Genomic DNA, 56,554 nt, shown 5'->3' with positions numbered 1-56,554 from the left:
CGAACCGCCGGCCGGCGGCGAGCCGCTGGAGCGATGGCCGTAGCCGTCGGGGCAGCCCTTGCCTGCATCGGCTTCGCCACCCTGGGAACCGGCGCCGGCCCCGGGCAGGCACCGGAACGAATAGACAGAGGCAGCCTGCCGCTTCACACCGGATCCGGCCAGGCCGCCACCTCGGCCGGCCGGACGCCCGCACCACCGGTCCGCATCCGCATACCGGCCATCGGGCTCGACCAGCCTCTGACCGGCCTTCGCGTCCAGCAGGACGGCCGCCTCGGCGTCCCCGACGAAGCCGCAAGCATAGGGTGGTGGAGCGACGGGCCCCGCCCCGGCTCCCCCGGCGCGACGGTCGTCGTCGGCCATGTCGACTCCGCCACCGGCCCCGGAGCCTTCCACGGACTGTCCATGCTCGACCCGGGCGACAAGGTCACGCTGATGCGGGACGACCGGTCCACCATCACCTTCACGATCCGGGCGCTACGCCAGTACGGGAAGGACGCCTTCCCCGACAGCCAGGTCTACCCGACCAGCGGCCCGCCCTCCCTGCACCTGATCACCTGCTCGGGCGCCTACGACCGCAGCCGCGGTGAGTACCGGGACAACCTCGTCGTCTACGCGAGCCTCGACGAGGGAGGCAGCCGTAGTTGAGGAAACGCCTGTCCCTGAGCGCCGGAGGTCAACTTCCCGATGCGAAGAGCTCCAGGGCGATGTGGTCGGGGTCGCGGAACTCCAGGATGTATCCGGCTCCGATGTCCTTGATCCCCTCGTGAGCCACCCCGAGCTGGTCAAGGTGGCTCGATGCCCGCTCCAGGTCCTCCCGGCCGTCCACGGCGAAGCTGACGTGGTCCAGGCCCACCCGGTCCTCGTCGAAGCGGTCCGAGGCGACGGGCCGCAGACCGAAGAGGGAGTCCCCGAGCTGATAGATCACCCCACCGAAAAGGAATGAAAGCTGCTCACGGGTTTCCTTGTCGGCGTCGGGAGGGAGATCGAAGGCCACCGGCAGCCCGAAGACTGCGTCGTAGAAGGCGCGGGAACGCTCGATATCGGTGACGGTGAGACGCACATGGGCGAAAGCACGAGGCTGAATCGTCATGACCTCATGCTGCACCCTCCCACCGTGTTCCCAGGGTCTCTACTCGCCGACCGGTCCGGCGAATCCTCGGTGCCGGGCCTCGGCCGCGGGCTGGAGGGTTGGGCCAACCGGTGGGGAATCCTCCCGCGGACCAATCCACCGCCCGTCCCATGGCGAATAGCCTGTGCGCGGTTGCTTGGGAAGGAGCACCGCGCACTGCGGCGCCATCGACGATGGCCGCCGTACCGGTTCCTCGCGGTGACGGCCTGTGAGGAACAGCTGCCGTGGGGCGTCACTCCTGGGGCGCCCCACGGCAGCCCTCCTCCCGGAACCCGGCGAGTTCCCCGCTGCTCACGCGTGCAGGGCCCGCCCCCCGAGGAGCAGGCCCTGCACGCGGTGCGTTCTAGCGGCCGTGCAGGTACTGGGTGTAGAAGTAGCCGCGCTCGGCCTCGAAGTGGGCCTTCTTCTCCTTGGCGTAGGTGATGCCGTACGGGCCGCCGAGGTTCAGGTATTCCGCGCTCGCCTTGTGCCCTTCGACGTGCTGGTAGCCGCCGCCGGCCTTGCCGCCCTCCCAGTCGTTGGCGGCGGCGGGGGCAGCGGCTACGAATCCGGCGGCGGCGACAGTGGCCAGGGTGAACGCGATACGACGAAGCATGAGTGTCCCTCTCGAAAGACGTAACGACTGTCGGGCAACACGAACTCTTACCGATTCCCCGCCGCACGCCGGAGTGCCCCGCCTCGCCGGAGTGGTAATGCACCCTTCTGGAGCCTTGGTTGAAAGCTGACCGGTGAGCTGGGTGACCATGAGAGCTGGTGTCGTGCGCCGGTCCGTCGCGGTGTCACAGGTCCTTTTGGCAGGCGGTACGTTCGGCCAATCCCAAGTACGCCGCGACCGCGTTCGTAGAGTCCTTTCCCGCGCGAGTGGCCCGATGGTCGGTCTCCACCACGCTCCCGAGGAATTCTTCCCAATAGCTGCCCCGGTCATGGCTGTGCGACGTCTGACCGGGAAGAGCAGGTCGATCGTTCGCCGGTGTACGGCCGGCCGATTCCGCCTCTGGCGCCCTCGCCGGTGACGGGACCCGGTGCCGTGCGGCAACGAGGGTCCAGGCTTCAGGGCCGGTGCCAGGCCCTGCGGCTCCGACCTGCTCGTCAGCATGTGGGCGAGTGTTGCGCGCATCTCCCCCGCTCAGGGAGCCCCAGCGGCGCTGCGGGTCAGTCGATGGTGACGACGACGGACGGCCAGCCGCTGGCACCGTCGGGGACCGTGCCTGTCCGCTTCTCCGTCTGTACCTCGCCGCCGCGTTCGGTGGCGCGGACGGTCAGCGTGTGACTGCCGGGGGTCGCCTCCCACGGGAAGGACCACTGGCGCCAGGTGTCGATGTTCGCCTCCGCCGCGAGGCCGGCGTCCCGCCAGGGGCCGTCGTCCACCCTCACCTGAACGCGGTCGATACCGCGGTGCTGGGCCCATGCCACCCCGGCGACCATCACCGTCCCGGCCTTGGACCGGGACAGCGGTTTGGGAACATCGATCCGGGACTGCGTCTTGATCGGTGCCCGGCGGGCCCATGAGCGCTTGACCCAGTACGGGTCGTAGTCGTCGAACGTCGTGAGCTCGATGTCCTCGATCCACTTGCAGGCGGAGACGTATCCGTACAGCCCCGGAATGAGCATGCGGACCGGGAAACCGTGCGTGAAGGGCAGCGGCTGCCCGTTCATCCCCACCGCCAGCATCGCGTCACGCCCGTCCATAGCGGCCTCCACCGGGGAGCCCAGCGTCATACCGTCCACGGAGCGCGCAACGAGCTGATCTGCGGGACCGCCCTTCGACGGGGGCCTGACGCCCGCTTCGGTCAGCAGGTCGGACAGCCGGACACCCAGCCACCGCGCGTTACCGACGTAGGGGCCGCCCACCTCGTTGGACACACAGGTCAAGGTGATGTCCCGCTCGATCAGTTCACGCCCCATCAGGTCCTCGAAGGTGAGGGTGACCGGGCGGGCGACGCCCCTGCCGTGGATGCGCAGCCGCCAGGTGTCCGCGTCCACCTTCGGCACCACCAGCGCCGTGTCGACACGGTAGAACGCCTTGTTCGACGTGGTGAAGCGGCTGATCCCCGGAACCTCGAGCTGAGTGCCGGGCGGCAGCGGAGGCGCCGGCGAAGCCGGGGCGGGCAGCCGCACCGCGTTCCGGGACTCCACCGCCGCCTGCGACGCGTTACCGGTGAGATAGCGACCGAGTGCTCCCACACCGAGGGACGCAACCGCCGCCGCAGACGCGCCGATGACGAACCCACGCCGGTCCCAGCCCGCTCCACGGTCTGAGTCCGCGTCCGCCGTGGTCCTGTCGGCACGAGGAGGTTGGGTGAGCCGCCCGACGAGGTAGTAGAGCAGCCCCGCCGCCACCACAGCGCCCACCACCGAGGGGAGCGCGTCGGTGAACCCCGACGAGTCCGGCCGGGTCAGCGCGGCGGCTGCACCGATCACCCCGAAGATCAGGACCCCTGCGGCACCGGCCCGCCGGAACCGGAGTGCCACCACTCCCAGGACGATGGCCAGCGCGGCCAGCGTGGCGAGGATGCCGAGCTGCAGAACCAGTTTGTCGTCCTCGCCGAAGTGGCGGATCGCCCAGTCCTTGACCGGTGTCGGCGTACGGTCGATGGCCGCCCCGCCCACCGCCGTAAGAGGCCCCGCCTGCGGGCGGACCGCGGCGGAGACCAACTCAGCGACCGCGAGAGCCGCGAACCCGGCAAGCAGGCCGCTCAGCGCCCCCAGAGGCAGACGGACCCAGAGTTTCGCAGATGTCGTCACACCCCGGAGTCCAGACCAACTGTGCCTGTTTCGCCCTCCCTGCCGGGCTGGCCCGATGGTATGCCACCCGAATGCACGACACGGAGTCACCGATGCGGTCGGAGGCACCCGCCACAGTCGCTCCCCGCAGAGCGGAAGCGACCCAGGTGTATCCCGTTCGCGGGAGGACTGGTCACCGCGCCCCCAGTCCCGCTGAGGACGCGGCTTGCAGTGGCGTCGGCATGCGTTCCGACGTCGGGCGGGCCCGCATCCAGGCGGATGCGGGCCCGCCAGGCGTCGGCGTTCCCCGGGGGCCTACTTCGGGGTGAGGACGGTGTCGATGATGTTGACGGTCGCGTTGGCGGTGGGAACGTTCCCGCAGACGATCTTCGCCGAGTCGTTGACCGTGAACGATTCGCCAGAGCCGACGGTGGTCAGGGTGCCGCCCTCCAGGGTCTTGAACGACCCCTTCTCCAGCTGCTGCTGGGTAATCTTCTCCCCCACCACGTGGTAGGTGAGGACCTTGGTCAGTTCCGCCTTGTCCGCGAGGAGCTTGTCGAGGTCCGCCTTCGGGATCTTGGCGAACGCGTCGTTGCTCGGCGCGAAGACGGTGATGTTCTCCGCGTTGTTCAGGGTGTCGACTAGACCGGCCTTCTTCACCGCCGCGACCAGAGTCGACAGTTCCGGGTTGTTGGACGCGGCGGTTGCGACCGGATCCTTCGCCATCCCGGCGAGACTGCCCTTGCCCTCCTTGGGGACGGACGCACAGGCAGGACCGTACGGATCTTGCGTCGCTGTCTGGGCAGACGCCTGTGGCGCCATGACACCCAGAGAGACGGGCAGTACCACTACGGCAGTACCGGCTATCACGGCACGGGAGATGCGGGGGATCTTCACGGAGGTCTCCTCCTGCGGGGAGGGCGGGCCGTCAGTTTCAAGCCCGCGGCTCTGCATGTCTGCCGAACCGGCTGGTGGATGGAGCCTCAGCGCGAACCGTCCGGCCGTTTACCGGGCCCAGCTCGGGCAGCCTCACTACCACCACATGCCATCTCCTCCATAGAAGCAGACGGCACCTCGAACCGCCTCCTCGGTTGCCGGTCCAGGTCACTGGGCGACGAGGGGCCGTGCTCTCTCGAAACTACTCACTTCTGTGAACACGAAGCGTGACAGTTTCCGCCTGGACCAGGTCAGTCGTGCCGATCGCAGGGATCCTCATCGCTCGGTTTCCGCAATCCCTGACAAGGGTCACGATCGTCATCTGACATGACCCGCCCGACTCCCCCGCTTGACGTATGCCGATATGGGCATACGATCGCCTCATGGCACGAGCAGCGACGACGTCGGACGTCTTCAACGCGATCGCCGAGCCGCAGCGCCGGGAGATCCTGGTGCTGCTGCGGGCGGGCGAGCGGTCGGTGACCGAGTTGGCCCAGGAGTTGGGGATGACCCAGCCGGGGGCGTCCAAACACCTGCGGGTGCTCCGGGAGGTCGGACTGGTGCGGGACCGCAAGGAAGGCAAGCAGCGCCTGTACGGCCTTGACGCGGGCGGGTTGCGGCCCGTCCACGAATGGACGGGCGGTTTCGAGCAGTTCTGGAACGAGAGCTTCGGCCGGTTGGACGCCTACGTGCAGGACCTGAAGCAGACGAGGGAAGCGGAGTAGCTGATGAGCACGGCAGGACAAGGAACGCCGGCGCAGTCGGCGACAGCCGACCGCGAGACCGTCATCTCCCGGATCATCGACGCCCCACGGGAGCTGGTGTTCCAGGCGTTCACCGAGGTGCGGCACCTGTCGCACTGGTGGGGGCCGGAGGGGTTCACCACCACCACGCGGGCGTTCGAGTTCCGCGTCGGCGGGGAGTGGGACTTCGTGATGCACGGACCGGACGGGACGGACTACCAGGAGTGGATCTCCTGGACCGAGCTCGCCCCGCCGGAGCGGATCGTGATGCTCCACGGTGAGACCCGCGACGACCCGAACGCATTCGAGTCGGTCCTGACGTTCGAGCCCGACGGTGCGGCGACGCGGATCGAGATGCACACGGTGTTCCCCACCAAGGAGCAGCGCGACGAGGCGGTCGAGAAGTACCACGCGATCGAGGCCGGCCGGCAGACCCTGAGCAACCTGGCTGCCTATGTCACCGAGATCGTTCAGCAGGGAGCTGAGGGCTGATGGCCGGGAAGGTGTTCTTCAGCGTGTCGATGTCGCTGGACGGTTTCATCGCGCCTGAGTCCCTTGGGGACCTGATGGGGCAGCAGTGGATGGAACTGCAGCGGTGGGTCTTCCCGCTGCGGTTCTTCCGGGAGAATCTGAAGCTCGGCGGGGGCGGCGAGGAGGGGCGCGACAACGACATCGTGCGGGAGACGTTCGAGCGCACCGGCGCGAGCGTGATGGGCAAGCGCATGTTCGACGCCGGCGAGCAGATGTGGCCGGAGGAGGCGCCGTTCCACACTCCGGTCTTCGTCGTGACGCATGAGAAGCGCGACCCCTGGGAGCTGCCGGGCGGGACCACGTTCCACTTCGTCAACGACGGCATCGAGTCCGCGCTCGACCAGGCCCGCGAGGCCGCCGACGATCGCGACGTCCGCATCGCGGGCGGCGGCGCGACGATTCTGGAGTACGTGAACGCCGGCCTGATCGACGAGTTCTCCATCGCACTGTCACCTGTGCTGTTCGGCTCCGGAATCCGCCTGTTCGAGGGCGTGGACGCGGGCCGCGTGGCCCTGGAGCAGGTCCGGGCGGAGCCCTCCCCGAGGGTGACGCATGTGACCTACGCCGTCCGGGAGCGGTAACTGCCCCGACCTCAACGCGTTCCCGTCGAGGTCAGCTACCTGCGGACGGCCCGGCCCGCCTTGGCTGCGAAGCAACGTTCGTGGCTCGCTACAAGGCGGCAATCAAGCTGGCCAACGTGGCGCAGACCGGGCTGGTGATCGACGCCACCGAGGATGAATCCGGTCACCGGCAGGCCCTGACGGGACCCTACGACACGCCGCCAAACAGATATACGGCTGCGCATTGCCGTTGAGCCTGGGCCGTCAACTTGGCCAGCAATGCGCCGGTGACGAACAGGGCCCCGCCGACAGCGAAGGAAGTCGATGCCACAACGTTGAGAACGGACAGTCGCTTGCGTAGTGGAATCGCGGCGGCTCCGAGAACTTTCTCGCCCCGGCCTGTCGCCCCAACCACGAGGGCACCACGCTTACGGACCCTTCGCAGCGAATCCCACAGAAGCTGGGCGGCGAAGGCTTCGGCCGCGGCTGAGGGTCATTCGAATTTCAGCGACCTGGCCACATGGCTTCGTCGATACTTCTGTGCGTGGTTCTACCGTGCCGGCAGAAAGTGCATCGGTGGCGCCTCGGTAAAGCGGTCGGTGACGTCTCCGACGAGTCCGCCTTCGAGGCCGGTGTCGTGAGCGAGGTCGAGTTTCAGCGCAGGTGCGCCTTCCGAGAAGTCGAGTCCGGACATGCGGGCCCAGACGATGTTCGGCCGTGTCGTCGACTCATAGACGTAGATGCCGTTGCTCAGGTCCGTGAGTGTGCGCCAGATGGTCTGCGAGGCGTAGGGCTTGTCCGGGTCGGCCACGCGGAACGGCTGGGCGGCATTGCGCATCACGCTGAGCAGCGAAGCCACCGCCTCGGTCGTGCCACCGGGCTGCGGCAGCCTCGTCAGGTAGTACGCCGCGCGTGCGAAACGGTCCGAGGGGTCGACCCCGCCCGGCAGAGGCTCGCTGCCACCCAGACCCTCGATGGCCCGCAAGCGGACGAGCTGCTCCTCGAACGGAGGCGAGTTGGTGACCACCGTGTAGGCCCGGTCATGGTGCACCCGCGGCGTTCCGTCCAGGTACTCAACGATCGCCGAGTCGCCCGACCGGTCGTCCAGCGCCATGTGCAGGGTCACCGACTTGCCGCTCGACGGGTCGCTCTGCGTCACCACCTGGAGCTGCGAACTCTCGATCCACTCCACCGCCTCAGCGACGCTCGCGAAGTTGTCGAGGACGTACTGCATCCAGACCGCCACACTCAGCGCCGGACGGCTCTCGTCCCGCTCGCCGTAGTCGGACTCCGGGAGGAAAAGCTGATGTGCCGCAAGACCGGCGTCGTTGATCCCGTCGACGGTCATCAGATCATGTGCACCAGCCACCAGGCTCCCGTACGCGGATGTCCAGTTCAGGGACCCGTCGAGACCGTCACCGCGGGCCATGCCACGCGGGAACGCCCAGAGGTTCGTCCCCATCTCCTCCATCCAGTCCATGTTCCGCCCGGCAAGAACTGCCCCGCCTGCATCAGCCCAGAGTGCTCGTGTGCACATAAGTTCCCGCTTTCCCGCTGTCAGTGATCCGAATGGCCTCAAGCGGATACGTCCCGCCCTTGACCGGATCACTATTATGGCGATTGGGATGGAAATAGGGTGGACGTCATTTGCTCCGTCGCTTGCCGCTACAGCGCGCAGATCCTCGCCCTGGAGGCAGCCTTCGCGGGCCTGGTGTCTGCGGTCCACGTACCTGGCGTATTGAGGCCGATACTTCGGTGGAATCCGCTTGCTGTCGTCGGTCCCCAACTGGCATGGAAGTAGTCCACATGCCAGTCCGGTGTGCCCGGCTGAGGGACCAGCCGCAATTCATCGTGGTCATGGGGCGGGGAGATCTCACGGACGAGCAGTGGGCTGTGCTGGAGCCGTTGTTGCCAAGGGGGACGAAGACGGCGCGACCGCCCGCCTGGCCTCGGCGGCAGCTGGTCGACGGCATAAGAGGCAAGGACCAATGCCCTGATTCACTGCGCCCCTGCCCGCGCCCGTCCCCACAGGGGGCCTGCCTCCTGGTGAACGGCACAGCCAGCCCGACGGCAGAGCGTGGTGCCGGCCTCGCGCCGGCACCACGCCCCTTCTGCGCTCAGCTCTGGTTCAAGGGCAGCGCGACATCGGTGACCTGGTGGTTCCGGGGGAACGCTCCGACGCCGTCGGCCTGGCCGGTCAGTACGTTGACCTCGTAGAAGCGGTAAGCGCCGCTGACGCTCAGTGCGGCGAAGCCCTGGTTCGTCCGGGCCCGGTGGGAGAAGTAGATGTCGAACCCGGCGTTCGGTCCCGCGTTGACCCCGAGGTTCCCGGTGGGGGCGAGGGTGCCGGCGTTGGCGGGCGACTGGAGCGAGACCCGGTCGTTCGTCGTGTCGATGTCGAACAGAGCCGTAGCGGTGCCCGCGTCGAGGTCGTTGTTCGTGTACGCCGCGCCGGTCACGCCCTTGGCCGATGACGGGGGCATCGTCGGGTTCGTCAGCGGGCCGTCGACGGTCGTGGTGAGCGGGGCCGCCGGGTCGTCGATGTTGTGGCGCAGGTTCTGGCCGGTGTCGCTGATGACGCGCAGGCGGTTGGCCGCCGGGTTGAAGTCGACCCCGAAGAACTTGCCGGCCAGCGCCACGGTCAGCTGGGAGACCTTGGCCGCCTTCGCGTTGCGGGTGTTCAGGGTGTAGATGCCGCCCTTGTCGCCGACCCCGTACAGCTTGGTGTTCTGCACCCGGAAGTCGATGCCCACCAGTTTGGTGTCCTTCTTGAGGCCGTTGACCTTGCCCAGCTGCCAGGGCTTGGACGGCGCTCCGGTACGGAACTCCACCAGCCGCTGACCGGTGGTCAGGCCGATCACCGCGAGCCCGTCTTCTCCCGCCCTCTGTTCTCCCTTGTCTCCCGGGCCGGGCCCGCCCTGTACGGCCTGTGCTGGCAGCGGACCGGCCGCCCAGGCGCCTGCCGAGGACGGCACGACCAAGGACACCGCCGCGGTCAGGGCCGCGGCGAGAACTGCTTTGCGCATCTGTGTCTCCTACGAGGTGCGACTCCCGACCATCGGGAGTCAAGAGTGACGAGAACACGCGCGCTCCTGGGTCGCCCGTTGCACAGGCCCATCCAGCCCGCACCCGCACGGGGAGCCGGCCGACATCTCTGCCCGGCGGGGACAGGCCCGCCGCGCCGTCGACGAAGCTCGCACACAGGCCCACGAGGTCTCGTTGGGCCGCCACGAGAACGACCGCTCGTGGGCCACAGGAAGCGGCCCTACATCGTCCACCACCTGCTCCCGAAGGGCCGTGTTGCCCGAGCGGCCCAGAAGGTGTGGAGACGACCCAGAGCCTGGCCGGGTCGTACTGCCGACTACCGACGAGCGTCCGTCGCGAGTCCTCAATGGGAGTCATGCGCCCCTGCGATGTTCACAGCTCGGACGCCACTCCGGGGTGACGTGCTTCACGGCCTGTCCGGTCGGCAAGGACGTTCGGGTCCAGGCGGAGGCCGGAGCACCGCTAGGGTGAGATGTGTGAAGGAATTGGAGACTGGGACACGGCAGCGGCATGGGAGTGCCGGTCGCTCGCCGAACGCTGCGTGCGTGGTCCCCGGACGAGCAACGGCGCGGGCAGATGACCTGCTGGTGCGAATCGCCCACGGCAGCACGAAAGCCCTGGCCGAGCTGTATGACCTTGTCGCGCCGCTGCTTCTCGCCCTCCTGCGATCCAGGCTTGCCACCGTGGACCAGGCAAAGGATGCCCTGGTCGGCGTCTTCGCTCAGATATGGCGTACGGCTCCCGCCTACAGCACGGGCCCCCACGCCCTGGACTGGATCATTGACCAGACGCGGGGAGATGCGCGTACCGGAGCTCCCAGGCGGGCGGCGTGACGGCGTGACCCGGGAACTCCGGTAGGGCCTCGGCCTCGACCTGGCCGCCGCCAGCCTCAGGCCCAGAACCAGCGTCGGACCAGAGACTCGCAAGGCGCTCAGCAGGGTTCACCTCATCGGCCCAGGCTGCCACTCGCCGATGCTGCCTGCGGCCGCTCCATCGCTGAATGTCCCCTGTTTGCAAGACGCGAGGCACGGCTGGAAAGTCGAGCAGCCATCCGCCTGCGCTCCCGCCGGAACGAGCCCGTCGATCAGAGGGTTGGACCCAAGCACGACGTACAGAAGTGACGATGGAGCTGACTCCGTCGGACGCCCGCCACGTCGGCCTCTGGCGCGGCTGCTGGAAGTACCCGCCCCAGGAGGGGCGCATGACCAACGCATTTCCAACAGCGGCCAGGAACAGACAGAAGAACACCTGGAACCAGGCCGAGGCGGCCAGAAGGCGAGAACCGCACCAAGGCGAAAAACGTGCAGTTCATAGGGGTGATCCGGCTGAGTGCGGCCGGGGGTGGCGGCCCCCACAGGGCTCAGGACGAAGCGCGTCGTTCACTCAGGGCTTTGTTCGGCTCGGCTCGAGCGGAGGCGATCCGAATCCGAACAAGGTCGGCTTCATAGCCGAAAGGGTCGAGTTGATCTCTGCGGGGCCCGGGAACTCCTTCAGGGCTCGCTGAAGGGTCGGCTTCGGCGTAGCCGTTTGCCGGCTTCAGGGCCCAGAACACCCGTCGGGTCAGAAGACTGGCGGCCGGCCGGCCCTCGTAAGTCGGAGCACCGTTCGCCAGGACATTGGACGCCTTGGACCCTGACCGCCGGAGAGCCCTTCCCGGAACCCGGCGAGCGTGACGCGAAGTGCCTGGCGGTCACGGATGCGCCACAGGGTGATCAGGACCCACGTAGCGAGGTTGAGCGGGACGAGGAGACGGGGCAGGTTCCGGCGGGCGACCCAGACGCGGTTGCGGGCGTTGAGCCGATAGAAGGTGTCATGCCGGGCCGGGTTGGTGGCGGGATGGTGGACGACGATGTCGGGCACGTACCGGCCGGTGCAGCCCAGGTTCCACAGCTGCCAGGCCAGTTCGACGCCTTCGTGGAAGAGGAAGAAGTCTCCCGGCCAGCCGCCGGCGCGGTCGTAAGCGTCCCGCTGCACCATGACGACGCCCTCAGCCAAGCCGGTGACGACGCCGGGCCGGGTGGGGTCGGAGGCGCGCAGGCGGGGTACCCAGCGGCGGAGGGTCACACCGGTGTCGGGGTCGCTGATGCGCGGTTGTACGTAAGCGAGTTGGGAATCACGGCGGAGTTCCGCGACGAGCCGGGCGAGGGTGTCGGTGCCGGGCAGGTGCGCGTCGTTGTCGAAGAAGAAGAGGTAGTCGCCCTTGACGTTGTCGGCCCCTACGTTGCGGCCTTCGGGGATGCCGACGTTCTCGGGCAGCGTGACCGTACGGACACCAGCGGGGACCTGTTCGGGTGCGCAGCCGTTGCCGACCACGACGACGTCGAGGTCGAGGTCGACGTCTTCCTGGACGAGGAGCGAGGCCATGGCCCGGGGGAACTCCCGTGGCGTGGGGCGGGACCAGAGCGGGGAGTACGTGGTCGCGGCCGTGACCGGGGCTGCCGTGGCGGTGCTGCCAGCGGTCGTCGGCGGGGAGCAGGTGGTGGAGGGTGGCCAGGAGGTCGTCGTCGCTGCCCGCGCCGGTCTCCAGCACGGCGATGCCGGCCGTGGCGTGGGGGACGAAGACGTTGAGCAGGCCGTCGCGGCCCGGCGCGGTGCGGGTGAGGAACTCCTCGCAGGCCCATGTCAGGTCCGTGACGCTCTCGGCCGTACCCGTGGTGATGTTCAGGACCGTGGTGGTGAAGGAATCGGACATGCCTCCATCTTCTCTCCTCGCGGTGAGATGACACGTCCACGCTGCGAGACGCCATTGACCGTGCCCCGACCGGATGGCTACGTTCAGCGACATGTTCCGATCAGCTCTGCTCACTTCGCGCGGTCACATCGACCTGCTGCGAGTGGCTTCCGCCGCGTGTTGTCGCGGCTGCTGACGTTCTCTCAGCGACTACCGGGCCGCTTTCGGCCATGCGGCCGCTCCTGCGGCCCTCCGGCCGTCACCCTGCCGTAGTCGCGCCCGGCTTCGCGCCGTCCAGCCCCCGCTGAGCGCGCCGTCCGACCCTGCCCTCCGCCACCCTGCCGGTCCCCGACCGGCCCTGGCGCGTGGGCAGGGGCGCCAGGCTCTGCCGCCTCGCCGCTCGATCGATCACCCCGATCGCTTTCTCGCTCTGTCGACTCGCCCCCGTCCCCCCACACACTCCGTGCGTGACCTTCCGTGGAGCCCTCATGACCGTCAGCCATGCACCACCACCCGACATATCCGTAGCTCCGGAAAAATCCTCCGCGCCGACGCGCACCCCGCCCGAGCTGGAGGCGGTTGTTCCGGCATCCGTCCGCCGGTCCCGGCTGCGGTCCGCCCCGCGGTGGGTGCGGCGAGCGGTGGGACCGTTGCTGCTGCTCGTGCTGTGGCAGGTGTTCAGCGCCACAGGGGTGCTGCATCCCGATGTCCTCGCCTCTCCGGGGACCATCGCCCGCGCGGGCTCCGACCTCGTGGCCGACGGGACGCTGCCCGCCGCGATGGGCGTCTCCCTCCAGCGGGTGATCGTGGGGCTCCTACTCGGCGGGGTGATCGGCACGGCGCTCGCGCTCGTCTCGGGGCTCTCGCGGCTCGGGGAGGATCTGGTCGACGCGACCGTGCAGATGCTGCGCACCGTGCCCTGGGTGGGGCTGATCCCGCTGTTCATCATCTGGCTCGGGATCGGCGAGGCGCCGAAGGTGGCGCTCATCGCGCTCGGGGTGGCCTTTCATCTCTACCTCAACGTGTATGCGGGCATCCGGGGTGTCGACGCCCAACTGATCGAGGCCGGTGAGTCGTTGGGGCTCGGGCGCTGGGGGCTGGTCCGGCATGTGGTGCTGCCGGGGGCGCTGCCAGGGGCCATGACCGGTCTGCGCTACTCGCTCGCGACGGCCTGGCTCGCGCTCGTCTTCGGCGAGTCGATCAACGCCGACGCCGGAATCGGGTTCCTGATGAACCAGGCCCGCGAGTTCTTCCGGACCGACGTGATCGTCGTCTGTCTCGTCGTGTACGCCTTCCTCGGCCTCACCGCCGACATCATCGTCCGGATCCTCGAAAGGCTGCTGCTGCAATGGCGACCGACCTTCACCGGCCAGTGAAATCCACCCCCGGCACCGGCACCAGCACCGGCTCCGGTCCCGCATCGTCTGCCGTCGACCCGGAGGCCGCCGTACGCGTCGAGGGGCTCACCCGCGCCTTCGACGGGCGCGCGGTCATCGACGACCTCGATCTCACCCTGAGGGCAGGCGAGTTCACCGTGCTGCTCGGGCGCAGCGGCTGCGGCAAGTCGACTCTCCTGCGGGTGCTGGCCGGGCTCGACCGGGAGATCTCGGGCACCGTCCTGGTGCCCCGCCGGCGCGCGGTCGCGTTCCAGGCTCCTCGCCTGATGCCCTGGAAGCGGGTCTGGCGCAACGTCCTGCTCGGGCTGCCCGGCAAACCCGAACGCGCCGTCGCCGAGCAGGCGTTGGCCGAGGTCGGGCTGGCGGAGCGGGCCGGGGCGTGGCCCAAGACGCTGTCCGGCGGTGAGGCGCAGCGCGCTTCGCTGGCCAGGGCCCTGGTGCGGGAGCCCGATCTGCTGCTGCTCGACGAGCCCTTCGGCGCGCTGGACGCCCTGACCCGGATCAAGGCGCAGCAGCTCGTGGCCGAGCTCTGGCAGCGGCGCGGCTGCGCGGTGCTCCTGGTCACCCATGACGTGGACGAGGCGGTCCTGCTGGCCGACCGGGTGCTGGTGATGCGGGACGGACGGATCGCCTACGACACGCCCGTCGCACTGGACCGGCCGCGCGGTGTCGGCGCACCCGGCTTCACCGCCCTGCGCTCGCGGCTGCTGACCGAGCTCGGCGTCGAGGTCGATGCGGACACCGGCCCCGGCTCTGGATCTGGGTCCGGCTCTGGCTCTGGCCCCGGCCCCGGCTCTGGATCCGGCACCGCAGTTGCCGGCACCGCACCTGCCGCCGCGGACGCCTGAGCCCGCCCCCTCCCCCGTACCGCTTCGCACGCACCCCCCCATCACGGAGACACCTCATGAAACGCCGCACCCTGCCCGCCCTGCTCCTTCCCCTCGCCCTGCTCCTCTCCGCCTGCGGCGGGGCCTCCTCCGCGAACTCGGGCGGCAGCACCGACGGGAAGGGCAGTCTCACGCTCAACGTCGGTGACCAGAAAGGTGGTTACGAGGCGATCCTGCGGTCCTCCGGAGAGCTCGACGACCTCGACTACCGCATCAAGTGGTCCACCTTCACCTCAGGACCGCCCCTGCTGGAGGCCGTGAGCGCCGGGGCCGTGGACATCGGCGGCGTCGGCAACACGCCGCCCGTCTTCGCCGCGGGGGCCGACTCGGACATCGCGGTCGTCGGCGCCACCCACGGTTCGCCGGCCGGTGAGGTCATCGTCGTGCCCGAGGACTCGCCGCTGAAGAAGCCCGCCCAGCTCAAGGGCAGGTCCATCGCCGTGGCGCAGGGCAGTTCGGCCCACTTCCAGCTGGTCGCCTCGCTCAAGCAGGCCGGCCTCGGGATCAAGGACGTGAAGCTGAACTACCTCCAGCCCGCCGACGCTCTCGCCGCGTTCAGCCGGGGCAAGGTCGACGCCTGGGCGATCTGGGACCCGTACACCTCGCAGGTCCTGCGCACGGCGGACGCCCGGATCCTCACGACCGGCGAAGGCGTCGTCAACGGCCTCGGGTTCCAGGTCGCTTCGCCCGCATCGCTCGAGGACAGGAAGAAGTCGAAGGCCATCGGCGATCTGCTCGTCCGGCTGGAGCGGGCCCAGAAGTGGGTCTTCGAGCACCCGGAGGAGTGGGCGAAGGTCTGGGCGAAGGAGACCGGGCTGCCCTACGAGGTGGCGCTGGACGCCGTGAAGCTCAGCTACGGCACCCGTGTCCCGGTCGCGATCGACGCCGCGGCCATCGCCTCCGAGCAGGAGATCGCCGACACCTTCGCCGAACTGAAGCTGATTCCCCGGCGGTTCGATTTCGAGGACTACGTCGACACCCGGTTCAACCGTGACCTCCCCCCTTCCTCCACCGCACCGCGCTCCTACGGAAAGGCCTCCTCGTGAACGTCCATCTGCACTGGTTCCTGCCCACCGGAGGCGACGGCCGGACGCTCGTCGACCGGCACGCGTACACCGACGGCGGCATCAAGCGCGACCGGATCACTCCGGTGAGCGGGGTGCGCGCCCCGGACATCGAGTATCTGGCCCAGATCGCCAAGGCCGCCGAGCAGCTGGGCTTCGAGGCCGTGCTGACACCGACCGGCACATGGTGCGAGGACGCGTGGCTGACCACAGTGGCGCTCGCCCAGCACACCGAGCGGCTGAAGTTCCTGGTGGCGTTCCGGCCGGGGGTCATCTCGCCCGTGCTCGCCGCCCAGATGGCCGCCACCTATCAGCGGATCACCCGGGGGCGGCTGCTGCTCAACGTGGTGACCGGGGGCGACTCCACGGAGCAGCGGCGGTTCGGGGACCACCTGGACCACGACCGGCGCTACGCGCGGACCGCGGAGTTCCTGTCGGTGGTGCGGGGCGCGTGGAGCGGACAGCCCTACGACTTCGACGGTGAGCACTACCAGGTCGAGGGCGGGCTGACCGCGCTGCCGCCGGACCCGCTGCCGGAGATCTTCTTCGGCGGGTCCTCGGCGGCCGCCGGGCCGGTGGCCGCCGCGCACGCCGATGTCTATCTCACCTGGGGCGAGCCGCCCGCCGCCGTGAAGGAGAAGATCGACTGGATCCGCGGGCTGGCCGAGGAGCAGGGGCGCACGGTCCGGTTCGGCATCCGGCTGCACACCATCTCGCGGGACTCCTCGCGGGAGGCGTGGGCCACCGCGGACCGGCTGCTGGGCGACCTCGACCCGGACACGATCGCGGCGGCGCAGCAGGCGCTGGGGAAGAGCGAGTCGGTCGGGCAGCAGCGGATGCTGGCGCTGCACGGCGGTTCGCGGGACAAGCTGGAGATCGCACCGAACCTCTGGGCCGGTGTCGGTCTGGTGCGCGGCGGAGCGGGCACCGCGCTGGTGGGCAGCCATGCGGAGGTCGCGGACCGGATCGAGGAGTACCACGCGCTGGGGGTGGAGCACTTCGTGCTCTCCGGGTATCCGCATCTGGAGGAGGCGTACTGGTTCGGCGAGGGGGTCACGCCCGAGCTGGCACGGCGCGGACTGCTGTCGACCGTTCCCGCGTCGCCGCTGCTGGGCGGGACCGGCGCGGAGAGCCGGACCGCCCCGGTTGCGGGCCGGGCTCCCCTGCTGCTCGCCGGAGGGCGCTGAGACCCGCCGCCGGGCGGAAGGCGACGCCGGGGCTCCGGGACCCTCCCCCGTACGGGAAGATCCCGGAGCCCCGAGCAGTTAGTAGAAGCGTGAACATTTCTGGGGTGCGTGAGCTGGACGTGGTCGTGATCGGCGCGGGTCAGGCGGGGCTGTCCGCCGCCTACCACCTGCGCCGCGTCGGACTCGCCCCGGACGAGGACTTCGTCGTGCTGGACCACGCGCCCCGGCCGGGCGGCGCCTGGCAGTTCCGCTGGCCCTCGCTGACGTACGGCAAGGTCCACGGGATGCACGCGCTGCCGGGCATGGAGCTGACCGGAGCCGACCCCGACCGGCCCTCGTCGGAGGTGATCGGCGCGTACTTCGCCGCCTACGAGGACCGCTTCGGTCTGCCGGTCCTCCGCCCGGTGGAGGTGAGCGCCGTACGGGAGGGGAGCGGCGGGCGGCTGCTCGTGGAGACGTCCGGGGGGACCTACGCGCCACGTGCCCTGATCAACGCGACCGGCACCTGGGACCGGCCGTTCTGGCCGCGCTACCCGGGCCAGGAGACGTTCCGGGGGAGGCAGTTGCACACGGCGAACTACCCGGGGCCCGAGGAGTTCGCGGGCCTGCGCGTCGTGGTGGTCGGGGGCGGCGCTTCCGGCACGCAGCATCTGATGGAGATCGCCGGGCACGCGGCCGAGACCTTCTGGGTGACGCGCAGCGAACCGGTCTTCCGTGAGGGGCCGTTCACCGAGGAGTGGGGGCGGGCGGCCGTGGCCATGGTGGAGGAGCGGGTACGCAACGGGCTGCCGCCGCGGAGCGTGGTCAGCGTGACCGGGCTGCCGATGACCGATGCGGTGCGACGGGCCCGGGAGCAGGGGGTGCTGGACTGGCTGCCGATGTTCGACCGGATCACGCCGAGCGGCGTGGCCTGGGACGACGGCCGCACGGTCGAGGCGGACGTGATCCTCTGGGCCACCGGGTTCCGGCCCGCCGTGGATCATCTGGCACCGCTGAAGCTGCGCGAGCCCGGCGGGGGCATCCGGGCCGAGGACACCCGGGCCGTTCGCGACGGGCGCGTGCATCTCGTCGGGTACGGCCCGTCCGCCAGCACCATCGGCGCCAACCGCGCGGGCCGCGCGGCGGTCCGGTCGGTCATGCGGCTGCTGAAGGAGACCGGCGGCGGGCGGGCGGACGAGGAAGCCGGGGCGGTTGTCGGCGCCCCGGTCCCGGGGGCCTGAGCTCCCCCGCCGGCGGCCCCGGTCAGCTCGTGGTGGCGGAGCCGCGGTTGCGGTTGAACTCCTCGACGTTCTTGAGCTGCTCGTCGTAGCTGTCGGTGAACCGGGTGTCGCCGGGGCCGACCGTGACGAAGTACAGCCAGGGGCCGGAGGTCGGGCTGACGGCCGCGCGCAGGGCCTCCTCCCCCGGGTTGCCGATGGGCGTCGGCGGCAGGCCCTTGATCCGGTAGCTGTTGTACGGGCTGTCCAGCTGGGTGTCGGCGGTCGTCGTGTCCAGGGTGGAGCGCTTCAGGGCGTAGTTGATGGTGGAGTCCATCTGCAGCGGCATGTCCTTGAGCAGCCGGTTGTAGACGACCCGGGCCACCTTGCCCATGTCCGAGGCGGTGTCGGCCTCGGCCTGGACGATGCTGGCGATCGTGACCGTGTCGTAGACGGAGACGTTGTTGCGCCGGGCTCCCGCTGCGACATGGCTTTCGCCGAAGTGCTTGCGGGCGGTGTCGGCCATGTAGCGCAGGAGGCCGGCCGGCTCGGTCGCGGCGTCCAGCGGGTACGTGGCGGGGAAGAGGTACCCCTCGGGGTTGCCCTCGGCCTGGGCGGGCAGAGCCAGGTCCACCGTCGAGGCGGCCTTCTGCGCGCTGCCGGGTTTCAGATCGAGCGCCCGGTCGACCGCCTCGTACACCTGGGAGACGCGACGGCCCTCGGGGATCATGAGGGTGCTCCGCGGCTGTTCCTTCTTCTGCCCGCCCTCGTCCGATCCGGTCAGGACCAGCGGGATCAGGACGGCGGCCGACACGACGAGCAGTGCGCCGACGACCAGGACGGCCTTCCCGCGGCGCGTCGGGCGGAGTCTGCGGCGGGGGCGGGTGTCCGGGGACGCGTTCACCATGCGCGCACGTTAACCCGGGCCATGAGCCACGGCCGGTAGCTCGGCCACGGCGTCGGCGCGGGCGACACGAACGCCGTACCCGCGCGACCGGAACAGACGAGGCACAGAACAGACGAAGCCCAGAACACACGAACAAGGGATCGGGTGTTCGCTGGAACGCGTGATCGTCAGGGGATTCGTTGCTCTTCACTCGTCCGGGGCGTGATGATTGCAGAGCGCAGTCAACGGGCTGCAGACCGCTACTGCGCAGTCCCACAGATGCACCACGTTCAAGGAGAAAGACCAGATGAACTTCCTCACCAACCTGCTTGCCGGCGTCGTCCACTTCGTGGGTTGGCTCGTCTGACCATCGCTCCACCCGGCGCCGTCGCTCCCCGTCCCACGGGAGCGGCGGCGCCGCTGCGTGTGCGGAGCCGAGCTGCTCAGCCGGTCGCCGCGGCCGGTCCGGCGAAGGGCGGCAGCGCGGCGAACTCGGGAGCGACTGTCACCGCCGTCGCGAGGACGTCGAGCGTCCGGCGGACCCGGGTGAGGGGATGGTCCGGGAATTCCGCGTCCCACTGCGCGTGGTCCGCCGCGTGGAAGGGCAGCCCGCCCTGGACCTCGGGGGCGTAGGGGTGCGGCCGGAAGTACTGGGCGGGGCCGAGCTTGGCCAGCACCACGGCTTCCCGCATGCCCGTCATGCCGCGCTCGGCCGCCTGGATCTTCACCACGGTGCTGCATCCGGCGCGGGGCACGGTGAAGCTGCCGATGAACGCCTGACCGCTGGGCTGTCCCGGCAGCGGCAGTTTGAGTATCTGGCGCAGGGCGGGCAGCTCGCCCAGCCGTTTCACCGATGCCTCGATGAGCCCGCCGCCCGCTTGTGCGGTGAAGTGGGTCAGTCCGTGGCGCAGGGCCGGGCCGTCGTCCAGGGCGGCCGGCAGATCCGGCGGCAGGTCGAAGAAGTGCAACGACAGCACATCGCCGTGGTCGTTCAGCCAGGTGTCGGTGTCAACGGTGCGGTAGCCGGGGAGTTCCGCCCCCAGAAGAGCTCTCATGCGCGGCGATCATGCCGTACACGCACCGCGCCGGTGACATCAGGGGCCGGTGACGCCGGGGACCGGTCGTCCGGGCGGGGGCGAGGTCAGGGGGCCGGCACCGGGACCTGATGGGAGTCACGGCGGATCAGGGCGGCGTAACGGCCGTCCCGGCCGAGCAGTTCCTCGTGCGTACCGCGCTCGGCGGCCCGGCCGTCCTCCAGGACGACGATCAGGTCCGCGTCGCGGACGGTGGACAGGCGGTGCGCGATGGTGAGCGTGGTCCGTCCGGCGGACAGGGCGTCGATGGCCTCCTGCACGGCCTGTTCCGTACGGGTGTCGAGCGCGCTGGTCGCCTCGTCGAGGATCAGCACCGGGGGGTCGCGCAGGATGGTGCGGGCGATGGCGAGACGCTGCTTCTCGCCGCCCGAGAAGCGGTAGCCGCGCTCACCGACCAGGGTGTCGTAGCCGTCGGGCAGGGAGGCGATGTGGTCGTGGATCTGCGCGGCGCGGGCCGCGGCCTCGATCTCCTCCTCGGTGGCGTCCGGCTTGGCGAAGCGGAGGTTGTCGGCGACCGAGGCGTGGAAGAGGTAGGTCTCCTGGGAGACGACGCCCACCGCTCGGGCGAGGGTGTCGAAGTCGAGATCGCGGACGTCGACCCCGTCGAGCGTGACCCGGCCGCCGGTGACGTCGTACAGCCGGGGCACGAGGTAGCTCAGGGTGGACTTGCCGGAGCCGGTGGAGCCGACGACCGCGAGGGTGCCGCCCGCGGGGACGGTGATGTCGATGCCGGTCAGCGTCGGGCCGTTCTTCTCGTCGTAGCTGAAGTCGACGTTCTCGAAGGCGATCTCGCCGCGGACCTTCTCCAGGCGGACCGGCTTCTCCGGTTCGGTGATGTCCACCGTGAGGTCCAGATACTCGAAGATGCGCTGGAAGAGGGCGAGGGAGGTCTGCATCTGCACGCCGGTGGAGAGCAGGCTGACGGCCGGGCGGAACAGCCCCTGCTGGAGCGTGACGAAGGCGACCAGCGTGCCGATGGAGACGGCGGCCGCACCGGACGCGAAGGTGAGTCCGGCCGCCCAGTAGATGACGGCGGGCATGGCGGCCATCACGATGCCGATCGTGGACATCCGCCAGCGGCCGGCCATGTTGGAGCGCACTTCGAGGTCGACCAGGCGCTCGGACTCCTCGGCGAAGCCCCGGGTGAGGGAGTCGGAGCGGCCCATGGTGCGGCCGAGGAGGATGCCGCTGACCGAGAGGGACTCGGTGACCGTGGCGGCCATCGCGGCCATCTGCTTCTGGCGCTGGGTGGTGATCCTCTTGCGCTCCCGGCCGACGCGGCGGCTGATCGCGACGAAGACCGGCAGCAGGAGCAGCGAGACGACGGTGAGCCGCCAGTCGAGGGCCAGCATGGCGACGACGGTCGCGATGACGGCCGTGAGGTTGGAGACCAGCGAGGTCGCGGTGGAGGTGACCGTCGCCTGCATGCCGCCGATGTCGTTGGCGATGCGGGACTGGACCTCGCCGGTGCGGGTGCGGGTGAAGAAGGCGAGCGGCATCCGCTGGAGCTGGGTGTAGACGGCGGTGCGCAGGTCGTGCATGACCCGCTGACCGACGGTGGTCGAGATCAGGGTCTGGAGCACGCCGAAGACGCTGGTCACCACGGCGGTGAGGATCATGCCGAGCGCCAGCAGGGTCAGCAGGCCCGTGCGGCCCTGCGGGATGGCGGTGTCCAGGATCTCGCGCAGCAGGAACGGGGAGGCGACCGACACCAGGGAGGAGGCCCCGACCAGCAGGCCGACGACGGCGAGGCGGCCGCGGTAGGGGTGGAAGAGGCGGAGGATGCGGCGCAGCTCGGCGGGCGGCTGGGCGGCGTCGGTCAGGGCGTCGGGTGGGGGCGTCCACGTGGGTGCGTCGGGTTTCATGGGCTCCTTCGTCGGGCGTGAGGCGCGGCCGGGCGGACCCGGCCGTCGCACAGGGAGAGCCTAGCTCATTGTTACCTATACTCACAATGAACTAGGTCCTGATATTGTTCCCGTATGGACGTCCCAGATTCCCCCGGTCCGCTCGGCTCCCCCGGTCCGCCCGACACCGACGGCATGCTCGCCGAGCAGTTGCTGCGGCTGACCCGTCGGCTGCACCGCATCCAGAGCCGCCAGCTGGAGCCGGTCGACATCACTCCTGCCCAGTTCCGGCTCCTGCGGACCGTCGCGCAGTACGACGCGGCCCCCCGGATGGCGGATCTCGCCCGTCGCCTGGACGTCGTTCCGCGCGCCGTGACGACGCTGGTCGACGCGCTGGAGGCGAGCGGCCGGGTGCGGCGGGCCCCGGATCCCGACAGCCGCCGAGTGGTCCGCATCGAGATCACGGACGAGGGACGCGCCACGCTGCGGTCCCTGCGCAGCGCGCGCCGGGCGGCCGCAGAGGAGATCCTGGCTCCACTGACCGCCGATCAGCGCGAGGTGCTCGGCGGTCTGCTGTCCGCTCTGGTCGACGGAATGCCGGAGCGCCGCTGCTGAGCACCGCGCCGAGGGGATGTCCGACATGCCGCTGCTGGAGCCCGACCCGGAAGCCCTGCGCCCCGGAACGGCACGGGAACCCGCCCCCGACCGGGTCACCGACCGCAGTGCGGGCGGCACCCCGGAGCCGCTGCGCGGCGAGCTGACCGCTCTGCTCGGCGCGGACAAGGTGCTCTGGAAGATCTCGGACCTCGTGCGGTACGCGTCCGACGCCAGCCCCTACCGCTTCCTTCCCCGGGTCGTGCTGGTCCCCGAAGACCTCGACGACGTCTCCGCGATCCTCTCGTACGCCCATGGCAAGGGCCGTGACGTGGTGTTCCGGGCCGCGGGCACCAGTCTCAACGGCCAGGCGCAGGGCGAGGACATCCTCGTCGACGTACGCCGCCACTGGACCGGCGTCGAGGTGCTGGACGACGGGGCGCGGGCGCGGATCCGGCCGGGGACGACGGTGATGCGGGCCAACGCCGCCCTCGCCCGCCACGGCCGGCTGCTGGGCCCCGACCCGGCCAGCGCCATCGCCTGCACCGTCGGCGGCGTCGTCGCCAACAACGCCTCGGGCATGACGGCGGGCACCACCCGCAACTCCTACCGGACGCTCGCCTCGCTCACCTTCGTGCTGCCGAGCGGCACCGTCGTCGACACGGCCGACCCGGCGGCCGACGAGGAGCTGGCCCGCGCCGAGCCGGAGCTGTGCGCGGGGCTGATGGAGCTGAAGGCGGAGATCGAGGCGGACGGGGAGCTGGCCGCCCGGATCCGCGCCAAGTACACGATCAAGAACACCAACGGCTATCGCCTGGACGCCTTCCTCGACGGGGCGACGCCGGCCGGGATCCTGCGGGGTCTGATGGTCGGCTCCGAGGGCACCTTCGGCTTCATCTCCGAGGTCGTCTTCGACACCCTGCCGCTGGACCGCCGGGTCTCCAGCGCCCTGCTGTTCTTCCCCTCCCTCACCGCCGCCGCGGCCGCCGTGCCCCGGTTCAACGAGGCGGGGGCCATCGCGGTGGAGCTGATGGACGGCAACACGCTGCGCGCCTCCGTCAGCGTGCCGGGCGTCCCGGCGGACTGGGCGGCGCTGCCCCGGGAGACGACGGCGCTGCTGGTGGAGTTCCGGGCGGCCGACGAGGCGGGCCAGGAGGCGTTCGAGCGGGCGGCCGACGCCGTCGTCGCCGGTCTCGACCTGGTCGCTCCGGCCGCGTCGGTCACCAACGCGTTCACCCGGGACGCCGGGACGATCGCCGGGTACTGGAAGGCCCGCAAGGCGTTCGTCACGGCGGTCGGCGGGTCCCGCCCCTCGGGCACCACCCTGATCACGGAGGACTTCGCGGTGCCGCCGGCCCGGCTGGCGGACGCCTGCGAGGCCCTGCTCGAGCTCCAGTCGCGCCACGGCTTCGACGCCGCCGTGGCCGGGCATGCCGCACACGGCAATCTGCACTTCCTGTTGGCGTTCGACGCGGCGAAGCCGGCCGACGTCGAGCGGTACGACGCGTTCATGCAGGAGTTCTGCGCGCTGGTCGTGGACCGCTTCGACGGGTCGCTCAAGGCGGAGCACGCCACCGGACGCAATATCGCGCCGTTCCTGGAGCGGGAGTGGGGGCCACGCGCCACCGAGCTGATGTGGCGGACGAAGCAGGTCATCGATCCGGCGGGGGTGCTCGCTCCGCGCATCGTCCTGGACCGGGATCCGCGAGCCCATCTGCGGGGCCTGAAGACCATTCCGAAGGTGGAGGCGGTCGCCGACCCGTGCATCGAGTGCGGCTTCTGCGAACCGACCTGCCCCAGCGAGGACCTGACGACCACTCCGCGCCAGCGGATCGTGCTGCGCCGGGAGATGATGCGCCAGGCCGACGGCTCGCCGGTCGAGGCCGGGCTCCTGGACGCCTACGGATACGACGCCGTGGACACCTGCGCCGGGGACTCCACCTGCAAGCTCGCCTGCCCGGTCGGCATCGACACCGGGGCGATGATGAAGGGCTTCCGGCACCGCAGGCACACCCCGCGCGAGGAGCGGATCGCCGCGCTCACCGCGAAGAACTTCCGGGCGGTGGAGGCCTCCGCGCGGCTCGCCGTGGGAGTGGCCGACGCGGTCGGGGAGCGGGTGGGCGACGGTCCGCTCCAGGCCGTCACGCGCCTGGTCCGCAAGGCCGTGCGCCCCGATCTCGTACCGGAGTGGCTGCCCCAGATCCCCGGTGCCGCGGCCCGGCGGCTGCCGCGCACCCCCCGGGTCGGGGCGAGCGCGGTCTACTACCCGGCCTGCGTCAACCGCATCTTCGCCGGGCCCGACGGCCGCCCCGGCCTCTCCCTGGCGGAGGCGGTGGTCGCCGTCTCCGGGCGGGCCGGAAAGCCGGTGTGGATCCCCGAGGACGTCGCGGGGACGTGCTGCGCGACGATCTGGCACTCCAAGGGATACGACGCGGGCAACAGGATCATGGCGAACCGCATCGTGGAGGCCGCCTGGGGCTGGACGGCGGGCGGGACGCTGCCGCTGGTCGTGGACGCCTCCTCGTGCACGCTCGGCATCGCCGACGAGGTGGTGCCTTACCTCAGCGAGGACAACCGGGCGCTGCACCGCGAACTGACCGTCGTGGACTCGCTGGTGTGGGCGGCCAACGAACTGCTGCCGAGGCTGACGGTGTTCCGCACCGCCGGTTCGGCCGTCGTGCATCCGACCTGCTCCATGGAACACCTGGGTGACGTCGGACAGTTGCGCGCGCTGGCCGAGGCCTGCGCCGATGAGGTCGTGGTCCCGGACGACGCGGGGTGCTGCGCCTTCGCGGGCGACCGGGGCATGCTGCACAAGGAGTTGACCGACTCGGCGACGGCCAAGGAGGCGGCCGAGGTCGCCCGCCGCCCCTACGACGCCTATCTGTCGGCGAACCGGATGTGCGAGATCGGTATGGAACGGGCCACCGGGCACCCTTACCACTCGGCGCTGATCGAGCTGGAACACGCCACCCGGCCTACCCTCCGCTGAGGACGGCCCGGGGGCGGTCCCGGGCCTCCTGACGCCGACCGGCGACACCCCGGCCGACGTGCACAACTGAGCGTTTCCAGGCCCCGATTGGTTGCACCAGTCGGGTCCTCGGCGCGCCGTGAGAAAAGTCCAAGGTTTACGGACAAGAGTCCAAATACTTCCCTTGCGCACCATCAGCCTCACCCTCCAGGGTCCTTACCGAGACCCGGTCCCCGCGCCCGTATCCGTACGGGGGGACCGGACGCTCTCGCGCACCGTCTGAACCCCCAACCCCACCTGGAGGCTCGATGAACGACGACGCCCGGCCCGCACCGGAACCGCAGGACATACCCCCGCACAGCGGCGCGGCCGACGAGGCCGCGCGGCAGGATCCCAGCCGCCGTTCGGTGCTGTGGACCACGGCGGGCGTGGCCGGGGCCGGACTCGGCCTCGGCGCTCTGGGCGGCGGAACCGCGTCGGCGGCCGGGGCAGCCGCCCCCTCCGCCGCGGAAGCGGTCGCCGCCGCTCCCGCCCGGCAGGGCCGCACGATGGCGGACGTCCGCTTCGAGGGGCGCTCCACCGTCCGGGTCGGGATCGTGGGCCTCGGCAACCGGGGCGGCAGCATGATCGACCTCTTCCTCGGCGTCCCGGGCGTCCAGGTGATGGCGGTCTGCGACCCGGTCCGCGACAAGGCGGAGAAGGCGGCGGCGAAGGTGACGGCCGCCGGCCAGCCCGCCCCCGCCGTCTACGCCAAGGACGAGAACGACTACGAGAACCTCTGCCGGCGCGGCGACATCGACTTCGTCTACGTGGCGACGCCCTGGGAGCTGCACTTCCCCATGGCTAAGGCGGCGATGCTGAACGGCAAACACGTCGGCGTGGAGTGTCCGATCGCGATGCGCCTGGAAGAGCTCTGGCAGCTCGTGGACCTCTCCGAGCGCACCCGGCGGCACTGCATGCAGCTGGAGAACTGTTGTTACGGCAAGAACGAGATGCGGGTGCTGCGCATGGCGCACGCGGGTCTCTTCGGCGATCTGCTGCACGGGGCGGGGGCCTACAACCACGATCTGCGCGGGCTGATGTTCGACCCGGACTACTACGAGGGCCCGTGGCGGCGGCTGTGGCACACCCGGCTGCGCGGTGACCTCTACCCCAACCACGGGTTCGGCCCCGTCGCCAACTACATGGACGTCAACCGCGGCGACCGCGCCGTGAGCATCACCAGCATCGGCACCCCCGCCCTCGGGCTCGCCGAGTACCGCAAGGAGCACATGCCGCCCGGCGACCCCAGCTGGAAGGAGTCGTACATCGGGGCCGACCGGACGATCAGCCTCGTGCAGACGGCCAAGGGCCGGGTGATCCGGCTGGAGCACGACGTGTCGACGCCGCACCCGTACTCGCGGATCAACAGCCTCGGCGGCACGCGGGGCGTGTTCGAGGACTATCCGGAGCGGATCTACCTCGAGCCGGAGCACACGGACGACCAGTGGGCGGACTTCTCGAAGTACGCCGAGTGGGACCACTGGCTGTGGAAGGAGCACGCGAACCCGCCGGGCGGCCACGGCGGCATGGACTACATGATGGTCTTCCGGCTGATGCAGTGCATGCGGCTCGGCCTGGTCCCCGACTTCGACGTGTACGACGCGGCGACCTGGACGGCTCCCGTGCCGCTGAGCCATCTCTCCATCAAGGCCAAGGGCGCGCCGCTGCCGATCCCGGACTTCACCCGGGGCGAGTGGAAGAAGGCCCGGTCCGGCATGGACTCCGAGAAGCCCGCGGAGTGACGCTCCCGGGGACCCGGCCCGATCGGCCCGGGTCCCCGCAGGGCGGCGGAGGGACGGAAAACCGGTTGCCGCGGAACGGGACGAACAGGGACTCTTGCACGTCACCCCGTTCTTCGAGGTCCGTCCGGATCTCCGTTTCACGAGCCCTGGGACGTCATGCAGATTCGCGACCTTCCCTATTCGGATCCCGGCGACCCCGATGTCCGTTCAGGCCCCCGTTTCCTGTTCTGGCTGGGGCGCAACCAGCTCGCGGGGCAGTTGAAGTCCCTCTCCTGGGGGCTGCTGCACCAACTGGGCATCGCCGGTCTCCCGGTCACCGTGGGGCTCGCCGTCCAGGCCGTCATCGACCGCTCCGGGGGCCGGCTCGCCCTGGCCGGCGGTCTCATCGTGGCCCTCGGCGTCCTGATCGCCGTCGGCGACACCATGCTCCACCGGACCGCCGTGACCAACTGGATCACCGCCGCCGCCCGGGTCCAGCAGCTGCTCGCCCGCAAGACCGCCGAGCTGGGCGCGGCCCTGACGCGGCGGGTGGCCGCCGGTGAGGTCGTCGCCGTCTCGACCGGCGACGTGGAGAAGATCGGCTGGTTCGTCGAGGCGCTCTCCCGCTTCGCGGCCGCCGCCACCGCCCTCGTGGCGATCTGCGTGGGCCTGGCCCTCTACCTGCCGTCCCTCGGCGTGATGGTGGCGCTCGCCATGCCGGTGCTCGCCCTGGCCGTGCTGCCGCTGCTGCCGCGCGCCACCCGCCGCGCCGACGAACAGCGCGAGAAGGCCGGAAAGGCCACCGAGCTGGCCTCGGACACGGTCGCCGGACTGCGCGTGCTGCGCGGCATCGGCGGCGAGGAGCTGTTCCTCGGCCGCTACCGCCGCGCCTCCCAGGAGGTCCGCCGGGCGGCCGTGCGCAGCGCCAGGATGTGGGCGCTGATCTCGGCGGTGCAGGTGCTGCTGCCGGGGATCCTGCTGATCTCCCTGGTCTGGTACGGGGCGACGCTCGCCCGGGACGGCCGCATCGACGTCGGCCAGCTCGTCACCGTCTACAGCGCGGCCACGCTGATGCTCTTCCCCTTGCGGCACTTCGAGGAGATCGCGATGGCCTACTCCTTCTCGCGGCCCTCCGCCCAGCGGGCGGTGCGGGTGCTGGCGCTGCACCGCACCTCGCGGGAGGCCACCGTCGAGGGGGTGACGCCCGCCGGCGATCTGTACGACCCGGCGACCGGTCTGATGGCCCCGCAGGGGCAGTTCACGGCCGTCGTCTGCGGCGACCCGGACGAGGCGGGCCGGCTGGCCGAACGGCTCGGCGGACACGCGCAGACCGGCGACGAGAACGACGGCTCCGCGGCCGGGAAGGCGTCGGCGGAGATCCCCTCGGTGCTGCTCGGCGCGGTCGCCCTGGACGAGATCCCGCTGGCCGCCGCGCGGGCCGCGGTGCTGGTCCAGGACAAGGACCCGGTGCTGCTGTCCGGCACGCTCCAGGAACTGCTGGACGTCCCGTCATCGGGTCGCACCACCGCCGAGGCGGCGTTGGAGGCGGCCCAGTGCGGTGATGTGCTGAGCGCCCTGGCGCAGGCGTCCCCCGACAACGACGGGGACCCGATGCGCACCAGGATCACCGAGCGCGGCCGGTCCCTGTCCGGCGGCCAGCGCCAGCGCCTCGCGCTGGCCCGGTCGCTGGTCACCGACCCGGAGGCGCTGGTGCTGGACGAGCCGACCTCCGCGGTCGACTCGCACACCGAGGCACGGGTCGCCGCCGGGATCGCGCGGCTGCGCCGGGGGCGTACGACGGTGGCGTTCGCCTCGTCGCCGCTGCTGCTGGACGCCGCCGACCGCGTGGTCCTCGTCCACGAGGGCACCGTGGTCGCCGTGGGGGTCCACCGCGAACTGCTGCGCACCGAACCGCGCTACCGGGCGGTCGTCACCCGGGAGACCGACGACGAGGCGACGGGCATCGCGTCCGTCCCCGCCATGAAGAGCATCCAGGAAGTCGAGGAGAGGGCATGATCGGCGTCGCACCCCCGGCGCAGGACCCGGCGGCCCCGGAGTCGGCGACCACGCTGCCCGTGGGCACGCCGACGACCGTGCGCGGTTACGTACGGAGTCTGCTGCGCCGGCACCGCAGGGCGTTCGTCGCCCTGATCACCGTCAACGCGGTGGCGGTGATCGCCTCGATCACCGGCCCGTATCTGCTGGGCGGCCTGGTGGAGGACCTGTCGAGCGGCGTCACCGATCTGCATCTGGAGCGCACCGCCGCGATCTTCGCGGTCGCGCTGGTCGTCCAGACCGTGTTCACCCGCTCCATGCGGCTGCGCGGCGCGATGCTGGGCGAGGAGATGCTCGCGGACCTGCGCGAGGACTTCCTCGTACGGTCCGTCGGGCTGCCGCCGGGGGTCCTGGAGCGGGCCGGGACGGGCGATCTGCTGTCCCGGATCACCACGGACATCGACCGGCTGGCGAACGCGATGCGGGAGGCGGTGCCGCAGCTGGCGATCGGCGTCGTGTGGGCCGGTCTACTGATCGGCGCGATGACGGTGACCGCTCCCCCGCTGGCGCTGGCCGTGCTGGTCGCGCTGCCGGTGCTGATCGTGGGCTGCCGCTGGTACTTCCGCCGGGCCCCGTCCGCGTACCGCTCCGAGGCCGCCGGTTACGCCGCCGTGGCCGCGATGCTCGCGGAGACCGTGGACGCCGGGCGGACCGTGGAGGCGCACCGTCTCGGCGGCCGCCGGGTGGCGCTGTCGGACCGGCGGATCAAGGAGTGGACGGCCTGGGAGCGGTACACGCTGTTCCTGCGCTCGGTGCTGTTCCCCGTCATCAACGCGACGTACGTGACGATCCTCGGCGCGGTCCTGCTGCTCGGCGGCTGGTTCGTGCTGGAGGGCTGGATCACGGTCGGGCAGCTGACGACGGGTGCGCTGCTGGCCCAGATGATGGTCGACCCGATCGGTCTGATCCTGCGCTGGTACGACGAGCTCCAGGTGGCCCAGGTGTCGCTGGCCCGGCTGGTCGGCGTCCGGGAGATCGAGCCGGACGCGGGCGACGCCGGGGTCGGTCCGGACGGCCGGGAGGTACGGGCGGACGACGTCCGCTTCGGGTACCGGGAGGGCGTCGACGTGCTGCACCGGGTGTCGCTCGACGTGGCCCCGGGCACACGGCTCGCCCTGGTCGGCCCCTCCGGCGCGGGCAAGTCGACGCTGGGCCGTCTGCTGGCGGGGATCTACGCACCGCGCACCGGTGAGGTGACGCTCGGCGGGGCGGAGCTGTCACGGATGACGGCCGAACGGGTCCGCGAGCATGTGGCCCTGGTCAACCAGGAGCACCATGTCTTCGTCGGTTCGCTCCGGGACAATCTGCTGCTGGCCCGCGACGGGGCCGGGGACGCGGAGTTGTGGGCGTCGCTGGCCGCGGTCGACGCGGACGGCTGGGCGAAGGCCCTGGAGGAGGGGCTGGACACCGAGGTGGGCTCCGGCGGGTTCGCGCTGACGCCGGCACAGGCCCAGCAGATCGCGCTGGCCCGTCTCGTGCTGGCCGATCCGCACACGCTGGTCCTGGACGAGGCGACCTCGCTGCTGGACCCCCGGGCCGCCCGGCATCTGGAGCGTTCGCTGGCCCGGGTCCTTCAGGGCCGTACGGTCGTGGCGATCGCGCACCGGCTGCACACCGCGCACGACGCGGATGTGATCGCGGTCGTGGAGGACGGCCGGATCAGCGAGCTGGGCAGCCATGACGAGCTGGTGGCGGCGGACGGCGCGTACGCGTCCCTGTGGCGGTCCTGGCACGGGTGAGCGAGCCGGACGGCCCGGGAATCACCGGGCCGTCCGGGTGCGGTCGGGCTGGAGGAGCTGGTCGACGGGCGCGTAGTCGTCGGTGAGAATCCGGGCGTCCCCGGTCCAGGAGGCGAGGGTGTCACCGGTGGCGATCCTCCAGCCGACCTCCCGGGCGTCCAGGGCGTCCTGGACCGCGCGGGCGTCGACCGGCCGGTCCGCGGCGACCACCACCAGGTTGCCGCCCACCGAGGACGCGGTGGGGTCCAGGCCGATGTCCGCGGGCTTCCCGAGGACGGCGACGTGCGGGAAGACCGAGGCGAGGGTGGCGACCTCGGCGCGGGCGAAGTCGAGCCGGCCGTGATCGATGAGGTTGGCGACGTACAGTCCGTCCGCGTCGAGCACCCGGCGTACGTCGCGCAGCGCCTGTGACGTCGTCAGGTGCCACGGCACGCTGACGCCGCCGAAGGCGTCGCCGACGACCAGGTCGCGGCTGTCGGCGTCCAGCCGCCGCAGGCCCAGTCTGCCGTCCTCCACGCGTACGTCGATACCGGTGGCGGTCGACGGCCCCAGGCCGAACCGGTCGCGGTCGATGCGCACGACGGTGCCGTCGATCTCGGAGACGAGGCTGCGGGTGCCGGGGCGTGCGGCCGCGAGGTAGCGGGGGAAGGTGAGGCCGCCGCCGCCGATGTGGTGGGCGGTGAGCGGCCGGCCCTCCGGGAAGGCGGTGTCGACCACCGACGCGATGGCGCGCACGTAGGCGAACTTCAGATGCGCCGGGTCCTCGAGGTCGACGTAGGAGTGGCTGAGGCCGTCCAGGACGAGCGTGCGGCCGCTGTCCCGCTCGGGGTCCGCGATCACCTGTGCGCAGTGGTACCGGGTCTCCGCGTCACAGCCGCCGGGGGCGAACGCGGTGGCGAGGGAGCCCGCGAGGACGGTGGCGAGCGCCACGGCCGTGGCGCGCCGCCATCGGCGGGCCCGCCGTCCGACCAGGGCCGCGCCGATCACCAGCAGGGTTCCGAGGCCGATCAGGATGGAGCTGACGGGCAGCCGCGAGACCAGGACGAAGCCGGTGAGCACGGTCCCGACGATGGCTCCGAAGGTGCCCACGCCCGAGAGCCGGCCGACGACCGTCCCGGTCTCGGCGAGGCTGGTCAGCCGCAGCTTCGTCACGAACGGGGTCACCGCGGACAGCAGTGCGCCGGGCACCAGCAGCGTCGCCGACGCGACCAGCAGGAGCAGCGCCGGCGACCACTGGGCGGAGGTGCGGAGCAGCAGCGGGGTGAGCGCGACGACCACGCCCGACACCCCGAGCGCCGGGGCGATGAGCCGGTGCGGGTCGATCTGGTCCGCGATGCGCCCGCCCAGCCAGGAGCCCAGCGCGATGGCGGTCAGCGCGATGCCGATCACCATGGTGCTGGTCTCCAGGGTGAGGCCGAGGTAGGGGGCCAGCAGCCGCAGGGCGACGATCTCGACGACCAGGACGGCGGCCGACGATCCGAACACGAGGACCGCCGCGGCCCGGGGGCCCAGCCCCCTGCCGTCGTCGCCGGGCGGGTCGTCCGCCACGGGAGAGTCGTCGGCCACGGGCGAGGAGGGCGAGGTGGTCACCGCAGCATCCTCGCACGCGTGCGGAGGCCGAACTCCCCTCGCGCCGAAGGGCGGAGGGAGCGGGCTCCCGGGCCCCGAGGTCCGTCGGCCGCGGCGGCCGCCGGTCGCTCCGCCGCCGGGAGCGGCCCCCCTTTCACCCCTGTCAGGAGGCGGATGGCGGGGTGTCCGGTTAAGGATGAGGGGTGAATCACCCGGTAGACGGGGCAGGCGAGCGCAGCACCACGCAAGCCCGAGAAGGGATGCAGACCGTGGCACCACCCAGGATTCTCGTCGTCGGAGCCGGCTTCGCGGGCGTCGAGTGCGTACGCCGTCTGGAGCGCAGGCTCGCTCCGGGAGAAGCCCGGATCACGCTCGTCACACCGTTCTCCTACCAGCTGTATCTGCCCCTGCTCCCCCAGGTGGCCTCGGGGGTGCTCACGCCGCAGTCCGTCGCGGTGTCCCTGCGCCGCAGCCGCCGTCACCGGACCCGGATCGTGCCGGGCGGGGCGATCGGCGTGGACACGCAGGCGAAGGTCTGTGTGATCCGGAAGATCACCGACGAGATCGTGAACGAGCCGTACGACTTCATCGTGCTGGCGGCGGGCAGCGTGACGCGGACCTTCGACATCCCCGGGCTGCTGGACAACGCCCGGGGGATGAAGACGCTGGCCGAGGCCGCGTACGTACGGGACCACGTCATCGCCCAGCTGGATCTGGCGGATGCCAGTCACGACGAGGCCGAGCGGGCCTCCCGGCTCCAGTTCGTGGTGGTCGGCGGCGGTTACGCGGGCACCGAGACGGCCGCCTGTCTCCAGCGCCTGACGACCAACGCGGTCAGGCACTATCCGCGGCTGGACGCGCGGCTGATCAAGTGGCATCTGATCGACATCGCTCCCAAGCTGATGCCGGAGCTGGGCGACAAGCTGGGGCAGGCCGCTCTGGAGGTGCTCCGCAAGCGGAACATCGAGGTGTCGCTCGGGGTGTCGATCGCCAAGGCGGGGCCGGAGGAGGTCACGTTCACCGACGGCCGGGTGCTGCCCTGCCGGACCCTGATCTGGACCGCCGGGGTGGCCGCCAGCCCGCTGATCGCCACCCTCGGCGCGGAGACGGTACGCGGCCGGCTCGCGGTGACCCCGCAGCTGGTGCTGCCGGGCGCGGACGGGGTGTTCTCGCTCGGCGACGCGGCCGCGGTGCCCGACCTGGCGAAGGGCGACGGCGCGGTCTGCCCGCCCACCGCGCAGCACGCGATGCGCCAGGGCCGGGTACTGGCGGACAACCTGATCGCCTCGCTGCGCCATCAGCCGCTCCAGGACTACGTGCACCGGGATCTGGGGCTCGTCGTGGATCTCGGCGGCAAGGACGCGGTGTCCAAGCCGCTGGGCATCGAGCTGCGCGGCATGCCCGCGCAGGCGGTGGCGCGCGGCTACCACTGGTCGGCGCTGCGGACGAACGTCGCCAAGACCCGGGTGATGACGAACTGGATGCTGAACGCGGTCGCCGGTGACGACTTCGTACGGACGGGATTCCAGTCCCGCAAGCCGGCGACGCTGCGGGACTTCGAGTACACGGACGTCTATCTGACGCCCGAGCAGATCAGGGAGCACACGGCGGCGGCGGTCATCGAGCACTGAGCCGCCGCGTACCCTGCGAGCGCGCCCCGGGTCCGCGGGGCGCGCTCACGGCTGCGAGGACAGGACCCTCTCCACGGTGTCCGCCTCCTGCGCCGTCTTGTCCTCCCGGTAGCGCAGGACGCGGGCGAACCGGAGCGTGACCCCGGCGGGATAGCGGGTGGAGCGCTGGAGTCCGTCGTAGGCGATCTCCACGACGAGTTCCGGGCGTACGGTGACGACGTGGCCGTCGTCGTCGGTCGCCAGCTGCCCCAGCCGCTCGGTCTGCCACTCCAGCAGGGCGTCCGTGAGCCCCTTGAAGGTCTTGCCGAGCATCGCGAAGGTGCCGTCGGGCCGGCGTGCGCCCAGATGCAGGTTGGAGAGCTTGCCGGTGCGCCGGCCGCTGCCCCACTCGACGGCCAGCACCACCAGGTCCAGGGTGTGGACCGGCTTCACCTTCAGCCAGGACGCGCCCCGGCGTCCCGCGCTGTAGGCGGCGGCCAGGTCCTTGACGACGACGCCCTCGTGGCCGCGTTCCAGGGTGTCGGCGAGAAAGGCGTCGGCCGCCTCGCGGGCCTCGGGGTCCTCCGGTTCGGCGACGACCGTGCGCCGCACGCGCAGGCTCTCGGGGAGCAGCCGGGCCAGGGCCGCGTGGCGGTCGGTGAAGGGCAGGTCGAGCAGGTCCTGGTCGTCGACGAGGAGCGCGTCGAAGAAGACCGGGACGACGGGCACGTGCGCCGCCGCTCCGGCCACGTCCCGCCGGGAGCCCACCCGGGAGGCGGTCTCCTGGAACGGCCGGGGTCTGCCGTCCGGCCCCAGCGCGATCACCTCGCCGTCGAGGATGAGGCGGCCGGCCGGAAGAGCCGCGACGGCGGCGGTGAGCTCGGGCAGCCGGTCGGTGATGTCGTCGAGGGTCCGGGTGTAGGCACGGATCCGGTCGCCGTCCCGGTGGACCTGCACCCGGATCCCGTCGAGCTTCTCCTCGACGGCGCACGGGCCGAGCCGGTCGAGGGCCTCGCCGACCGAGGCGGCGCTCTGCGCGAGCATCGGCTGGACGGGCCGCCCGGCGGTGAGGCGGAAGGCGGCGAGCGCTTCGGGGCCGTCCGCGAGGAGGACCCGGGCGACCTCCTGGAGCGATCCGGCGAGCATCACGGCGCGCCGGACCCCGGCGGGCGGTGCTTCGGCGGCGCGGGCCAGCGCGTCGGCGGCGACGGCGTCCAGGGCCCCCTGGCGGACCTCACCGGTGAGCAGGGCCCGCAGGAAGTGCTGCTCGTCGGCGGTGGCGGCCGCGAAGAGCGCGCGCAGCCGTTCCCGGCGCAGGGCCTGGGATCCGGGGCCGGAGGTGGCGGCCAGCGCGGTCAGCTCGGCGTCGACGCCGGTGACGGTGAGGGTGGGCTCGGAGGCCGGTTCCACCGGGTCCCCCAGGCTCCGCCACCCGACGCCGATGCGGCCCTGGGGCAGTCGTCCGGCGAGGTACGGGATGGCGACGGGGACGTCCTCGGGCCCCGCGTCCCGGAAGAGGTCGGCCAGGAGCGCCACTTTCCGGGACCTGGCGGAGGTGGCGGCGACCTCCAGGGACACCCGGGCGAGCTCGGCGAGCAGCATGCTGCCATGGTGCTACGTGCCGGGGCGTACCGCCCGCCCGCGGGACGGACGGCCGCGCCCCGGGGGTGTCAGATGTAGTTGAGGGCGGCGGCCCCGCCGACTCCCCCGAGGACCATGAAGGCCGGCATCAGGACCTTCATCTCCACCCAGCTGCCGGCCCGGAAGCGCATGGGCTTCGGCGGGCCGATCGGGTACCAGCGCTTGCGGCCGATCGGGATGGGCCACAGGATCGGGCAGCCCGAGACGGTCAGCGCGTCGCCGATGTCGTGGACCAGAGCGCCGAGCACGATGGGCAGGCCGAGCCACATGTACTCCTGGCCGGGGGCGTCGAAGAGCCAGCCGGCCCCGTTGCCCGGCTGGTCCAGGACGCCGGCCAGAATCCAGGCGCTGGTGGCGCCGAGCAGCCAGACAAGGATGTCGCTGGAGACCCGGGCGGCCCGCCACAGCAGGCCCTCGACCGCGAGTACCAGGTGGACGAAGAGGATGGCGAGGACGGCCCAGCGTCCGCCGAAGATCGCCGCTGCGGAAGCGCCGCCGCCGATCAGGACGGCCCAGAGCCAGGTGTGGGTCAGTGTCCGGTGGCCGCCGGTGCGGCGGGGGTCGCCGGCGCTCCGGGTGGCCTTGTAGACGGCGAAGGAGAGCTTGTCGACGATCTCGCAGAGGGCTTTGGAGACGGGCCCGAAGGCGCGCGATATGGTCGCGGACTTGTGGTCGAGGTCAGGGGCGAGCGCGGCGCCCGCGCAGATGAGCGCTCCGACGACGAGGACGGGCCAGGGCATCGTGTGGCCCGCGGCGGTGGCCGCCGCTCCCACCCCCAGCCAGGCCGCTGCCCCTGACAGAGAGTGTGCCGGTCCCATCATGGTCGCTTCCGCCCCCAGTGGTTGGTGCGCCCATCACCGGTGCGGCGCGGGCTGGTTGAGTGCGCAGCGTATCGTCCATGATCTTCGCGCCGTCCGCCGGTTCCCTCATCCGGGCGCAAGACAGGCAAGATGGGGGCGTGACCCTCATCGACCAGCTGCCTAAGACCCCCGACCCGGACGCCCTCTTCGAGGCCTTCTCGTCATGGACCGAGACCCAGGGCATCACCCTTTATCCGGCTCAGGAGGAGGCGCTGATCGAGGTGGTCTCCGGGGCGAACGTGATCCTCTCCACCCCGACCGGCTCCGGGAAGAGCCTGGTGGCGGCGGCCGCGCACTTCACCGCGCTGGCCCAGGACAAGGTCACCTTCTACACGGCGCCGATCAAGGCGCTGGTGTCGGAGAAGTTCTTCGACCTGTGCAAGCTCTTCGGCACCGAGAACGTCGGCATGCTCACCGGTGACGCCTCGGTCAACGCGGACGCCCCGGTGATCTGCTGTACGGCCGAGGTGCTGGCCTCCATCGCGCTGCGCGACGGCAAGTACGCCGACATCGGCCAGGTCGTGATGGACGAGTTCCACTTCTACGCCGAGCCGGACCGGGGCTGGGCCTGGCAGATCCCGTTGCTGGAGCTGCCGCAGGCCCAGTTCGTGCTGATGTCGGCGACGCTCGGCGACGTCGCGATGTTCGAGAAGGACCTGACCCGTCGTACCGGCCGCCCGACCTCGGTGGTGCGCTCGGCGACCCGTCCGGTGCCGCTCAGCTACGAGTACCGCTTCACGCCGATCACCGAGACGCTCACCGAGCTGCTGGACACCCGGCAGTCGCCGGTCTACATCGTGCACTTCACGCAGGCGGCGGCCGTCGAGCGGGCGCAGTCGCTGATGAGCATCAACATGTGCACGAAGGAGGAGAAGGAGAGGATCGCCGACATGATCGGCGGTTTCCGCTTCACCACCAAGTTCGGCCAGAACCTCTCCCGCTACGTGCGCCACGGCATCGGGGTGCACCACGCGGGGATGCTGCCCAAGTACCGCCGTCTGGTGGAGAAGCTGGCCCAGGCGGGTCTGCTGAAGGTGATCTGCGGGACGGACACGCTCGGCGTCGGCGTCAACGTGCCCATCCGCACGGTGCTGTTCACGGCGCTCACCAAGTACGACGGCACCCGGGTGCGGACCCTGCGGGCGCGGGAGTTCCACCAGATCGCGGGCCGGGCCGGGCGGGCCGGGTTCGACACGGCCGGCTTCGTCGTGGCGCAGGCCCCCGAGCACGTCATCGAGAACGAGAAGGCCGTCAAGAAGGCGGGCGACGACCCGAAGAAGAAGCGCAAGGTGGTCCGCAAGAAGGCCCCCGAGGGCTTCGTCGCCTGGTCGGAGACCACCTTCGACAAGCTGATCACCTCGGATCCCGAGCCGCTGAACTCGCGCTTCCGGGTCACCCACACCATGCTGCTCGCGGTCATCGCCCGGCCGGGCAACGCGTTCGAGGCGATGCGCCATCTGCTGGAGGACAACCACGAGCCGCGCCGGGCGCAGCTGCGGCACATCCGGCGGGCCATCGCGATCTACCGCTCGCTGGTGGACGGCGGGGTGGTGGAGCGGTTGGAGACGCCGGACGCCGAGGGCCGGATCGTCCGTCTGACGGTCGACCTCCAGCAGGACTTCGCGCTGAACCAGCCTCTGTCGACGTTCGCGCTGGCCGCGTTCGACCTGCTGGACGCCGAATCCCCCTCGTACGCGCTGGACATGGTCTCGGTCGTCGAGTCGACGCTGGACGACCCGCGGCAGATCCTGGCCGCCCAGCAGAACAAGGCGCGCGGCGAGGCCGTGGGCCAGATGAAGGCGGACGGGGTCGAGTACGAGGAGCGCATGGAGCGGCTCCAGGACGTCACGTACCCGAAGCCGCTGAGCGAGCTGCTGTGGCACGGCTACGACGTGTACCGCACGAGCCACCCGTGGGTGAGCGACCACCCGGTGTCGCCGAAGTCGGTGATCCGCGACATGTTCGAGCGGGCCATGACCTTCACGGAGTTCACCTCGCACTACGAGCTGGCCCGGACCGAGGGCATCGTGCTGCGGTATCTGGCGAGCGCGTACAAGGCGCTGGAACACACGATCCCGGACGACCTGAAGTCGGAGGACCTCCAGGACCTGATCTCCTGGCTCGGCGAGATGGTGCGTCAGGTGGACTCCAGTCTGCTGGACGAGTGGGAGCAGCTGGCCAACCCCGAGGTGGAGACCGCCGAGCAGGCCCAGGAGCGGGCGGACGAGGTCAAGCCGGTCACCGCGAACACGCGCGCCTTCCGGGTGCTGGTGCGCAACGCGATGTTCCGCCGGGTGGAGCTGGCCGCGCTGGACCGGGTCCGCGACCTGGGCGAGCTGGACGGCGACTCGGGGTGGGACGAGGACGCGTGGGGCGAGGCGATGGACGCGTACTGGGACGCGCACGAGGACCTGGGCACCGGTCCGGACGCGCGCGGTCCCAAGCTGCTGAAGATCGAGGAGGACCCGGCGCACGGGCTGTGGCGGGTCTGGCAGGCGTTCGCCGACCCGGCGGGCGACCATGACTGGGGCATCAAGGCCGAGGTGGACCTCGCCGCGTCCGACGAGGAGGGCCGGGCGATCGTCCGGGTCACCGAGGTCGGTCAGCTGTGAGGAACCCTCGGGCGGGCAGGCGGACACCGGAGTGGAGAGGTACGGCATGACGAACCCGGCCGAGCGCCTGGTCGACCTTCTCGACCTGGAGCGGATCGAGGTCAACATCTTCCGGGGCCGCAGCCCGGAGGAGTCCCTGCAACGGGTCTTCGGCGGGCAGGTCGCGGGCCAGGCGCTGGTGGCGGCGGGCCGGACCACCGACGGGGAGCGGCCGGTGCACTCGCTGCACGCCTACTTCCTGCGGCCGGGGCGGCCCGGGGTGCCGATCGTGTACCAGGTGGAGCGGGTGCGGGACGGCCGGTCCTTCACCACCCGCCGGGTCACGGCCGTCCAGGAGGGCCGGACGATCTTCAATCTGACGGCGTCCTTCCACCGCCCCGAGGAGGCGGGCTTCGAGCACCAGCTGCCGCCGGCCCGGATCGTCCCGGACCCGGAGGAGCTACCGACGGTCGCCGAGGAGGTGCGCGAGCACCTGGGCGCGCTGCCGGAGGCGCTGGAGCGGATGGCCCGGCGCCAGCCCTTCGACATCCGGTACGTCGACCGGCTGCGCTGGACGCAGGACGAGATCGAGGACGCCGATCCGCGCAGCGCGGTGTGGATGCGGGCGGTGGGTCCGCTGGGCGACGACCCGCTGGTGCACACCTGCGCGCTGACGTACGCGAGCGACATGACGCTGCTGGACGCGGTCCGCATCCCGGTGGAGCCGCTGTGGGGCCCGCGCGGTTTCGACATGGCCTCCCTGGACCACGCGATGTGGTTCCACCGGCCGTTCCGGGCGGACGAGTGGTTCCTGTACGACCAGGAGTCGCCGATCGCCACGGGCGGCCGGGGTCTGGCGCGGGGCCGGATCTACGACCGCTCGGGGCAGCTGCTGGTGTCGGTGGTGCAGGAGGGACTGTTCCGCCGGCTGGAGCGGTAGGTCCGTCCCGGGTCATGTGCCGGGCAGCGGGTCCTGGTCGACCTCGTGGCGGCGGGTGCGGATGTCCGGGGGCGCGGGGTGCAGCTTGGCGTCGCAGGACGGTCCGAGGCCGGCCCGGCGCGAGCCGGTCCCGGTGAGGGGGCGGCCGCAGAGGCGGCAGCGGACGAGGCGGCGTCCTTCGGGCGTCCCGTCGGTCCCGTCACCGGGCAGCGGTTCGGGGAAGGTGTCGGGAGTGTCCACGCCCCGATCCTCCCAGACGCCGCCGGGCGGGGGCGAGGGGACAGCCCTCAGCCGCGGTCCCGCTGCCGGTCGAGCGCCTCGTCCAGGGTACGGGCCGCCATGATGAGCGAGAGGTGGGTGAACGCCTGGGGGAAGTTGCCCAGTTGTTCGCCGCTGGGGCCGATCTCCTCGGCGAACAGGCCCACGTGGTTGGCGTAGGTGAGCATCTTCTCGAAGGTGTAGCGCGCCTGGCGCAGCCGCCCGGCGCGGGCGAGTGCGTCGACGTAGAGGAACGTACAGAGGCTGAAGGTCCCCTCCGAGCCGCGCAGCCCGTCCGGTGAGGCCGCCGGGTCGTAGCGGTGGACGAGGCTGTCCGAGACCAGGGTGCGGTCCATGGCGTCCAGGGTGGACAGCCAGCCCGGGTCCCGCGGGGCGAGGAATCCGACGCGCGGCATCAGCAGCAGGGACGCGTCGAGCACGCCGCTGCCGTAGCTCTGGACGTAGGCCTGGAGGTCCTCGTTCCAGCCCCGCTCCACCACCTGTTCGAGTACGGCGTCCCGGGCGCTGGTCCACCGGGCGGTGTCGGCGGGGCGGCTGAACTGCCCGGCGAGTTTGAGGCCCCGGTCGAAGGCGGCCCAGCACATCACTCGGCTGTAGGTGAAATCCTGGCGCCCGCCGCGGGTCTCCCAGATGCCTTCGTCGGGGCGGTCCCAGGACTCCGCGAGCCAGTCCAGGGTGCGGGAGAGGATCTTCCAGCCCCGGTGGCCCGCCTGGATGCCGACCTCGCGGCCCTCGGACAGCGCGTAGAGGGCTTCGCCGTAGATGTCGAGCTGGAGCTGGTCGTCGGCGGCGTTGCCGAGCCGGACCGGTCGGGAGCCCCGGTAGCCCTCCAGGTGGCCGAGGACCTGCTCCGCCTCCAGGGGCCGCCCGTCGACCCGGTACATGATCCGCAGCGGCTCTCCGCCGGCGTCCTGCCGGTCCCGCAGCCGGTCGCCCAGCCAGTGGGTGAACGCGGCAGCCTCGTCGACGAAGCCCAGGTCCAGGAGGGCCCGCACCGACAGGGAGCCGTCCCGTACCCAGGTGTAGCGGTAGTCCCAGTTGCGTTCTCCGCCCACCTGTTCGGGCAGCCCCATGGTCGCCGCGGCGACGGGGGCGCCGCTGGGTTCGTACGTGAGCAGCTTCAGGGTGATGGCGGAGCGGTTGACCATGTCGAGCCAGCGGCCCTGGTAGCGGGATCCGCGCACCCACCTCTGCCAGAAGTCGACGACGTCCCAGAGCTGGTCGTCGATCTCCTCGGGGGTGGGGTGCGGCGGCTCGGGGCTGTCGGGGCCGCCGAGCGTGAGGACGGCCGCCGAGGACTGTCCGGCGTTCAGGGTGACGCCGGCGACGGCGTCCTGGCCGTCGCGGCTCAGAGGGAAGCCCGTTCGGAGATGGGCCGTGCCGCCCGGCGCCCGGAAGACCGCTCGGCCTCCCGCCGGTCCCAGCTCCATGGTGTGGGCGGCGCGGCCGTAGTCGAACCGGGGCCGGCACTCCAGGCCGAAGCGGACGGTGCCGCGCACCGCGCGCACGGTGCGGACGAGGGTGTGCCGGTCGGCCGGTCCGCCGGAGCGGATCGGGGTCATCCAGTCGAGGACCTCCCCGACCCCGTCGGGCGCCATGAACCGGGTGACGACGACCGCGGTGTCGGGGTAGTAGAGCTGCTTGCAGGTGTGGGCGCCGCCTTCGGGCGCCAGCCGGAAGAAGCCGCCGCGCTCGTGGTCGAGCAGGGCGGCGAAGACGCTCGGCGAGTCGAATCGCGGGGCGGCGAACCAGTCCACGACCCCCTGCGAGGAGATCAGTGCGGCCGTCTGGAGGTCGCCCACGAGTCCGTGGTCGGCGATCGGCGGATACCGGTCCATGAGCCTTCCCTCCCGGTCGGGCCCCCGTGTCCCTCACTATCCGGCACTCCCGCCCCGGGTGCGCGGCACGCGTCCGGGCGGGCGGGGTCCGGGCGCCCGGTTTGCCGAACGGAGCCGGGGCCGCGTTACTGGAATGAGCCCCGGGCCGCCGGCCGGGCGGAGCTCCGTCCGACGGAACAGGGAGCCGCGGAGGTACCGGGATGGACCTGATCCACATCCGCGCGGTGAGCCCGCCGGACCTGACCGACGAGGTGGTCGGCCTGCTCTCGGGCGACCGCTGCGTGCTCAACCTCATCGTCCAGCGCGACGCGGCGCGCAATCCCGACGGCGACTCCATCGCCTGCGACGTCCTGACGGGGGCGGCGAACGAGGTGCTGCACCGTCTGCGCGCCGTCCGGCTGGACCAACGGGGTTCGCTGGTCATCGAGCCGGTCGACATGGCCTTCTCCGGCAGGGCCGCCGAAGGGGGGCGGCGCGAGCTGGGGCCCCTGAGCCGGGCGCCGGTCTGGGAGCAGGTCGAGGCCCGGATCCGGTCCGGGGGGCGCTACCCGCCGAGCTTCTATCTCTACCTGGTCGTCGCCGGGCTGATCGGTTCGGTCGGGATCGTCACCAACTCGCAGATCCTGATCGTGGCGGCGATGGTCGTGGGGCCGGAGTACGGCGCCATCGTCAGCGTGGCGCTGGGGATCGACCGGGGCCACGGGGCCACGGTGCGCGGCGGGCTGGCCGCCCTGGGCGCCGGCTTGCTCCTCACCGTGGTCCTCACCTTCCTCTTCGCCCTCCTCATCCGGGGTTTCGGGCTGCAGTCGGAGGCCTTCGACCGGGGGTTGCGCCCCGTCTCCAACCTCATCAACACGCCGAACTTCTTCTCGGTGGCGGTGGCCACCCTGGCCGGGATCGTCGGGATCGTGTCGCTGACCGAGGCCAGGACGAGCGCCCTGCTCGGCGTGTTCATCTCCGTGACGACGATCCCGGCCGCCGCGGACATCGCCGTCTCCACCGCGTTCACCAGCTGGACCGACGTACGGGGCTCGGCCATCCAGCTCGGGGTGAACATCGTCGTGCTGATCGTGGTGGGCACCGCCACGCTCAAGGCCCAGCGGGCGATCTGGCGGAGGGTCGGCCTGCGGCACGAGCGTGACCGCGCGACCGCCGGCGGAGGCCTGACGTGAGAGGAAAGGGGCACCTGATGGACCGGGAAGACGGGGCGCCGCCGCGCGCCGCACCGCACGCGACACCGGCCGAACGCGCGGCCCTGGGCAGGGCCGCGCGCCGGAGGGCTCCCCGGTCGAGCCATGCGCGGTACACGTCGTCGCCGCGGCGACCCGACCCGCTGGCCGTCCTGGAGGCGCAGTCCGCCGACCGGGTTCCGGAGCTGGTCCCGATCCGCTACGGCCGGATGACGGAGTCGCCGTTCCGCTTCTTCCGGGGCGCGGCCGCTCTGATGGCCGCCGACCTGGCCGGCAGCCCGGACTCGGGGATCCGGGCGCAGCTGTGCGGCGATGCCCATCTGCTGAACTTCCGGCTGCTGGCCTCGCCCGAGCGGAACCTCCTCTTCGACATCAACGACTTCGACGAGACGCTGCCGGGTCCCTGGGAGTGGGACGTGAAACGGCTGGCGGCCAGCCTCGTCATCGCGGGGCGGGCGAACGGCTTCTCGGACCGGGAGCGGGCCGGGATCGTGCGGGCCGCGGTCCGGTCGTACCGGGAGGCGATGGCCCGGTTCGCCGGGATGCGCAATCTGGAGGTGTGGTACGCGCGGACCGATGCCGAGCGGCTGCGTGCGGTGGCGGCGGAGCGGTTGGGCGGACGGGGGCGCAGGAACGTCGACCGGGCGCTGGGCAAGGCCCGCTCCCGGGACAGTCTGCAGGCCTTCGGCAAGCTCGCCGAGGTGGTCGACGGGCGGCTGCGGATCGCGGCGGACCCGCCGATGGTGGTGCCGCTCACCGATCTGGTGCCCGGTGTGGAGCGCGAGACGGTGTTCGGGCAGTTCGCCGGTCTGATGGCGGGGTACGCCGACAGTCTGGCGTCCGACCGGCGCAGTCTGCTGGAGGACTTCGCGCTGGTGGACGTGGCCCGGAAGGTCGTCGGTGTGGGCAGTGTCGGCACCCGCTGCTGGATCGTGCTGCTGCTCGGCAGGGACGGCGGGGATCCGCTGCTGCTACAGGCCAAGGAGGCCGGTCCCTCGGTGCTGGCCGAGCACGTCGGGGCGAGCCGGTACGGCAACGAGGGCCGGCGGGTGGTCGCGGGGCAGCGCCTGATGCAGGCCTCCAGCGACATCTTCCTCGGCTGGGAGCGGGCCGACGGCATCGACGGCCGGAGCCGGGACTTCTACGTGCGCCAGTTGCGCGACTGGAAGGGCATCGCCGAACCGGAGCAGATGGCGCCGAAGGGGATGCGCGCGTTCGGCGAGGTGTGCGGCGCCACGCTGGCCCGCGCCCACGCCAGGTCCGGGGACCGGATCGCCATCGCGGGCTACCTGGGGCGCAAGGACGTCTTCGACCGGGCGATCGCCGTGTTCGCGGAGTCGTACGCGGACCGCAACGAGCTCGATCACCGGGCGCTGGTCGACGCGGTGGCCTCGGGACGGCTGCCGGCGGCTCCTTAGGTCCGTCCCGCGACGGGGATATGCTCCCTCGGAGGTGGCGGCGGAGCCCCCGCCCCCGCCCCCGCTCCCGGTGCCGGCGGCCCGGCGGACCGTCCGGCGCGACGAGGCGGCCGGGTTCGTCCGGCGCTCGGTCCCGCCGCCGCAGGCCGGTCGGCGCGCCGAGATCGTGGAGCCCGTACCCCCTGGCCCGTTCCGCCGCGAAAGGACCCCGCCCATGACCGAGATCGTCCATGTGTCCGCCCCCGAGCTGGTCACGTACGCCGACGACCTGGCCGGCCTCCTGGTCGAGACCGTCGAGGAGGGGTCCTCGGTGGGCTTCCTGGCCCCGTTGGACCGTGAGACGGCCGCCGCCTGGTGGCGGGAGCGGGCCGCCGCCGTGGAGGCGGGGCGGATCGGCATCTGGATCGCCCGGGAGGGCGGGCGGGTCTCCGGGACGATCGCCCTGGTCCGCGCTCCGCTGCCGAACGCCCGGCACCGCGCGGAGGTCGCCAAGCTGATGGTCCGCCCCGCCGCGCGCGGTCAGGGCCTCGGCGGGGCGCTGCTGACCGCCGTCGAGGCGTACGCGGCGACCGAGGGCATCACGCTGCTGATCCTGGACACCGAGAGCGGCAGCCTGGCCGAGCAGGTCTACCGCGGCGCGGGGTGGACGGAGGTCGGCGGTGTGCCGGGATACGCGGCGGATCCGGCGGGCATCCTCAAGCCGACGACCTTCTACTACAAGGAGCTCGCCGCTCCGTGAGCGGTGGGCGGCACAATGAGCACCACCACGCAATGATCAGGGAGAGCTTCATGACGCTGCACGACATTCCGCTGCGCACCCTCGCGGGCGAGCCGACCACGCTGGGCGCGTACAGCGGCCGGGCCGTCCTGTTGGTGAACGTGGCCTCCAAGTGCGGGCTCACCCCGCAGTACGAGGGCCTGGAGCGGCTGCAGCAGAACTACGGGGACCGGGGCCTGACCGTGCTCGGCGTCCCGTGCAACCAGTTCGCCGGGCAGGAGCCGGGCAGCGCGGAGGAGATCCAGACCTTCTGCTCGACGACGTACGGGGTCAGCTTCCCGCTGCTGGAGAAGGTCGACGTCAACGGCGCGGACCGGCACCCGCTGTACGCGGAGCTGACGCGGCTGGCGGACGCGGACGGGGAGGCCGGGGACGTCCAGTGGAACTTCGAGAAGTTCCTCATCTCGCCGGCCGGTGAGCCGGTGGCCCGGATCCGGCCACGCTCGGAGCCGGAGGCCACGGAGGTCGTGGCGGCGATCGAGGCGCACCTGCCGGCCTGAGCCCACGGAAGGGGGCGGTCCGGGACAACGCGTCCCGGACCGCCCCCATCCCGTATCGGTCCCCCGCGGCGGCTAGCGGATCGGCATGCCCGACAGCGTGCGGGCGATCACCAGGCGCTGGATCTCGCTGGTGCCCTCGAAGATGGTGTAGATGGCCGCGTCGCGGTGCATGCGCTCCACGGGGTACTCGCGGGTGAAGCCGTTGCCGCCGAGGATCTGGATGGCCTGCGCGGTGACGTCCCGGGCGGTCTCGCTCGCGTAGAGCTTGGACATGGAGCCCTCGGCCGAGGTGAACGGCTTGCCGCTGGTGGCCATCCAGGAGGCGCGCCAGACCAGCAGCCGGGCCGCGTCGATGCGGGTGCGCATGTCGGCGAGCTGGAAGGCGATGCCCTGGTTGTCGATGATCGGGCGGCCGAACTGGCTGCGGGTCTTCGCGTAGTCGAGGGCGACCTCGTAGGCGGCGCGGGCGGTGCCCACGGCCATCGCGCCGACGGCCGGGCGGGAGGCCTCGAAGGTGGCCATCGCCGCGTTCTTGACGCGTTCGCCGCCGGACTTGGCGCGCTCGTGGGCGCGGGCGAGGCGCTCGTCGAGCTTCTCCTTGCCGCCGAGCAGGCAGTGTCCGGGGACGCGGACGTCCTCCAGGACCACCTCGGCGGTGTGCGAGGCGCGGATGCCGTGCTTCTTGAACTTCTGGCCCTGGGAGAGGCCGGGGGTGTTCGGCGGCACGATGAAGGAGGCGTGGCCCTTGGAGCCGATGTCGGGGTCGACGACGGCGACGACCACGTGGACGTTGGCTATGCCGCCGTTGGTCGCCCAGGTCTTGGTCCCGTTGAGGACCCACTCGTCCTTGGCCTCGTCGTAGACGGCCCGGGTGCGCATCGAGGCGACGTCGGAGCCGGCGTCGGGCTCGGAGGAGCAGAAGGCGGCGACCTTCACGTCGTCGGCGTCGCCGTACATCTGCGGGATCCAGGTGCCGATCTGCTCCTCGGTGCCGTTGGCGAGGACGCCGACGGCCGCCAGGCCCGTACCGACGATCGACAGGGCGATGCCCGCGTCGCCCCAGAAGAGCTCTTCCATGGCCATGGGGATGCCGAGACCCGTAGGGTCGAAGAACTGCTGGGCGTAGAAGTCGAGGGAGTAGATGCCGACCTTGGCCGCCTCCTGGATGACGGGCCAGGGCGTTTCCTCACGCTCGTCCCACTCCGAGGCGGCGGGGCGGATGACATCCGCCGCGAAGCCGTGGAGCCAGTCCTTGACCTGCTTCTGGTCGTCGTTGAGCTCAAGCGTGAACTCGGCCATGTTCCCCTCCAGGCACTGCGGCGAAAAACCATACGTTACTTGCGGTAACCCCAGTCTGTTACCGGCAAGTAGGCACTGTCAACCGCCCTGGAGCCGATCAAGCGCCCTCCCTGCGGAGTGTTACGTTGCGCGGGCGTGCAGAGGCGGTGCGACGGCATCGCGTGGCCAGGGGTGGGAGAGACGACATGGAGACCGCACGAGGCGCCGAGCGACAGCGGACCTCGGCCGAGCGCCGTCGCCGCGAGTTGCTGGAAGCGGCGGACCGGGTGGTGCTCAGGGACGGGCCGCAGGCCTCGATGAACGCCATCGCCGCCGAGGCCGGGATCACCAAACCCATCCTCTACCGCCACTTCGGCGACAAGGGCGGCCTCTACCGCGCCCTCGCCAAGCGCCACACCGACGCACTGCTCAGCGCCCTGCGAGCCGCTCTGGACGCCCCGGCCGACCGGCGTGAGCGGGTGGAGTCCACGCTCGACACCTATCTCGCCGCGATCGAGGCCCGCCCCCAGGTCTACCGCTTCCTGATGCACCCCGCCGAGGACGCGGCCCCCTCCCCCGAGCAGGGCTTCGACGTCGGCCGGCACTCCGCCCCGCTGCTGCGCCGCCTCGGCGAGGAGCTGGGCCAGGTGATCGCCGAACGGGTCGACCTGGGCCCGGACAGCGAGCAGATGGCACGCATCTGGGGCCACGGGATCGTCGGCATGATGCACGCGGCGGGCGACTGGTGGCTCGGTGACCGGCCCTGCTCCCGCGAGCGGCTGGTGAGCAGCCTCGCCGATCTGCTCTGGGGCCGGCTCGCGGAGACGGACGACCTCGAGGGCGGCCCGGGGTTCTGAGAGCCGGGCCGCGGCGGGCTCAGCCGTTGCGGGCCCAGGGCGCGCGGCGCGCCGCGCGCAGCGCCCGGGAGCGCCGCAGCCCGGTCAGCCGGTCGGTGTAGACGGTGCCCTCCAGGTGGTCGCACTCGTGCTGGAGGCAGCGGGCGAACCACCCCGTCCCGGCGATCCGGACCGGCTCGCCGGTCAGCGTCAGACCCTCGACGACCGCGTGGTCGAAGCGTTCGGTGCCCGCTTCCAGACCGGGAAGCGACAGACAGCCCTCCGGTCCGCGTACGGTGAGTCCGTCCGCCTCGACCAGCTCGGGATTGACCACGTGTCCCAGGTGGCGGACATCGTCGTCGTCCGGGCAGTCGTAGACGAACACCTTGAGCGGGACGCCGATCTGATTGGCGGCGAGCCCGACACCCTGTGCGGCGTACATCGTGGCGAACATGTCCTCGACCAGCCTCGCGAGCGACGGGCCGAAGTCCGTGACGTCCTCGCAGGCACGGTGGAGCAACGGGTCGCCGAGCAGACTCATCTCACGGACGAGTCCGGAACTGCCGGGGATCGGGCGGTTTCGCATGGCGGCAAGCGTACGTTCCGCCGGGGCCGGGGAGTTCCCGTGGTGCCGCGGTACGGTCGCCGCGCCGGACATCGATAGGCTGGGCGCGGACCGATGCAAGGAGGATCTAGGACGATGGCAGGCAACACGGAGCCGTTGTCGCCGCGGGCCAAACTGGCCGTGACGGCGGGCAAGGCCGCGGCGGCGGTGTCACGCGCCGCGGGGCGGGGCAGCGGATCGGTGATCGGCGGCCGGGTGGCGCTCAAGCTCGACCCCGACCTGCTGGGGCGACTGGCGCAGCACCTGGACGTGATCCTCGTGTCGGCGACGAACGGCAAGACGACGACCACCCGGCTGATCGCCGAGGCGCTGCGGGCCGCCGGGCCCGTCGTGTCGAACGCGCTCGGCGCGAACATGCCCGCGGGCATCACCTCGGCGCTGGCCGGCGGCTCGGACGCGAAGTTCGGCGTGATCGAGGTCGACGAGAAGTACCTGGCGGGGGTCGCGCGCGACACCACGCCCAAGGTGATCGCCCTGCTCAACCTCTCCCGCGACCAGCTGGACCGCGCGGCGGAGACCCGGATGATGGCCGAGCACTGGCGTGAGGGCCTCTCCGGCTCGAAGGCCGTGATCATCGCCAACGCGGACGACCCGCTGGTCGTCTGGGCGGCCTCCTCCTCGGCCAATGTGGTGTGGGTGGCGGCCGGTCAGGCGTGGAAGGACGACGCCTGGTCCTGCCCGTCCTGCGGCGGTGTGATGCAGCGCCCCGGCGACGACTGGTTCTGCGGGCAGTGCGGCTTCCGCCGCCCCGCCCCGAGCTGGGCGCTCAACGGCGACTACGTCCTGGACCCGCACGGTTCGGCGTGGCCGATCCACCTCCAGCTGCCGGGCCGCGCGAACAAGGCGAACGCCACCAGCTCGGCGGCCGTCGCCGCCGTCTTCGGGGTGCCGCCGCAGGTCGCGCTGGAGCGGATGTACCAGGTGCAGGCGGTGGCCGGACGCTACGACGTGGTCGGCTTCAACAACCGTGAGCTGCGCCTGCTGCTGGCGAAGAACCCGGCGGGCTGGCTGGAGACGTTCTCGCTGATCGACCCGCCGCCGACGCCGGTGATCCTCTCGGTGAACGCCCGCGGCGCGGACGGCACGGACACCTCCTGGCTGTGGGACGTGGACTACACCCAGCTGGCCGGTCACCCGATCTTCGTGCTCGGCGACCGGAAGCTGGACCTCGCGGTCCGCCTCGAGGTGGCCGGTCTCGACTTCCGGGTCTGCGAGACCCTCGACGAGGCCGTGCAGTACGCCCCGCCCGGCCGCATCGAGGTCATCGCCAACTACACCGCCTTCCAGGATCTGCGCCGTCGTGTCGGCAACTGACCCCGGCCCCGGCCACCTCCGGAGAGGACGAAGCATGAGCAACAACGGTCTGCGTCTGGTCTGGGTCTACCCCGACCTGCTCAGCACCTACGGCGACCAGGGCAACGCCCTGGTCGTGGAGCGGCGTGCCCGGCAGCGCGGCCTGGACGTGCAGCGTGTCGACGTGCGCAGCGACCAGCCGGTGCCGACGTCCGGCGACATCTATCTGATCGGTGGCGGTGAGGACCGGCCGCAGCGCCTCGCGGCCGAGCGGCTGCGCCGTGACGGCGGGCTGAGCCGGGCCGCGTCCAACGGCGCGATCATCTTCTCGGTCTGCGCGGGCTACCAGATCCTCGGGCACGAGTTCGTCAACGACCTCGGCGAGCGCGAGGCCGGGCTCGGTCTGCTCGACGTGGTCTCCACCCGCGGCGAGGGCGCGCGGTGCGTCGGCGACGTACTGGCGGACATCGACCCGCAGCTCGCCCTGCCGCCGCTGACCGGGTTCGAGAACCACCAGGGCGTCACCCATCTCGGCCCGACGGCACGGCCGTTCGCGCGGGTGCAGTTCGGCCGGGGCAACGGCACCGGGGACGGCACGGAGGGCGCGTACAACGACACGGTCTTCGGGACGTACATGCACGGTCCGGTGATGGCCCGCAATCCGCAGATCGCCGATCTGCTGCTGAAGCTGGCCCTCGATGTGAACGCGCTGCCGCCCACCGACGACCGCTGGTACGACGCGCTGCGCGCCGAGCGGATCGCCTCGGCGACCCAGCCCGCCTGAGGCCCTTTCCGCTCCCCTGAGCGGTGTCCGCCTGAGGTGTTTTCCGCTCGGTTGAGCGGAGTCCAGCAGGCGGACGGCCGGTTCGGTCCCGCCACCCTGCGCCGGTAGGGTGGCGGGGATCCAACCGGACGACGTGGTCCGGTCGTCGACTTAAACGTTGCAAAGGTTTCCGGGCCATGCGCATTGGCGTACTCACCTCCGGCGGCGACTGCCCCGGCCTCAACGCCGTCATCCGTTCCGTCGTGCACCGCGCGGTGGTGGACCACGGTGACGAGGTCATCGGTTTCCACGACGGCTGGAAGGGCCTGCTGGAGTGCGACTACCGCAAGCTCGACCTTGACGCGGTGGGCGGCATCCTGGCCCGCGGCGGCACGATCCTCGGTTCCTCCCGGGTCCAGCCCGCGCATCTGCGCGACGGTGTGGAGCGCGCCCGCGGCCATGTCGCGGACCTCGGTCTGGACGCCATCATCCCGATCGGCGGCGAGGGCACGCTCAAGGCCGCGAACCTCCTCTCCGAGGCCGGCCTGCCGATCGTCGGGGTCCCCAAGACCATCGACAACGACATCGCCTCCACCGACGTCACCTTCGGCTTCGACACCGCCGTCGGCGTCGCCACCGAGGCGCTGGACCGGCTGAAGACCACCGCCGAGTCGCACCAGCGGGTGCTGATCGTGGAGGTCATGGGCCGTCACACCGGCTGGATCGCCCTGCACTCCGGGATGGCCGCCGGCGCCCACGCGATCGTGGTGCCCGAGCGCCCCTTCGACATCGACGAGCTGACCGAGCTGGTCGGCAAGCGTTTCTCGGCGGGCAAGAAGTTCGCCATCGTGGTGGTCGCCGAGGGCGCCAAGCCCCGTGCAGGCTCCATGCAGTTCGAGCAGGGCGTCAAGGACATCTACGGCCACGAGCGGTTCGCCGGGGTGGCCACGCAGCTCTCCGGGGAGCTGGAGCAGCGGCTCGGCAAGGAGGCCCGCCCGGTCATCCTCGGCCACGTCCAGCGTGGCGGCACGCCGACCGCGTACGACCGGGTCCTGGCGACCCGGTTCGGCTGGCACGCGGTGGAGGCGACGCACCGGGGCGAGTTCGGGATGCTCACCGCGCTGCGCGGCACCGACATCGTGATGGTCCCGCTGGCGGAAGCGGTCGAGACGCTGAAGACGGTCCCGGCCGAGCGGTACGCCGAAGCGGAGTGCGTGCTCTAGACGTCGCTCCCCCGGAGCTGCCCCCGGCCGCGAGCGCGGCCGGGGGCAGCTCTACGCTGTACCGGACAACCGGCACGAAACGGGGACGTGTCCCCATCGGGAGTGAACAGATGGATCACAGCGGGCACGGCATGAACATGGATCTGCCGCCGTTCACGCTGGGGCGGGGGCTGGAGCTCTCCGTCGACCCGTTCTTCCTGACCGGCTGCGTCCTGGCGCTCGCCCTGTACGGGTACGGCGTGGTGCGGCTGCGTCGGCGCGGGGACGGCTGGCCGGTGAACCGGATCGTGTTCTTCACCCTGGGCGTGCTGAGCATCGCGCTGGTGATGTGCACCAAGCTCAACGACTACGGCATGGTCATGTTCAGCGTGCACATGGTGCAGCACATGGTGATCAGCATGCTGTCGCCGATCCTGTTGCTGCTGGGCGCTCCGGTGACGCTGGCGCTGCGCGCGCTGCCGCCGGCGGGCCGGGGCCGGACCGGGCCGCGCGAGCTGCTGCTGAAGCTGCTGCACAGCCGGTACATGAAGATCATCACGCATCCGGTGTTCACGATCCCGCTGTTCATCGCGAGCCTGTACGCGCTGTACTTCACGCCGATCTTCGACTTCCTGATGGGCTCCAAGCCGGGCCACCTCGGGATGATGGTGCACTTCCTCGCCGTCGGCCTGGTCTTCTTCTGGCCGATCATGGGGGTGGACCCCGGTCCACACCGGCCCGGCTACCTGATGCGGATGCTGGAGCTGTTCGCCGGGATGCCGTTCCACGCGTTCTTCGGGATCGCGCTGATGATGGCGTCGACGCCGATGGTGGAGACGTACGAGAACCCGCCGGCCTCGCTGGGCATCGACGCCCTGAGCGACCAGAACTGGGCGGGCGGCATCGCGTGGGCGTTCAGCGAGATCCCCTCCGTGCTGGTGCTGATCGCGCTGGTCTTCCAGTGGTACCGCTCCGAGCAGCGCACCGCCCGGCGCTCGGACCGGGCGGCGGACCGCGACGGTGACAAGGAGCTGGCGGCGTACAACGCCTATCTCGCGTCTTTGCAGGCGCGCGGACAGTAGCGCGGAGGGCGCATACGGGGTGACCATGGGGACAACGGCCGCGCGGCCGACGAGGAGCGTGCGCGCATGTCCGGATCGACGAAGACCATGGGATACATGACCGTCGGGGCGCTGGTCGCGGTGACCGCGTACACCGTGGCGCTGGGAAGCAGCGGCTGGCTCTGGTTCGGCTGGGTGGTGCTGGGACTGTGCACCCTCGGCATGCTGGCCACCCAGGACACCTGACCGTTGCGGCGGGTGACCACGCCTGACGGGCCCGGAGCCGGGTACGAGCCGGGAGACCGGTTCGCTACGGTCGCACGGTGGTGCCGGGGGCCTACACGGGGTCTTTCGGCCCCCAGGCCCCCGGCACCACCGTGACCTGGTAGTACACAGCCCCTGAGTCGGCCCGGCAGAGTGAGGTGCACCCGCAAGGTGTTTTATTACGTCCTGAAGTATGTCGTGCTGGGGCCGGTGCTGCGGCTGCTGTTCCGGCCCCGTATCGAGGGTCTGGAGAACATTCCCACGGACGGCGCGGCGATCGTCGCGGGCAACCATCTCTCCTTCTCCGACCATTTCCTGATGCCGGCCATCATCAAGCGCCGCATCACCTTCCTGGCGAAGGCCGAGTACTTCACGGGGCCGGGGATCAAGGGCCGGCTGACCGCGGCGTTCTTCCGCAGCGCGGGCCAGATCCCGGTGGACCGGTCCGGCAAGGACGCGGGGCAGGCGGCCATCCGCGAGGGGCTCGGCGTGCTGGGCAAGGGCGAGCTGCTGGGGATCTACCCGGAGGGCACCCGCTCGCACGACGGCAGGCTCTACAAGGGCAAGGTCGGGGTCGCGGTGATGGCGATCACCGCGCAGGTGCCGGTGATCCCCTGCGCCATGGTCGGCACCTTCGAGATCCAGCCGCCCGGCCAGGTCGTACCGAAGATCAAGCGGGTCGCGATCCGGTTCGGCGAACCGCTGGACTTCTCCCGCTACGCGGGCATGGAGAACCAGAAGGCCGCGATCCGGGCGGTGACGGACGAGATCATGTACGCGATCCTGGGACTCTCCGGCCAGGAGTACGTGGACGAGTACGCGGCCAAGGTGAAGGCGGCCGAGCAGGAGGCCGCGCCGCCGAGGAAGTTCCCGAAGATGCGACGCTGACGGCGGATACGCCACCGGCAGAGCGGCCTCGTCCGGGCGGGCGCCCTCCCCTAGCGTCGGATCCATGAGCAACGGACACGCATGGGTGCTGGGAGCGACGGGCCAGATCGGGCGGGCCGCGGTGCGCGCGCTGGCCGAGGACGGCTGGGAGGTCACCGCGGCTTCGCGCGGTGGTGGCCGGGACGAGGGATGGGACGCCGGGGTCCGGGCGGTGGCGCTCGACCGGGACGAGGAGGGGGCGCTCGGCGGGGCGCTGGGCGACGGCTGTGACGTGCTGGTGGACCTGGTGGCTTTCGGCGGCGCGCACGCCGGGCAGCTGACGGGGCTGGCCGGGCGGATCGGCTCGGCCGTCGTGATCTCCAGCGGGGCGGTGTACGAGGACGACCGGGGCCGCAGTTTCGACACCCAGGCGGAGCCCGACGGCTTCCCCCGCTATCCGGTGCCGCTGCCGGAGACCCAGCGCACGGTGGCGCCGGGGGACGCCACGTACGGCACGCGGAAGGTCCTGCTGGAGCGGGAGCTGCTGGCGGCGGGCGACGCCCTGCCGGTGACCCTGCTGCGGGCGGGCGCGGTCCACGGCCCGTACTGCCGCACACCGCGCGAGCTGTACTTCGTGAAGCGGCTGCTCGACGGACGGCGGCGGCGCGTGCTCGCGCACGGCGGCGAGAGCCGCTTCCACCCGGTCCATGTCTCGAACGTGGCCGAGCTGATCCGGCTGGCCGCCCGCCGGCCCGGCTCGCGGGTCCTGAACGCGGCGGATCCGCAGGCGCCCACCGTCGCCGCGATCGGGGCGGCGATCGACGCGGTGCTGGGCCTGGAGACGGAGACGGTCCTGGTCGACGGTCCGGCGCCGGCGGGGCACGTGGGCGAGACCCCGTGGAGCGGCGCCCACCCCGTCGTGTACGACATGACGGCGGCGGAGCGGGAGCTCGGGTACCGGCCCGTGACGGGGTACGCGGAGTCGCTGCCGGGGACGGTCGAGTGGCTCGCCGGGGAGCTGGCGGGGCGCGACTGGCGGGAGGCGTTCCCGAAGATGGCGCGCAACTACGGGGAGACGCTGTTCGCCTATGCGGCGGAGGACGCGTGGCTGGAGTCGTACGACCGGGGCGGCCGCTGATCGGGCCCCGGCCGTACGACTCATGGGCGTCCTACGGCTTCGGCGTGGCGTGCGGGGCGCACGTCACATCGCGCCGGCCGGTCTCCCCGGTGAGCAGGTAGGCGTCCACCCGCTCGTTGACGCAGGGGTTGACCAGTCCGGTGACGCCGTGGGATCCGGCGTCCTTCTCGGTGATGAGCCGCGAGCCCTTGAACCGCTTGTGCAGCTCGACCGCGCCCGCGTACGGGGTGGCGGCGTCACGGGTGGACTGCACGATGAGGACCGGCGGCAGTCCCTTGCCGGTCTTCACGTCCAGCGGGGTCCGCTGCTTGGTCGGCCAGGTGGCGCAGGGCAGGTTCATCCAGGCGTTGGCCCACGTCATGAACGGGTACTTCTCGTGCAGCCGGGTGTTGTCCCGGTCCCAGGTGCGCCAGTCGGTGGGCCACTTGGCGTCGGCGCACTCGACGGCGTTGTAGACCGCGTTGCCGTTCTCGGCGGCGGCGTTGCCCGCGAGGTCGCTCAGGTCGGGGGCCGCGGCGTCGATCAGGGCCTGGGTGTCGCCGGACCGGTAGGCGCTCCAGGTCTTGGCGGTGGGGGCCCAGGCGGAGTCGTAGTACGGCGCGCCCTGGAAGAAGCCGATGAGCTCGGCGGGCCCGACGAGGCCCCCGATGGGCTCCTTCTTGGCGGCGGCCCGCAGCTCCTGCCAGGCCTGCTCGACCTTCTGCGGGGTGTCGCCGATGCCGTAGGCGGAATCGTGCTGGGCGACCCACGCCTTCCACTCGTCCCAGCGGGCCTGGAAGGCGATGTCCTGGTTCAGGTTCGCCCGGTACCAGATGTTCCGCCGCGACGGGTCGACCACGCTGTCGACGACCAGGCGCCGGACATGGGCCGGGAAGAGCGTGCCGTAGACGGCGCCCAGGTAGGTGCCGTAGGAGACGCCGATGAAGTTGAGCTTCTTCTCCCCGAGGGCGGCCCGGATGACGTCCAGGTCGCGGGCCGTGTTCGGCGTCGTCATGTG

General features: G+C 71.3%; 49 protein-coding genes and 1 pseudogene (1 of these 50 only partly in view). 31 read left to right on the top strand and 19 right to left on the bottom strand.

The features are described 5' to 3' along the window. The first annotated feature begins 33 nt into the window (after positions 1-33). On the top strand, positions 34-645 hold the full coding sequence (locus tag ACH4UK_RS30860; RefSeq protein WP_398361569.1) for a class F sortase: 612 nt from the start codon (positions 34-36) through the stop codon (positions 643-645). Between the two features lie 28 nt (positions 646-673). On the opposite strand, the gene ACH4UK_RS30855 is transcribed toward ACH4UK_RS30860, so the two are convergent. The 4 genes from ACH4UK_RS30855 to ACH4UK_RS30840 all read right to left on the bottom strand — a co-directional run bounded on the left by ACH4UK_RS30855 (position 674) and on the right by ACH4UK_RS30840 (position 4,750). After that, positions 674-1,090 (bottom strand): VOC family protein, encoded by a 417-nt coding sequence (locus tag ACH4UK_RS30855; protein WP_398361567.1) that lies wholly within the window; start codon positions 1,088-1,090, stop codon positions 674-676. Positions 1,091-1,472: 382 nt separating this feature from the next. After that, on the bottom strand, positions 1,473-1,724 hold the full coding sequence (locus ACH4UK_RS30850; protein WP_260823510.1) for a hypothetical protein: 252 nt from the start codon (positions 1,722-1,724) through the stop codon (positions 1,473-1,475). 557 nt (positions 1,725-2,281) lie between these two features. After that, positions 2,282-3,874, bottom strand: a complete 1,593-nt coding sequence (locus ACH4UK_RS30845; RefSeq protein ID WP_398361565.1) for a molybdopterin-dependent oxidoreductase — start codon at positions 3,872-3,874, stop codon at positions 2,282-2,284. 294 nt (positions 3,875-4,168) lie between these two features. After that, on the bottom strand, positions 4,169-4,750 hold the full coding sequence (locus ACH4UK_RS30840) for a fasciclin domain-containing protein (protein ID WP_398361563.1): 582 nt from the start codon (positions 4,748-4,750) through the stop codon (positions 4,169-4,171). Between the two features lie 422 nt (positions 4,751-5,172). Between ACH4UK_RS30840 and ACH4UK_RS30835 the strand changes: the two genes are divergently transcribed. The 4 genes from ACH4UK_RS30835 (at position 5,173) to ACH4UK_RS30820 (ending at position 6,877) form a co-directional block, all read left to right on the top strand. Next, positions 5,173-5,514 (top strand): ArsR/SmtB family transcription factor, encoded by a 342-nt coding sequence (locus tag ACH4UK_RS30835; RefSeq protein WP_398361562.1) that lies wholly within the window; start codon positions 5,173-5,175, stop codon positions 5,512-5,514. Between the two features lie 3 nt (positions 5,515-5,517). Then, positions 5,518-6,024, top strand: coding sequence for an SRPBCC family protein (locus ACH4UK_RS30830; protein ID WP_398361559.1), 507 nt, complete (start codon positions 5,518-5,520; stop codon positions 6,022-6,024). Beyond that, positions 6,024-6,644: a dihydrofolate reductase family protein gene (locus ACH4UK_RS30825; protein WP_398361557.1), complete on the top strand. Its 621-nt coding sequence runs from the start codon at positions 6,024-6,026 to the stop codon at positions 6,642-6,644. The genes ACH4UK_RS30830 and ACH4UK_RS30825 overlap by 1 nt, the downstream gene beginning before the upstream one ends. Before the next feature lie 80 nt (positions 6,645-6,724). Beyond that, positions 6,725-6,877 (top strand): hypothetical protein, encoded by a 153-nt coding sequence (locus ACH4UK_RS30820; RefSeq protein WP_398361556.1) that lies wholly within the window; start codon positions 6,725-6,727, stop codon positions 6,875-6,877. 296 nt (positions 6,878-7,173) lie between these two features. Here the strand turns inward: ACH4UK_RS30820 and ACH4UK_RS30815 are convergent, their stop codons facing one another. From ACH4UK_RS30815 to ACH4UK_RS30800, 4 genes and pseudogenes are all read right to left on the bottom strand, one after another. Beyond that, entirely contained in the window at positions 7,174-8,160 is a 987-nt protein-coding gene (locus tag ACH4UK_RS30815; RefSeq protein WP_398361555.1) for a linear amide C-N hydrolase, read from the bottom strand. A gap of 580 nt (positions 8,161-8,740) precedes the next feature. Further along, positions 8,741-9,649 (bottom strand): DUF4394 domain-containing protein, encoded by a 909-nt coding sequence (locus ACH4UK_RS30810; RefSeq protein WP_398361553.1) that lies wholly within the window; start codon positions 9,647-9,649, stop codon positions 8,741-8,743. Between the two features lie 1,579 nt (positions 9,650-11,228). After that, positions 11,229-12,032, bottom strand: coding sequence for a glycosyltransferase family 2 protein (locus tag ACH4UK_RS30805; RefSeq protein WP_398361552.1), 804 nt, complete (start codon positions 12,030-12,032; stop codon positions 11,229-11,231). A 16-nt stretch (positions 12,033-12,048) separates the two neighbouring features. Beyond that, positions 12,049-12,360: pseudogene (locus ACH4UK_RS30800) on the bottom strand (YjbQ family protein); the annotation flags it as partial. Positions 12,361-12,433: 73 nt separating this feature from the next. On the opposite strand from ACH4UK_RS30800, the gene ACH4UK_RS30795 reads away from it, so the two are divergent. The 6 genes from ACH4UK_RS30795 to ACH4UK_RS30770 all read left to right on the top strand — a co-directional run bounded on the left by ACH4UK_RS30795 (position 12,434) and on the right by ACH4UK_RS30770 (position 18,094). After that, the gene (locus tag ACH4UK_RS30795) at positions 12,434-12,535 is read left to right on the top strand and encodes a putative leader peptide (protein ID WP_398361550.1); all 102 of its coding nucleotides are present in this window, start codon (positions 12,434-12,436) and stop codon (positions 12,533-12,535) included. Positions 12,536-12,827: 292 nt separating this feature from the next. Continuing rightward, complete coding sequence (locus tag ACH4UK_RS30790) at positions 12,828-13,715, top strand: ABC transporter permease (protein WP_398361548.1); 888 nt, start codon at positions 12,828-12,830, stop codon at positions 13,713-13,715. Further along, positions 13,688-14,584 (top strand): ABC transporter ATP-binding protein, encoded by an 897-nt coding sequence (locus ACH4UK_RS30785; RefSeq protein WP_398361546.1) that lies wholly within the window; start codon positions 13,688-13,690, stop codon positions 14,582-14,584. The genes ACH4UK_RS30790 and ACH4UK_RS30785 overlap by 28 nt, the downstream gene beginning before the upstream one ends. Positions 14,585-14,640: 56 nt before the next feature. After that, a complete protein-coding gene (locus ACH4UK_RS30780; protein WP_398361545.1) occupies positions 14,641-15,669 on the top strand; it encodes an ABC transporter substrate-binding protein in 1,029 nt (342 codons plus the stop codon). Further along, positions 15,666-16,874, top strand: a complete 1,209-nt coding sequence (locus ACH4UK_RS30775; protein ID WP_398361543.1) for an LLM class flavin-dependent oxidoreductase — start codon at positions 15,666-15,668, stop codon at positions 16,872-16,874. The genes ACH4UK_RS30780 and ACH4UK_RS30775 overlap by 4 nt, the downstream gene beginning before the upstream one ends. A 104-nt stretch (positions 16,875-16,978) precedes the next feature. After that, the gene (locus ACH4UK_RS30770) at positions 16,979-18,094 is read left to right on the top strand and encodes an NAD(P)-binding domain-containing protein (RefSeq protein ID WP_398361541.1); all 1,116 of its coding nucleotides are present in this window, start codon (positions 16,979-16,981) and stop codon (positions 18,092-18,094) included. Positions 18,095-18,116: 22 nt separating this feature from the next. Here ACH4UK_RS30770 and mltG read toward each other — a convergent pair whose 3' ends face one another. The 3 genes from mltG to ACH4UK_RS30755 form a co-directional block, all read right to left on the bottom strand. After that, positions 18,117-18,977, bottom strand: a complete 861-nt coding sequence (gene mltG, locus ACH4UK_RS30765) for an endolytic transglycosylase MltG (RefSeq protein ID WP_398361539.1) — start codon at positions 18,975-18,977, stop codon at positions 18,117-18,119. A 422-nt stretch (positions 18,978-19,399) separates the two neighbouring features. Further along, a complete protein-coding gene (locus ACH4UK_RS30760; RefSeq protein ID WP_398361537.1) occupies positions 19,400-20,011 on the bottom strand; it encodes a hypothetical protein in 612 nt (203 codons plus the stop codon). An 86-nt stretch (positions 20,012-20,097) separates the two neighbouring features. Continuing rightward, positions 20,098-21,915 carry an ABC transporter ATP-binding protein gene (locus ACH4UK_RS30755; RefSeq protein ID WP_398361535.1) on the bottom strand — a complete coding sequence of 606 codons (1,818 nt, stop codon included), beginning with the start codon at positions 21,913-21,915 and terminating at the stop codon, positions 20,098-20,100. 114 nt (positions 21,916-22,029) lie between these two features. Here ACH4UK_RS30755 and ACH4UK_RS30750 point away from each other — a divergent pair, with 114 nt between their 5' ends. The 5 genes from ACH4UK_RS30750 (at position 22,030) to ACH4UK_RS30730 (ending at position 31,016) form a co-directional block, all read left to right on the top strand. Continuing rightward, complete coding sequence (locus ACH4UK_RS30750) at positions 22,030-22,509, top strand: MarR family winged helix-turn-helix transcriptional regulator (RefSeq protein WP_398361533.1); 480 nt, start codon at positions 22,030-22,032, stop codon at positions 22,507-22,509. Positions 22,510-22,534: 25 nt separating this feature from the next. Continuing rightward, positions 22,535-25,480: an FAD-binding and (Fe-S)-binding domain-containing protein gene (locus ACH4UK_RS30745; RefSeq protein ID WP_398361531.1), complete on the top strand. Its 2,946-nt coding sequence runs from the start codon at positions 22,535-22,537 to the stop codon at positions 25,478-25,480. A 287-nt stretch (positions 25,481-25,767) separates the two neighbouring features. Then, the gene (locus ACH4UK_RS30740; RefSeq protein WP_398361529.1) at positions 25,768-27,243 is read left to right on the top strand and encodes a Gfo/Idh/MocA family protein; all 1,476 of its coding nucleotides are present in this window, start codon (positions 25,768-25,770) and stop codon (positions 27,241-27,243) included. A gap of 156 nt (positions 27,244-27,399) precedes the next feature. Further along, positions 27,400-29,238 carry an ABC transporter transmembrane domain-containing protein gene (locus ACH4UK_RS30735; RefSeq protein WP_398361527.1) on the top strand — a complete coding sequence of 613 codons (1,839 nt, stop codon included), beginning with the start codon at positions 27,400-27,402 and terminating at the stop codon, positions 29,236-29,238. Next, entirely contained in the window at positions 29,235-31,016 is a 1,782-nt protein-coding gene (locus tag ACH4UK_RS30730; RefSeq protein ID WP_398361525.1) for an ABC transporter ATP-binding protein, read from the top strand. Before ACH4UK_RS30735 ends, ACH4UK_RS30730 begins: the two co-directional genes overlap by 4 nt. A gap of 21 nt (positions 31,017-31,037) precedes the next feature. On the opposite strand, the gene ACH4UK_RS30725 is transcribed toward ACH4UK_RS30730, so the two are convergent. Beyond that, entirely contained in the window at positions 31,038-32,606 is a 1,569-nt protein-coding gene (locus ACH4UK_RS30725; protein WP_398361524.1) for a fused MFS/spermidine synthase, read from the bottom strand. Positions 32,607-32,854: 248 nt separating this feature from the next. Here ACH4UK_RS30725 and ACH4UK_RS30720 point away from each other — a divergent pair, with 248 nt between their 5' ends. After that, positions 32,855-34,216: an NAD(P)/FAD-dependent oxidoreductase gene (locus tag ACH4UK_RS30720; protein WP_398361522.1), complete on the top strand. Its 1,362-nt coding sequence runs from the start codon at positions 32,855-32,857 to the stop codon at positions 34,214-34,216. 45 nt (positions 34,217-34,261) lie between these two features. On the opposite strand, the gene ACH4UK_RS30715 is transcribed toward ACH4UK_RS30720, so the two are convergent. Both ACH4UK_RS30715 and ACH4UK_RS30710 read right to left on the bottom strand, forming a co-directional pair. Further along, the gene (locus tag ACH4UK_RS30715) at positions 34,262-35,797 is read right to left on the bottom strand and encodes an ATP-dependent DNA ligase (protein ID WP_398361521.1); all 1,536 of its coding nucleotides are present in this window, start codon (positions 35,795-35,797) and stop codon (positions 34,262-34,264) included. A gap of 68 nt (positions 35,798-35,865) precedes the next feature. Next, positions 35,866-36,657 carry a metal-dependent hydrolase gene (locus ACH4UK_RS30710; protein ID WP_398361519.1) on the bottom strand — a complete coding sequence of 264 codons (792 nt, stop codon included), beginning with the start codon at positions 36,655-36,657 and terminating at the stop codon, positions 35,866-35,868. 77 nt (positions 36,658-36,734) lie between these two features. On the opposite strand from ACH4UK_RS30710, the gene ACH4UK_RS30705 reads away from it, so the two are divergent. Both ACH4UK_RS30705 and ACH4UK_RS30700 read left to right on the top strand, forming a co-directional pair. Then, positions 36,735-39,308: a DEAD/DEAH box helicase gene (locus tag ACH4UK_RS30705; RefSeq protein WP_398361518.1), complete on the top strand. Its 2,574-nt coding sequence runs from the start codon at positions 36,735-36,737 to the stop codon at positions 39,306-39,308. Between the two features lie 46 nt (positions 39,309-39,354). Continuing rightward, on the top strand, positions 39,355-40,227 hold the full coding sequence (locus ACH4UK_RS30700; protein ID WP_398361516.1) for an acyl-CoA thioesterase: 873 nt from the start codon (positions 39,355-39,357) through the stop codon (positions 40,225-40,227). Between the two features lie 12 nt (positions 40,228-40,239). Here the strand turns inward: ACH4UK_RS30700 and ACH4UK_RS30695 are convergent, their stop codons facing one another. Together ACH4UK_RS30695 and ACH4UK_RS30690 are read right to left on the bottom strand one after the other, a co-directional pair. After that, positions 40,240-40,467: a DUF6011 domain-containing protein gene (locus ACH4UK_RS30695; protein ID WP_398361514.1), complete on the bottom strand. Its 228-nt coding sequence runs from the start codon at positions 40,465-40,467 to the stop codon at positions 40,240-40,242. A gap of 47 nt (positions 40,468-40,514) precedes the next feature. Continuing rightward, positions 40,515-42,344 (bottom strand): glycoside hydrolase family 15 protein, encoded by a 1,830-nt coding sequence (locus tag ACH4UK_RS30690; protein ID WP_398361512.1) that lies wholly within the window; start codon positions 42,342-42,344, stop codon positions 40,515-40,517. A 200-nt stretch (positions 42,345-42,544) separates the two neighbouring features. Here ACH4UK_RS30690 and ACH4UK_RS30685 point away from each other — a divergent pair, with 200 nt between their 5' ends. From ACH4UK_RS30685 to ACH4UK_RS30670, 4 genes are all read left to right on the top strand, one after another. Further along, positions 42,545-43,516: a DUF389 domain-containing protein gene (locus ACH4UK_RS30685; protein WP_398361511.1), complete on the top strand. Its 972-nt coding sequence runs from the start codon at positions 42,545-42,547 to the stop codon at positions 43,514-43,516. A 17-nt stretch (positions 43,517-43,533) separates the two neighbouring features. Continuing rightward, the gene (locus ACH4UK_RS30680; protein WP_398361508.1) at positions 43,534-44,952 is read left to right on the top strand and encodes a DUF2252 domain-containing protein; all 1,419 of its coding nucleotides are present in this window, start codon (positions 43,534-43,536) and stop codon (positions 44,950-44,952) included. A gap of 214 nt (positions 44,953-45,166) precedes the next feature. Further along, entirely contained in the window at positions 45,167-45,691 is a 525-nt protein-coding gene (locus ACH4UK_RS30675; RefSeq protein WP_398361506.1) for a GNAT family N-acetyltransferase, read from the top strand. Between the two features lie 50 nt (positions 45,692-45,741). Next, complete coding sequence (locus tag ACH4UK_RS30670) at positions 45,742-46,230, top strand: glutathione peroxidase (RefSeq protein WP_398361504.1); 489 nt, start codon at positions 45,742-45,744, stop codon at positions 46,228-46,230. Positions 46,231-46,302: 72 nt separating this feature from the next. Here the strand turns inward: ACH4UK_RS30670 and ACH4UK_RS30665 are convergent, their stop codons facing one another. Further along, the gene (locus tag ACH4UK_RS30665; protein WP_398361503.1) at positions 46,303-47,529 is read right to left on the bottom strand and encodes an acyl-CoA dehydrogenase family protein; all 1,227 of its coding nucleotides are present in this window, start codon (positions 47,527-47,529) and stop codon (positions 46,303-46,305) included. Between the two features lie 185 nt (positions 47,530-47,714). Here ACH4UK_RS30665 and ACH4UK_RS30660 point away from each other — a divergent pair, with 185 nt between their 5' ends. Beyond that, complete coding sequence (locus tag ACH4UK_RS30660; RefSeq protein ID WP_398361501.1) at positions 47,715-48,365, top strand: TetR family transcriptional regulator; 651 nt, start codon at positions 47,715-47,717, stop codon at positions 48,363-48,365. 19 nt (positions 48,366-48,384) lie between these two features. On the opposite strand, the gene def is transcribed toward ACH4UK_RS30660, so the two are convergent. Next, entirely contained in the window at positions 48,385-48,930 is a 546-nt protein-coding gene (gene def, locus ACH4UK_RS30655) for a peptide deformylase (RefSeq protein WP_398361499.1), read from the bottom strand. Positions 48,931-49,044: 114 nt separating this feature from the next. On the opposite strand from def, the gene ACH4UK_RS30650 reads away from it, so the two are divergent. From ACH4UK_RS30650 to ACH4UK_RS30620, 7 genes are all read left to right on the top strand, one after another. Then, a complete protein-coding gene (locus ACH4UK_RS30650; protein WP_398361497.1) occupies positions 49,045-50,283 on the top strand; it encodes a MurT ligase domain-containing protein in 1,239 nt (412 codons plus the stop codon). 34 nt (positions 50,284-50,317) lie between these two features. Continuing rightward, positions 50,318-51,046, top strand: coding sequence for a type 1 glutamine amidotransferase (locus tag ACH4UK_RS30645; RefSeq protein WP_398361496.1), 729 nt, complete (start codon positions 50,318-50,320; stop codon positions 51,044-51,046). 176 nt (positions 51,047-51,222) lie between these two features. Then, positions 51,223-52,248: a 6-phosphofructokinase gene (locus tag ACH4UK_RS30640; RefSeq protein ID WP_398361494.1), complete on the top strand. Its 1,026-nt coding sequence runs from the start codon at positions 51,223-51,225 to the stop codon at positions 52,246-52,248. 110 nt (positions 52,249-52,358) lie between these two features. Continuing rightward, entirely contained in the window at positions 52,359-53,309 is a 951-nt protein-coding gene (locus ACH4UK_RS30635) for a cytochrome c oxidase assembly protein (RefSeq protein ID WP_398361492.1), read from the top strand. Positions 53,310-53,375: 66 nt separating this feature from the next. Then, positions 53,376-53,534 carry a hypothetical protein gene (locus tag ACH4UK_RS30630; RefSeq protein WP_032785887.1) on the top strand — a complete coding sequence of 53 codons (159 nt, stop codon included), beginning with the start codon at positions 53,376-53,378 and terminating at the stop codon, positions 53,532-53,534. Positions 53,535-53,723: 189 nt separating this feature from the next. Next, complete coding sequence (locus ACH4UK_RS30625; RefSeq protein ID WP_398361491.1) at positions 53,724-54,440, top strand: lysophospholipid acyltransferase family protein; 717 nt, start codon at positions 53,724-53,726, stop codon at positions 54,438-54,440. 85 nt (positions 54,441-54,525) lie between these two features. Further along, positions 54,526-55,557: an NAD-dependent epimerase/dehydratase family protein gene (locus ACH4UK_RS30620; RefSeq protein WP_398361867.1), complete on the top strand. Its 1,032-nt coding sequence runs from the start codon at positions 54,526-54,528 to the stop codon at positions 55,555-55,557. Between the two features lie 31 nt (positions 55,558-55,588). On the opposite strand, the gene ACH4UK_RS30615 is transcribed toward ACH4UK_RS30620, so the two are convergent. Further along, positions 55,589-56,554, bottom strand: partial view of an alpha/beta hydrolase gene (locus tag ACH4UK_RS30615; protein WP_398361865.1) — the 3' portion only. Its footprint extends 603 nt past the window's final position; 966 of the gene's 1,569 nt are visible here — the last part of the coding sequence; the start codon falls outside the window, past its right edge — the gene reads right to left on this strand; it ends in the stop codon at positions 55,589-55,591.

This window comes from Streptomyces sp. NPDC020884, assembly GCF_044333935.1.
Taxonomy (GTDB): domain Bacteria; phylum Actinomycetota; class Actinomycetes; order Streptomycetales; family Streptomycetaceae; genus Streptomyces.
This window is presented reverse-complemented; position numbering and strand designations above follow the sequence as displayed.

Excerpts from the sequence above, each read along its gene's own strand:
- ACH4UK_RS30835 (WP_398361562.1), top strand. The coding sequence starts at position 5,173 with ATGGCACGAGCAGCGACGACGTCGGACGTCTTCAACGCGATCGCCGAG.
- ACH4UK_RS30640 (WP_398361494.1), top strand. The coding sequence starts at position 51,223 with ATGCGCATTGGCGTACTCACCTCCGGCGGCGACTGCCCCGGCCTCAAC.
- ACH4UK_RS30745 (WP_398361531.1), top strand. The coding sequence starts at position 22,535 with ATGCCGCTGCTGGAGCCCGACCCGGAAGCCCTGCGCCCCGGAACGGCA.
- ACH4UK_RS30665 (WP_398361503.1), bottom strand. The coding sequence starts at position 47,529 with ATGGCCGAGTTCACGCTTGAGCTCAACGACGACCAGAAGCAGGTCAAG.
- ACH4UK_RS30860 (WP_398361569.1), top strand. The coding sequence starts at position 34 with ATGGCCGTAGCCGTCGGGGCAGCCCTTGCCTGCATCGGCTTCGCCACC.
- ACH4UK_RS30750 (WP_398361533.1), top strand. The coding sequence starts at position 22,030 with ATGGACGTCCCAGATTCCCCCGGTCCGCTCGGCTCCCCCGGTCCGCCC.
- ACH4UK_RS30735 (WP_398361527.1), top strand. The coding sequence starts at position 27,400 with ATGCAGATTCGCGACCTTCCCTATTCGGATCCCGGCGACCCCGATGTC.
- ACH4UK_RS30780 (WP_398361545.1), top strand. The coding sequence starts at position 14,641 with ATGAAACGCCGCACCCTGCCCGCCCTGCTCCTTCCCCTCGCCCTGCTC.
- ACH4UK_RS30635 (WP_398361492.1), top strand. The coding sequence starts at position 52,359 with ATGGATCACAGCGGGCACGGCATGAACATGGATCTGCCGCCGTTCACG.
- ACH4UK_RS30690 (WP_398361512.1), bottom strand. The coding sequence starts at position 42,344 with ATGGACCGGTATCCGCCGATCGCCGACCACGGACTCGTGGGCGACCTC.
- ACH4UK_RS30650 (WP_398361497.1), top strand. The coding sequence starts at position 49,045 with ATGGCAGGCAACACGGAGCCGTTGTCGCCGCGGGCCAAACTGGCCGTG.
- ACH4UK_RS30710 (WP_398361519.1), bottom strand. The coding sequence starts at position 36,657 with ATGATGGGACCGGCACACTCTCTGTCAGGGGCAGCGGCCTGGCTGGGG.
- ACH4UK_RS30715 (WP_398361521.1), bottom strand. The coding sequence starts at position 35,797 with ATGCTGCTCGCCGAGCTCGCCCGGGTGTCCCTGGAGGTCGCCGCCACC.
- ACH4UK_RS30790 (WP_398361548.1), top strand. The coding sequence starts at position 12,828 with ATGACCGTCAGCCATGCACCACCACCCGACATATCCGTAGCTCCGGAA.
- ACH4UK_RS30660 (WP_398361501.1), top strand. The coding sequence starts at position 47,715 with ATGGAGACCGCACGAGGCGCCGAGCGACAGCGGACCTCGGCCGAGCGC.
- ACH4UK_RS30815 (WP_398361555.1), bottom strand. The coding sequence starts at position 8,160 with ATGTGCACACGAGCACTCTGGGCTGATGCAGGCGGGGCAGTTCTTGCC.
- ACH4UK_RS30755 (WP_398361535.1), bottom strand. The coding sequence starts at position 21,915 with ATGAAACCCGACGCACCCACGTGGACGCCCCCACCCGACGCCCTGACC.
- ACH4UK_RS30700 (WP_398361516.1), top strand. The coding sequence starts at position 39,355 with ATGACGAACCCGGCCGAGCGCCTGGTCGACCTTCTCGACCTGGAGCGG.
- ACH4UK_RS30825 (WP_398361557.1), top strand. The coding sequence starts at position 6,024 with ATGGCCGGGAAGGTGTTCTTCAGCGTGTCGATGTCGCTGGACGGTTTC.
- ACH4UK_RS30630 (WP_032785887.1), top strand. The coding sequence starts at position 53,376 with ATGTCCGGATCGACGAAGACCATGGGATACATGACCGTCGGGGCGCTG.
- ACH4UK_RS30785 (WP_398361546.1), top strand. The coding sequence starts at position 13,688 with ATGGCGACCGACCTTCACCGGCCAGTGAAATCCACCCCCGGCACCGGC.
- mltG (WP_398361539.1), bottom strand. The coding sequence starts at position 18,977 with ATGGTGAACGCGTCCCCGGACACCCGCCCCCGCCGCAGACTCCGCCCG.
- def (WP_398361499.1), bottom strand. The coding sequence starts at position 48,930 with ATGCGAAACCGCCCGATCCCCGGCAGTTCCGGACTCGTCCGTGAGATG.
- ACH4UK_RS30705 (WP_398361518.1), top strand. The coding sequence starts at position 36,735 with ATGATCTTCGCGCCGTCCGCCGGTTCCCTCATCCGGGCGCAAGACAGG.
- ACH4UK_RS30675 (WP_398361506.1), top strand. The coding sequence starts at position 45,167 with ATGACCGAGATCGTCCATGTGTCCGCCCCCGAGCTGGTCACGTACGCC.
- ACH4UK_RS30810 (WP_398361553.1), bottom strand. The coding sequence starts at position 9,649 with ATGCGCAAAGCAGTTCTCGCCGCGGCCCTGACCGCGGCGGTGTCCTTG.
- ACH4UK_RS30795 (WP_398361550.1), top strand. The coding sequence starts at position 12,434 with ATGGCTACGTTCAGCGACATGTTCCGATCAGCTCTGCTCACTTCGCGC.
- ACH4UK_RS30670 (WP_398361504.1), top strand. The coding sequence starts at position 45,742 with ATGACGCTGCACGACATTCCGCTGCGCACCCTCGCGGGCGAGCCGACC.
- ACH4UK_RS30685 (WP_398361511.1), top strand. The coding sequence starts at position 42,545 with ATGGACCTGATCCACATCCGCGCGGTGAGCCCGCCGGACCTGACCGAC.
- ACH4UK_RS30830 (WP_398361559.1), top strand. The coding sequence starts at position 5,518 with ATGAGCACGGCAGGACAAGGAACGCCGGCGCAGTCGGCGACAGCCGAC.
- ACH4UK_RS30855 (WP_398361567.1), bottom strand. The coding sequence starts at position 1,090 with ATGACGATTCAGCCTCGTGCTTTCGCCCATGTGCGTCTCACCGTCACC.
- ACH4UK_RS30740 (WP_398361529.1), top strand. The coding sequence starts at position 25,768 with ATGAACGACGACGCCCGGCCCGCACCGGAACCGCAGGACATACCCCCG.
- ACH4UK_RS30680 (WP_398361508.1), top strand. The coding sequence starts at position 43,534 with ATGGACCGGGAAGACGGGGCGCCGCCGCGCGCCGCACCGCACGCGACA.
- ACH4UK_RS30760 (WP_398361537.1), bottom strand. The coding sequence starts at position 20,011 with ATGAGAGCTCTTCTGGGGGCGGAACTCCCCGGCTACCGCACCGTTGAC.
- ACH4UK_RS30730 (WP_398361525.1), top strand. The coding sequence starts at position 29,235 with ATGATCGGCGTCGCACCCCCGGCGCAGGACCCGGCGGCCCCGGAGTCG.
- ACH4UK_RS30805 (WP_398361552.1), bottom strand. The coding sequence starts at position 12,032 with ATGGCCTCGCTCCTCGTCCAGGAAGACGTCGACCTCGACCTCGACGTC.
- ACH4UK_RS30850 (WP_260823510.1), bottom strand. The coding sequence starts at position 1,724 with ATGCTTCGTCGTATCGCGTTCACCCTGGCCACTGTCGCCGCCGCCGGA.
- ACH4UK_RS30645 (WP_398361496.1), top strand. The coding sequence starts at position 50,318 with ATGAGCAACAACGGTCTGCGTCTGGTCTGGGTCTACCCCGACCTGCTC.